Source organism: Streptomyces sp. NPDC079020 (genome assembly GCF_044542225.1).
GTDB lineage: Bacteria > Actinomycetota > Actinomycetes > Streptomycetales > Streptomycetaceae > Streptomyces.
Genome location: NZ_JBITUB010000009.1, coordinates 115,344 through 162,281 on the forward strand (window position 1 = coordinate 115,344; position 46,938 = coordinate 162,281).

At 71.6% G+C, this 46,938-nt stretch carries 36 protein-coding genes and 1 pseudogene (1 of these 37 cut by a window edge); 19 read left to right on the forward strand and 18 right to left on the reverse strand.

All coding sequences use genetic code 11. From position 1 onward, the window contains the following. The 3 genes from ACIGJO_RS20390 to ACIGJO_RS20400 form a co-directional block, all read right to left on the reverse strand. Positions 1 to 5 carry the 5' end (the start) of an ATP-binding cassette domain-containing protein gene (locus tag ACIGJO_RS20390; protein WP_399959908.1) on the reverse strand. 2,380 nt of this gene lie to the left of the window's left edge, so 5 of the gene's 2,385 nt are visible here — the first part of the coding sequence; it begins with the start codon at positions 3 to 5; the stop codon falls past the left edge of the window. Positions 6 to 190: 185 nt separating this feature from the next. Further along, positions 191 to 607, reverse strand: a complete 417-nt coding sequence (locus ACIGJO_RS20395) for a VOC family protein (RefSeq protein ID WP_399959910.1) — start codon at positions 605 to 607, stop codon at positions 191 to 193. 10 nt (positions 608 to 617) lie between these two features. Continuing rightward, on the reverse strand, positions 618 to 1,037 hold the full coding sequence (locus ACIGJO_RS20400; RefSeq protein ID WP_399959912.1) for a helix-turn-helix domain-containing protein: 420 nt from the start codon (positions 1,035 to 1,037) through the stop codon (positions 618 to 620). Positions 1,038 to 1,235: 198 nt separating this feature from the next. Between ACIGJO_RS20400 and ACIGJO_RS20405 the strand changes: the two genes are divergently transcribed. After that, the gene (locus ACIGJO_RS20405) at positions 1,236 to 2,369 is read left to right on the forward strand and encodes a Rieske 2Fe-2S domain-containing protein (RefSeq protein ID WP_399959914.1); all 1,134 of its coding nucleotides are present in this window, start codon (positions 1,236 to 1,238) and stop codon (positions 2,367 to 2,369) included. 157 nt (positions 2,370 to 2,526) lie between these two features. Here the strand turns inward: ACIGJO_RS20405 and ACIGJO_RS20410 are convergent, their stop codons facing one another. From ACIGJO_RS20410 to ACIGJO_RS20440, 7 genes are all read right to left on the reverse strand, one after another. Next, entirely contained in the window at positions 2,527 to 3,732 is a 1,206-nt protein-coding gene (locus ACIGJO_RS20410) for a cytochrome P450 (RefSeq protein WP_399959917.1), read from the reverse strand. A gap of 36 nt (positions 3,733 to 3,768) precedes the next feature. Beyond that, on the reverse strand, positions 3,769 to 4,824 hold the full coding sequence (locus ACIGJO_RS20415; protein WP_399959919.1) for an MDR family NADP-dependent oxidoreductase: 1,056 nt from the start codon (positions 4,822 to 4,824) through the stop codon (positions 3,769 to 3,771). Then, positions 4,821 to 6,485, reverse strand: a complete 1,665-nt coding sequence (locus ACIGJO_RS20420; RefSeq protein ID WP_399960259.1) for a phytoene desaturase family protein — start codon at positions 6,483 to 6,485, stop codon at positions 4,821 to 4,823. Before ACIGJO_RS20420 ends, ACIGJO_RS20415 begins: the two co-directional genes overlap by 4 nt. Positions 6,486 to 6,535: 50 nt before the next feature. After that, on the reverse strand, positions 6,536 to 8,221 hold the full coding sequence (locus ACIGJO_RS20425) for a phytoene desaturase family protein (protein WP_399959921.1): 1,686 nt from the start codon (positions 8,219 to 8,221) through the stop codon (positions 6,536 to 6,538). Further along, positions 8,211 to 17,624: an amino acid adenylation domain-containing protein gene (locus ACIGJO_RS20430; RefSeq protein WP_399959923.1), complete on the reverse strand. Its 9,414-nt coding sequence runs from the start codon at positions 17,622 to 17,624 to the stop codon at positions 8,211 to 8,213. Before ACIGJO_RS20430 ends, ACIGJO_RS20425 begins: the two co-directional genes overlap by 11 nt. A 75-nt stretch (positions 17,625 to 17,699) precedes the next feature. Then, on the reverse strand, positions 17,700 to 18,641 hold the full coding sequence (locus ACIGJO_RS20435; RefSeq protein ID WP_399959925.1) for a sterol desaturase family protein: 942 nt from the start codon (positions 18,639 to 18,641) through the stop codon (positions 17,700 to 17,702). Positions 18,642 to 18,924: 283 nt separating this feature from the next. Continuing rightward, a complete protein-coding gene (locus ACIGJO_RS20440) occupies positions 18,925 to 19,521 on the reverse strand; it encodes a TetR/AcrR family transcriptional regulator (RefSeq protein WP_399959927.1) in 597 nt (198 codons plus the stop codon). Positions 19,522 to 19,631: 110 nt separating this feature from the next. Between ACIGJO_RS20440 and ACIGJO_RS20445 the strand changes: the two genes are divergently transcribed. Further along, positions 19,632 to 20,819, forward strand: coding sequence for a cytochrome P450 (locus ACIGJO_RS20445; RefSeq protein ID WP_399959929.1), 1,188 nt, complete (start codon positions 19,632 to 19,634; stop codon positions 20,817 to 20,819). Positions 20,820 to 20,824: 5 nt separating this feature from the next. Further along, on the forward strand, positions 20,825 to 21,043 hold the full coding sequence (locus ACIGJO_RS20450; RefSeq protein ID WP_399959931.1) for a ferredoxin: 219 nt from the start codon (positions 20,825 to 20,827) through the stop codon (positions 21,041 to 21,043). 131 nt (positions 21,044 to 21,174) lie between these two features. On the opposite strand, the gene ACIGJO_RS20455 is transcribed toward ACIGJO_RS20450, so the two are convergent. Further along, positions 21,175 to 21,939, reverse strand: a complete 765-nt coding sequence (locus tag ACIGJO_RS20455; RefSeq protein WP_399959933.1) for a LysR family substrate-binding domain-containing protein — start codon at positions 21,937 to 21,939, stop codon at positions 21,175 to 21,177. A 58-nt stretch (positions 21,940 to 21,997) separates the two neighbouring features. On the opposite strand from ACIGJO_RS20455, the gene ACIGJO_RS20460 reads away from it, so the two are divergent. Beyond that, complete coding sequence (locus ACIGJO_RS20460; RefSeq protein WP_399959935.1) at positions 21,998 to 22,402, forward strand: DUF5997 family protein; 405 nt, start codon at positions 21,998 to 22,000, stop codon at positions 22,400 to 22,402. 103 nt (positions 22,403 to 22,505) lie between these two features. Here the strand turns inward: ACIGJO_RS20460 and ACIGJO_RS20465 are convergent, their stop codons facing one another. The 3 genes from ACIGJO_RS20465 to ACIGJO_RS20475 form a co-directional block, all read right to left on the reverse strand. After that, the gene (locus tag ACIGJO_RS20465; RefSeq protein ID WP_015613078.1) at positions 22,506 to 22,709 is read right to left on the reverse strand and encodes a cold-shock protein; all 204 of its coding nucleotides are present in this window, start codon (positions 22,707 to 22,709) and stop codon (positions 22,506 to 22,508) included. 394 nt (positions 22,710 to 23,103) lie between these two features. After that, a complete protein-coding gene (locus tag ACIGJO_RS20470; RefSeq protein WP_399959937.1) occupies positions 23,104 to 24,762 on the reverse strand; it encodes an MFS transporter in 1,659 nt (552 codons plus the stop codon). An 85-nt stretch (positions 24,763 to 24,847) separates the two neighbouring features. Next, a complete protein-coding gene (locus tag ACIGJO_RS20475) occupies positions 24,848 to 25,714 on the reverse strand; it encodes a hypothetical protein (protein ID WP_399959940.1) in 867 nt (288 codons plus the stop codon). Positions 25,715 to 25,993: 279 nt separating this feature from the next. On the opposite strand from ACIGJO_RS20475, the gene ACIGJO_RS20480 reads away from it, so the two are divergent. From ACIGJO_RS20480 to ACIGJO_RS20535, 12 genes and pseudogenes are all read left to right on the forward strand, one after another. Continuing rightward, entirely contained in the window at positions 25,994 to 27,598 is a 1,605-nt protein-coding gene (locus tag ACIGJO_RS20480) for an ABC transporter substrate-binding protein (RefSeq protein ID WP_399959942.1), read from the forward strand. After that, positions 27,598 to 28,620 (forward strand): ABC transporter permease, encoded by a 1,023-nt coding sequence (locus tag ACIGJO_RS20485; protein WP_399959944.1) that lies wholly within the window; start codon positions 27,598 to 27,600, stop codon positions 28,618 to 28,620. Before ACIGJO_RS20480 ends, ACIGJO_RS20485 begins: the two co-directional genes overlap by 1 nt. Before the next feature lie 2 nt (positions 28,621 to 28,622). Next, entirely contained in the window at positions 28,623 to 30,539 is a 1,917-nt protein-coding gene (locus ACIGJO_RS20490) for a dipeptide/oligopeptide/nickel ABC transporter permease/ATP-binding protein (RefSeq protein ID WP_399959946.1), read from the forward strand. After that, the gene (locus tag ACIGJO_RS20495; protein WP_399959948.1) at positions 30,536 to 31,339 is read left to right on the forward strand and encodes an ABC transporter ATP-binding protein; all 804 of its coding nucleotides are present in this window, start codon (positions 30,536 to 30,538) and stop codon (positions 31,337 to 31,339) included. The genes ACIGJO_RS20490 and ACIGJO_RS20495 overlap by 4 nt, the downstream gene beginning before the upstream one ends. A gap of 897 nt (positions 31,340 to 32,236) precedes the next feature. Continuing rightward, positions 32,237 to 32,521, forward strand: coding sequence for an alpha/beta hydrolase family protein (locus ACIGJO_RS20500; protein ID WP_399960261.1), 285 nt, complete (start codon positions 32,237 to 32,239; stop codon positions 32,519 to 32,521). Positions 32,522 to 32,523: 2 nt separating this feature from the next. After that, positions 32,524 to 32,586 (forward strand): annotated as a pseudogene (locus ACIGJO_RS20505) (hypothetical protein); the annotation flags it as partial. Between the two features lie 162 nt (positions 32,587 to 32,748). Then, entirely contained in the window at positions 32,749 to 34,167 is a 1,419-nt protein-coding gene (locus ACIGJO_RS20510) for a serine hydrolase domain-containing protein (RefSeq protein ID WP_399960263.1), read from the forward strand. Between the two features lies 1 nt (position 34,168). After that, a complete protein-coding gene (locus ACIGJO_RS20515; protein WP_399959950.1) occupies positions 34,169 to 35,314 on the forward strand; it encodes a M20 family metallopeptidase in 1,146 nt (381 codons plus the stop codon). Next, entirely contained in the window at positions 35,311 to 36,171 is an 861-nt protein-coding gene (locus ACIGJO_RS20520) for a GNAT family N-acetyltransferase (RefSeq protein ID WP_399959952.1), read from the forward strand. Before ACIGJO_RS20515 ends, ACIGJO_RS20520 begins: the two co-directional genes overlap by 4 nt. Beyond that, on the forward strand, positions 36,168 to 37,274 hold the full coding sequence (gene menC, locus ACIGJO_RS20525) for an o-succinylbenzoate synthase (RefSeq protein ID WP_399959954.1): 1,107 nt from the start codon (positions 36,168 to 36,170) through the stop codon (positions 37,272 to 37,274). The genes ACIGJO_RS20520 and menC overlap by 4 nt, the downstream gene beginning before the upstream one ends. Then, positions 37,271 to 38,206, forward strand: coding sequence for a serine hydrolase (locus tag ACIGJO_RS20530; RefSeq protein WP_399959956.1), 936 nt, complete (start codon positions 37,271 to 37,273; stop codon positions 38,204 to 38,206). The genes menC and ACIGJO_RS20530 overlap by 4 nt, the downstream gene beginning before the upstream one ends. Positions 38,207 to 38,208: 2 nt before the next feature. Further along, positions 38,209 to 39,807, forward strand: coding sequence for a PucR family transcriptional regulator (locus tag ACIGJO_RS20535; RefSeq protein ID WP_399959958.1), 1,599 nt, complete (start codon positions 38,209 to 38,211; stop codon positions 39,805 to 39,807). 7 nt (positions 39,808 to 39,814) lie between these two features. Here ACIGJO_RS20535 and ACIGJO_RS20540 read toward each other — a convergent pair whose 3' ends face one another. The 3 genes from ACIGJO_RS20540 to ACIGJO_RS20550 are packed head-to-tail and all read right to left on the reverse strand — an operon-like array spanning position 39,815 to position 42,471. Beyond that, complete coding sequence (locus tag ACIGJO_RS20540; RefSeq protein ID WP_399959961.1) at positions 39,815 to 40,834, reverse strand: NAD(P)/FAD-dependent oxidoreductase; 1,020 nt, start codon at positions 40,832 to 40,834, stop codon at positions 39,815 to 39,817. After that, positions 40,831 to 41,358: an isoprenylcysteine carboxyl methyltransferase family protein gene (locus ACIGJO_RS20545; RefSeq protein ID WP_399959963.1), complete on the reverse strand. Its 528-nt coding sequence runs from the start codon at positions 41,356 to 41,358 to the stop codon at positions 40,831 to 40,833. Before ACIGJO_RS20545 ends, ACIGJO_RS20540 begins: the two co-directional genes overlap by 4 nt. 12 nt (positions 41,359 to 41,370) lie before the next feature. Next, positions 41,371 to 42,471: a type III polyketide synthase gene (locus ACIGJO_RS20550; protein WP_399959965.1), complete on the reverse strand. Its 1,101-nt coding sequence runs from the start codon at positions 42,469 to 42,471 to the stop codon at positions 41,371 to 41,373. A gap of 72 nt (positions 42,472 to 42,543) precedes the next feature. Here ACIGJO_RS20550 and ACIGJO_RS20555 point away from each other — a divergent pair, with 72 nt between their 5' ends. The 3 genes from ACIGJO_RS20555 to ACIGJO_RS20565 all read left to right on the forward strand — a co-directional run bounded on the left by ACIGJO_RS20555 (position 42,544) and on the right by ACIGJO_RS20565 (position 45,081). Beyond that, positions 42,544 to 43,434, forward strand: coding sequence for a UbiA family prenyltransferase (locus tag ACIGJO_RS20555; RefSeq protein WP_399959967.1), 891 nt, complete (start codon positions 42,544 to 42,546; stop codon positions 43,432 to 43,434). 91 nt (positions 43,435 to 43,525) lie between these two features. Continuing rightward, the gene (locus ACIGJO_RS20560; RefSeq protein ID WP_399959969.1) at positions 43,526 to 44,605 is read left to right on the forward strand and encodes a dihydrodipicolinate reductase; all 1,080 of its coding nucleotides are present in this window, start codon (positions 43,526 to 43,528) and stop codon (positions 44,603 to 44,605) included. Further along, complete coding sequence (locus ACIGJO_RS20565) at positions 44,602 to 45,081, forward strand: carboxymuconolactone decarboxylase family protein (RefSeq protein WP_399959971.1); 480 nt, start codon at positions 44,602 to 44,604, stop codon at positions 45,079 to 45,081. Before ACIGJO_RS20560 ends, ACIGJO_RS20565 begins: the two co-directional genes overlap by 4 nt. 1 nt (position 45,082) lies before the next feature. Here the strand turns inward: ACIGJO_RS20565 and ACIGJO_RS20570 are convergent, their stop codons facing one another. Then, on the reverse strand, positions 45,083 to 46,711 hold the full coding sequence (locus ACIGJO_RS20570; RefSeq protein WP_399959973.1) for a GMC oxidoreductase: 1,629 nt from the start codon (positions 46,709 to 46,711) through the stop codon (positions 45,083 to 45,085). Positions 46,712 to 46,938 lie beyond the last annotated feature (227 nt).

The following is a 46,938-nucleotide window of genomic DNA, read 5'->3' on the forward strand; positions in this document are numbered from 1 at the left end:
GCCATGCTTGTCGTATCTCCATCTGTTGCGCGGGACCGCCGTCGCGGTCTCCGTCTGCGTCGCCCGGCTCGCTCCGCCGGCTGTGGGCTGTATGTCCGGTTCTTTTCGCCGCCGCCCCGGCGGCCGGGGCCCGCCCCACCGGACCGGCGGTGCCGGACCTCCGTGCTGCCGGACCCGGTGCTGCCGGACCTCAGTGCTTACGAGGCTGGCTGAAGCGCAGCATGTTGCCGGAGGGATCACGGAATGCGCAGTCCCGGACCCCGTACGGCTGGTCGATCGGCTCCTGGAGCACGTCGCCGCCCGCGGCGCGGATGCGCTCGAAGGTGGCGTCGCAGTCCTCGGTGCTGAAGATGACGCCGCGCAGCAGGCCCTTCGCCAGCAGTTCCGCCATGACCGCCTTGTCGGCGGGCGAGGCGTCCGGGTTCGCGAGCGGCGGTTCGAGGACGATGTCCACGTCGGGCTGCGACGGCGCACCGAGGGTCACCCAGCGCATCCCCTCGAATCCGACGTCGTTGCGCACTTCCAGGCCGAGAGCGTCCCGGTAGAAGGCGAGCGCCTTGTCGTGGTCGTCGACGGCGATGAAGCACTGTGAGAGTGTGATGTCCATGCGTTTCACGCTACGGGCGGGGGTCGGGTTTCGCTTCTCCATTCCTGACCGGTCGCGTGTGGATCCTGGCGATGCAGGCCGGGACGGCGGCGCCCTCGTCGTGCCGGCGGGCGCGGTAGGCGCTCGGGCTCTCCCCGACCAGCTCGGCGAACCGCGAGCTGAAGGACCCCAGTGAGGTACAGCCGACCGCGAAACAGACCTCCGTCACCGAAAGGTCGCCCCGCCGCAGCAGCGCCTTGGCACGCTCGATCCTGCGCGTCATCAGGTAGCTGTACGGAGTCTCCCCGAAGGCCGCGCGGAAACTGCGGGAGAAGTGCCCCGGGGACATGAGAGCGGTGCGCGCCAGCGCCGGTACGTCGAGCGGCTCCGCGTATTCGCGGTCCATCCGGTCGCGGGCCCGGCGCAGCCGGACGAGGTCCTCCAGCGTCACACGCCCAGCATCCCACAGCGGGGAGTGCCGCCGGTGCGGCTCTCCGGCCCCGGCCGTACGCCCTCGTGAGGGAGGGTGCACCGGCGCGCACCGTCAACGCCTGTCGCGTGCCTGCCCGATCGGGTGGTGTAGGGCGAGTCACGAGAGTCTCGGCACGGTGTGGGCAGGCTCCAGGCGACCTACCAGGGAGGGGAATTCGTGGGACTGTCACGCGACTACGGGCGTGCCATCAGCGAGGGGCCGACACCGGCCGACACTGCGGGGGCGCTCGCCCTGCCCTATCCGAGCGGCTGGTCCGCCCTGGCCTTCTCCGAGGAGCTGCGGCCGGGCGTCGTGCTCACCCGGCCGCTGGCGGGACAGGACGTGGTGCTCTACCGGCTCGGCACCGGCGCGGTGCGGGCCGTCCGTCCCTACTGCCCGCACCTCGGCGCGCATCTCGGTCTGGCGAAGGTCGACGGTGACGATCTTGTCTGTCCGTTCCACTTCTTCGCGTTCGGCCCCGACGGCACATGTGTCCGGACGGGATACGACACGGCGCCGCCGAGGTCTGCGCTGGAGCACCTGCCGGTGCACGAGGTCAACGGGGCCGTCTTCGTCTGGCGCCATCACGACGGCCGGAAGCCGGACTGGTTCGTCCCGTCCTGGCACGAGGTCGGGACCCGGCCCGCCCGCTACGCCGCCTGGGAGCTGGCCGGCAATGTCCAGGAGGTCATCGAGAACTCGGTGGACCTCGGGCATTTCGCCACCCTGCACGGCTGGGCCAGGGCCGAGATCGGCGGCCCGGTCACCTATGACGACGCCACCTTCCACGTATCCATGCGGGCCCATGAGTCGGCGCCCCTTCTGGGGGACTTCGTCGTCGGGGTGGAGGTGGACGGATACGGGCTCGGCTGTCTGCACGCCGATGTGTACACGCCCCGGATCGGGCTGCGGATGTGCACCATGGTCATGCCGACGGCGATCTCCCCCAACCGGATGCAGTTCCGTCAGCGGAATCGCATTTCCTTCAGCGAACCGGCCGCGCTGCCGGCCCCGCTCGCCCGGGTGGTGAGCCGCACCGCCGCCCGGCTGCTGGACCGGGCCGTCTTCCGGTCGAGCTGCGAGTTCACCGCGGCCGATTTCCCGATCTGGAATCACAAGCAGTATCAGCAGCCGCCCCGCCTGGCTCCCGGTGACGGGCCGATCGGTCCGTTCCGGCGCTGGGCCCGGCGGTTCTACCCGCCGGTGGCGGAGGCGGAGGGTGTGCCCGGACAGGCTTCGGCGAACGGATCGACGGGGCCGGCACGCCGCGAGAGCTTCCCGGCCGCTTCACCGGGACCGGATTCCTCGTGAGCCGGGCGGGTTCCCGGTGCGCTCCGGCCGAAGGCCGTGCAGCGCAGGGGACGCGCCGTTCTCCCGGGCCCTCGTGCGGGCCCGGGAGAACGCGGACAGCCGTGGTGCCCGGTCGGAGTGGCGCCGCCACCCCGGGCCCGGCCGGGCCGGCGGGGCCCTACCAGGTCACCGGAAGCCGCAGCGGACTGCGCGAGGTGGTGCCCAGGCGCCAGCTGACATCGGCCACCGGCTCCGCCGGACGCAGGCGGGGGAATCTGGCGGCCAGCCGGTGGAGGGCCAGTTGCAGCTCCAGACGGGCCAGCCAGGCACCCAGGCAGTAGTGGGGTCCGGCTCCGAACGACAGACTCGGGGCTTCCAGGGGCGCGAACAGGTCGTCGTCCGGCCGTCGCCGAAAGACCTCGGGATCCCGGTTGGCCATACCGCAGTCCGCGACGACCACCGCACCGGCCGGAATGGTCACCCCGCCCACATCGACCGCGACGGACGCACGGCGTACGCTCCCCCGGTCGTCGCCCAGCGGAATCAGGTGGAGCAGCCGGTCGGCCGCCGCACCCGCGGTCTCCTCGTCGGCTCCGAGGCTGGGCCAGGACTCCGGCCGCTCACCGAGCAGGTAGAGCAGGGAGTTGCCGAGCATCGTCATCGTGCTGTCGTGGCCTCCCACCACGAGTCCGCAGACCAGGCTGACCAGTTGTGACTCGGGGATTCCGCCCTCTTCCGCGGCGGCCACGACCACGCTGCTGACCAGGTCGTCCCCGGGTCTGTGCCGCCGCTCGGCGAGCAGTTCCGCGCCGAAGGCGGCGAACTCGGCCAGTGCCGTGTCCACTTCGGCGCCGGAGTGGGAGCCGTCCGTGAAGGCGTGCTCGCTCCAGTGCCGCAGCCGGCTCCGGACGGAGTCGTCGAGCCCCATGAGCCGGCTGATCACCGCGACCGGCAGCGGAAGGGTGAACTCGGCGACGATGTCCACCGGGGGCTGCCCGCCCTCCAGTTCGTCCAGGAGCTGGTCCACGATCGACGCGATCCAGGGGCGCCAGCGGGCGACGGCCCGCGGGGTGAACGCACGGCGCAGGGTGCGCCGCAGCCGCAGGTGCTCCGGGCCGTCCTGGTTGAACATCAGGTCCGGGCTGTTCACCAGGCCGGGCCCGTCCGCCAGGGCCGGGCCGTCCGGCGCGTACAGCTCCGCACGGCCGAACCCGGAGTCGCCGAGAACGTGCCGCACATCGGTGTACCGGCTCACCAGCCAGGCCGGGGACCCGTCGGAGAGCGTGATGGTCCGGGGTGCCCCGGGTTCGTCGAAGTGCAGTCGGTGGAGCGGGAGCAGCGGCTCATCGGAGCCGGCGTGGGTGGTGCTGTCCGAGGCGGGCACGGTACCTCCGGGAGTCGTCGTCCGTTTCGCTGCGGCTCACAGCTCGACCAGCACCTTGCCCTGGTTCGCGGACCGGTTGTGGTAGAGGCTCCCGTAGGCGGCCGGGATGTTGTCGAAGCCCTGGTGGACTGTGTGGTCGCAGACGACCTCGCCCCGGCGGATGCTGCCGCCCAGCTCGGTGTGGAGCGCCTGCCAGTTCTCGTCGGTGAACCACTCCAGGGAGAAGATGCCGCGGATCGTCGTGCGCGGGAACATGATGTACGGCAGCAGACGGGGTCCCACCGCGTCCCGGCCCACCTGCGTCGTCCACTGCCAGCAGACCGCCACCTGGCTGTCGACGTTCAGCAGGGAGAACACGGCGTCGGTGACGGCGCCGCCCAGATGGTCGAGGTAGCGGTCGACACCGTCCGGCGCCGCCCTCAGGAGCGCCTCGCGCACACTGTCGGCGCTGTCTCCGTGCCGGTATCCGATGACCGTGTCGAAGCCCAGCCCGGTCAGCCGGTCGGCCTTCCGCGGGCTCGATGTCGTACCGATCACGCGCGCTCCGGCGAGCGCGGCGAGCTGGCCCGCGATCGTGCCCACGGACCCGGACGCGCCGCTGATCACCACGGTGTCACCGGGGCGGACCGTCATGAATTTGTTCAGCGTGCCCCAGGCCGTCATGCCGGGGCCGCCCATCGCGCTCAGCGCCGTCAGCAGCGGCAGGGAGTCGTCGTACCAGGCGCGGTCGAGGCGGCGGTAGGCGGGGAAGACCATCGGGAACGTACCGGTCTGCCAGAGCTCCGGGACACCCGTGCTGACCAGATGTGTGCGCCAGCCCCCGAAGCCCTGCACCAGGTCGCCGGGCCGGTGGGCGGCCCGCGGCCCGGCGTCCAGCACCTCCATGATCGAGTCGGCTCCCATGAGTTCGCCCAGGGGTGTGTCCAGGGCGATGCCCTGGAGATAGGGGTCCACCGAGACGTACAGCGTCCGCAGCAGCATCTCGTCGGGTGCGAGGTCCACGTCGATGTCCTCGACGACCTTCTCGTAGACCCGGTTGACGTCGGGCACACCCTCGATGTGCTCACGGACGACCCACTTCTTGATCTTCATTTCGTTCCCCTTTCCACGCCGGCGGTCCTCCCGACCGGAATGACGAGATGGGTCGGCAGTGGCCCGGTCTCGTCGATGGAGGCGGTGAATGTCCTGTCGTCGTCACGGCAGATGAACTGCACGACGTGCCGGCCGGCCGCCGCGGCCCGGATCAGCCCGCCCGTCGTCGCCCAGACACCGGACTGGTAGAAGTTCTTCAGGCCGGGCAGTCCGGGGCCGTGTTTCTTGACGAGTTCCTCCAGCGTCTCCCCGCTCTCCACGAACGGCTGCCAGCCGAGGACCGTCCCGTCGTGGTTGCCCGTGTAGCGGACCTGGGTGAGCGGGCTCGACACATCGCGTACGGCGATCGACTCCTCGATGCCGGGGTAGCGCTCCTCCAGGAACTTCACGAGCGCGACGCGTGCCCGGCGTTTGGCCGCGTAGTAGCCGCGTCCGTGGCGCACGGGCAGCGTGTGGAGCTCCTGGCCGCCGCGGGCACGGGTGATCTGCTCCGGCCCTTCGTCCAGCGCCCGCCAGGGAGCGATGTCGCAGAAGTAGGTGGCGTAGATGACGGTCGTCTTCTCGGGGGAGAGCTCCGGGTAATGGCTGCTGCGGAACTGGACGTTGATGCTGGGATGGCGGATGCCGGTCAGCTCGGCCGCCTGGGCGTCGTCCAGCAGGTACGTCGTGCACGGGTCCCCCTCCGGGAAGGCCCGCTTGAGCCCGAGGAACAGGGTGAAGTAGCCGGGGAAGACCATGCCGGGTTCATGAATGGTCTTGGTGTAGAGCCGGCGGTAGGCGTCGTTGAGAAAGCGGCCGCCCAGCAGCTTCATCATGGTGGTGTATCCGTCGCAGGCCGACACGATGATGTCGGCACGCAGCTCGCGCCCGTCGGTGAGGCGGACCCCGACCGCCCGGTCCCCCTCGACGAGCACCTCCTCGACCTTGGTGTTGTACGTCACCTCACCGCCGAGCCGCCGGTAGCGCCGCTCGATCGACTCCGACAGGCCGAGCGATCCGCCCTCGGGGACGCCGGCGGAGAGATTGGCGTGCGAGGCGAGCTGGAAGTGGGTCGGCAGAACGGGGAACGCCGGGTGCTTCTCGTACAGGACGAAGTTGAAGGCCTGGCGCAGCAGCGGGTCCTTGAACCTCGCGGAGTAGTCGGACATCAGCACGCCGATGGACTTGCGGACGGCGTTGAAGTACGGGATGAACGAGGCCAGCATGCGCCAGCGTTCGACGCGCCCCATCAGCCCGACCGGCTTGAGGAAGGGGTAGACGGCCAGACATTTGCGGAAGGCGCGCAGCTGGCCGCAGAACTGTCTGATCTGCTTCGCGTCGGCGGGTGAGAGTTCGGTCAGATGGGCCTCCAGCCGGTCCGGGTCGGAGTAGAAGTAGACCGCCCGGCCGTCCTGCGCGCGCACGATGTTGAACACGTCGAAGTGGCGTACCTCCTTGCCCTGCAACGCGCCGAGCTCCAGCCAGATCTGGTGCATCTCGTTGCCGGGGCCGCTGCCGAGCAGCCAGCTGACGCAGGCGTCCAGGGTGAAGTCCCCCCTCTCCCAGGCGGTACAGCACCCTCCGGGGATCTCGTGCATCTCCAGGATCTGCGTCCGGTAGCCGTTGAGCTGGGCGTAGCAGCCGGTGGAGAGACCACCGAGCCCCGCCCCGATGATGATCATCGTCTCTCTGCCGCGCGGCGAACCCGCCATGAACTCGCTCTCCTCAGTCCTCACGAGCCGGTGTCCTCCTGGGGGGACCGCCGGTCGAGCTGGGGCAGTTGCCCGAATTTGCCGCTGTGCCAGGGCTCGGTGCCCTTGCTCTCCCACGCCGTGAACTCGACGCCCAGCTCCTCGCACAGGTACTGGGTGGCGAAGCGGCCGGTGGACGCGGCACGGATCAGACCGCCCATGCCGACCCACTGCCCGGCCATGGAGAAACCGCTCAGTCCGGGAAGCCGCATCCGGTCCTTGCCGACGAGGTCGGCGGCCACGTCGTCGGCGTCGGAGAAGGCCTTCCAGGCCAGGATGGAGCCGTTGTGGTTGCCCGTGTAGCGCTTGGTCGTCGCCGGCGAGGCCACGTCGACCAGCTCGATGAGCCTTCCGGTGCCCGGCCGCAGGCGCTCCAGGAAGCGCCGTACGAAGTCGGCCACCTTGCGCTTCTGCGCCCAGTACGCCTTGCGGTCGGTGGTGCGCAGTTCCTTCCAGTAGGCGAAATCGCTGAAGTAGGTGCAGTGGACCACCGACTTCCCCGGGGGTGCGAAGCCGTCCGAGTAGCGCGAGCGCAACTGCACCACCAGGCTGTTCTGCAGGGCGCCGGGCAGTTCGGCGGCGTCCTCGTCGGAGAGGAGATAGGTGGTGCTGTGCGCGTCGTCGTCGGGGGCGTAGTCGCCCCGGATGCCGACGAAGGCGGAGACCACCGCGGGGAACAGCGCCCCGGGGCGCTTCAGCAGGTCCTCGTAGAGCCTGTCGATCCGCGGGCCGGTGTACCGTCCGCCCAGCAGGCCGTAGATCGTGGTGTGGCCGTCGCAGGCCGACACGACATGGTCGGCGTAATACCTTCTGCCGTTGCGGAGTTCGACGCCGATGGCGCGGCCGTTCTCGACCAGGACCTTCTCGGTCCGGGCGCGGTAGGTGATGGTGCCGCCGAGCCCGGTGTACCGCTCCTCGATCGACCGGGCGAGTCCCAGTGAACCGCCCTGGGGGAAGCCCGCGTTGTGGTGGTGGGCGCTGGCCATGTTGAACAGGTACGGCAGGAGCGGGAAATCCTCCGGGTCCTGGAAGAAGATGTTCCGGAACGCCCGGCGCAGCAGCGGGTCCTCGAAGCGGTCGGCGAAGCGGTGCATCGGGGTCGCGGCGCTGCGCCAGAAGAGCCGGAACGCCGGCAGCACGGTGCGCAGCAGGGCGGCCCTCTCCCGTACGGTCCGCAGGGCCGGGGCGGTCAGGAAGGGGTACAGCTCGATCTCGGTGAACCGCCGCAGATCACGGCAGAAGGAGCGGATCAGCCGTGCGTCGGCGGGCGAGACCCCGAGCAGATGGCGCTCCAGCCGGGCCGGGTCGTTGTAGAAGGTGACCGAGCGGCCGTCCTCGTCGACGACGCGGTTGAACAGCTCGAAGTTCGTGATCGTCTTGCCGTCGAGCGCGCCCAGCTCACGCCACACCTGATTCGCGTCGTTGCCGTCGGCGGTGCCGATCAGCCATTCGATGCAGTAGTCGAAGATGTAGCCGTCGCGGGCCCAGGCCGTGCAGCAGCCTCCGGGCAGCACGTGTTTCTCGAAGATGCGGGTCCGCAGGCCGCTCATCTGGGCGTAGCAGCCCGTGGACAGTCCGGCCACGCCCGCGCCGATCACGATGACGCGGGGCTTGCCGCCGGCATCCCGCAGTGGGCTGCTCCAGTCGGACTCGTCGTCAGCCGGCATGGTCGGCGTCTCCCGTCAGGATGGCGCGGACCAGGCCGGCGTTGCGGGCGAGGTGTTTGGAGTCGAGCATGTCGGCGTGCGTTCCGGAGCCGCGCAGCACGGTCGTCCCGGTGGTGGAGCTGCCGTGCCAGGTGCCCCGCTCGCCGACCGCGTAGAGCTCCGTCTTGTCCTCGTCCGTCACGACGCTGACCGATGCCCGCACGGTGCCGGTGTTGGGACTGCGGCCGCAGAAGGTGAGGTACTCGGCGGCGTGTTCGAGTGTGGCGCGGGTGACGATCTCCGATCCGGTGTGCTTGTGCAGATGCCTGCCCAGCTCGGCCTCGAAGGCCTTGATGCCCTCGTCGCCCGGCGCGTAGCTCTCCAGGATGCGGCGCGAGTCCAGCACCACGACATGGTCCACCCGGCGTCCGCGGCGTTCGAGTTCCTTGGCCACCTCGAAGGCGAGGTTGCCGCCGAGGGAGTAGCCGAGCAGCAGGCAGGGGCCGGCCGGCTGGGCGGACTCGACGAGTTCCGCGTAACGGGCCACCTTGTCGTCACCCGGTAGGTAGTTGAACGCGACGATCCGGTACTGGTGCAGCTCCGCCGAGAGTCCCCGGTAGACGAGTCCGTGGCCGCCGGCCGGGGGGAAGCAGAAGAGGGCCGGTCCGTCCTCGGCGCTGAAGGTCAGATACGGGAGTTCCTCGGCCGTCGTGCTGTGGACGAGGTCCTCGACGGTGGCGGCCATCCCGTGCAGCGTCGTGGCCTGGTACAGCCGGCTCACGGGAATGCTCACGCCGAACTCCGTCCGGAGGTGGTGGAGCAGTTCGATGAGCTTGATCGAGCTGCCGCCCGACTCGAAGAAGTCGTCCTCCAGCCCGGCCTGCCGGAGGCCGAGCAGTGACTCCCACTGCCGGGCCATGCTCCGTTCGTAGAGGGTGACCGGCGCTTCGTGGGCCTCGTCCCGCTCGGCGGCCGGCGGCACCGGCAGCGCGGCGGTGTCGACCTTGCCGTGCGGGGTGAGCGGCAGTTCGGGCAGTTCGGTGAAGCGGGACGGGATCATGTACGTCGGCAGCACCGTCGAGAGATGGCGGCGCAGGGCACGGCGGTCCAGAACCGCGCCGGGCGTGACGACGCAGTAGGCGCACAGCGTGTCGTCCCCATGGCTGTCGGGGCGGACGGTGACCACGGCACGGGCGAGGCCGGGCACGCCCGCCAGGTGCGCTTCGATCTCGCCGATCTCGATCCGGTGGCCCCGCAGTTTGACCTGGTTGTCCACCCTGCCGAGCAGATGCACCCGGCCCTGGGTGTCCCAGCGCGCGGTGTCACCGGTCCGGTAGAGGCGTACGGGGGCGGCGCCCGGCTCACGGCTGAGGGTACGGGTCACGAAGCGGCGCGCGGTCTGCTCCGGGTCACCGGCGTATCCGATGGCGACGCCGTCGCCGCCGATCCACAGTTCGCCCGGTACGCCGGGCGGGACCGGTTCGCCGTGCTCGTCCAGGACATGGAGCGTGCTGTTGGCCAGGGGCCTGCCGATCGGGACCATCAGGCTCGGTTCCAGGTCGTCGACGGGCCCTTCGAAGCAGGCGCTGTCGATCGTCGCCTCGGTGAGGCCGTAGGAGTTGATCACACGGGTCCCGGGCCCGCAGAGGTCACGCAGCCGCTGGTACTCCGCGACCTTCCAGGCGTCCGAACCGACCACCAGGAGCCGCATGAAGTCGAGCCGCTGTCCTTCGCGGGCGCAGTGGTCCATCAGGCTCCGCACGATGGCGGGTACGAACTCGGCGCAGTCGACGCGCTCCGACCGCATGGTGCGGTACAGCCTCGGTGTGTCGAGGATGAGGTCGCGGTCGGCGAGCACCAGGCTGCCGCCGGAGCACAGGGCGCGCACGAGGTCGCCGGTGAAGACGTCGAACGACGGTCCGGCCATCTGGAGGTGGACCCGTACGTCCTGTTCCAGGTGGTACTCCGCACGCCATGCCTCGTAGGCCGAGGCGAGGTTGCGATGGCTGACCTGCACGGCCTTGGGCCGGCCGGTGGAGCCCGAGGTGTTGATCACGTAGGCGGTGGCGTCCGGGTCGGCGCTCTCCGGCAGTGCGGGGCCGTCCGTCTCCGTCGTGGACAGCTCCTCCAGGGTTACCGTCGAGGCCGGCAGGTCTGCCGCCCACTCCCGGCGGGCTTCGTCGGCGACGACCACGAGAGAGGCGCCGGCGGCACGGACGACATGGGCGACGCGTTCGGCCGGCTGGTCGGGCTGGATGGGCAGATAGGCGCCGTCGGCCTTGAGGACGGCGAGCAGGGTGACGATCAGTTCCGGCGACTTGTCCAGGCACAGGGCGACCACGGATCCTGCCGTGACTCCCAGCTCCCGGAGCCGGCGGGCCCTGACCTTGGCGCGGTGGTCGAGTTCCGCGTAGGTCAGCCGGATCGCACCGCCTCCCGGGGAGGGGGCCGAGACCGCGGTGGCCCCGGGGTGCGCGGCGGCGACATCGCCGATCATCATGTGGACGGGCCGGATGATCCCGCGGTCCGTGCGCGGACCGCCGGGGGCCGTACCGGTAGGGGTGGCTCCGCTCCATTCGCCGACCAGCTGTTCCCGCTCCCGGGCGCCGAGCATCTCCAGCCGGGGTGTCGGCAGTGCGGACGGTGACCGGGTCATGCTGTCGAGCAGGTTCACGTAGTGCGAGGCCATCCGCCGCATGGTCTGCGGCAGGAACAGGTCGGTGTTGTACTTGAAGACGCAGTGGAAGCGTCCTTCGGCCTCGTCCTCGTAGGCCGACAGGGTGATGTCGAACTGTCCTTCCTCCTCGGGGAGTTCGATGTACTCCAGCCGGTAGCCGTACTTCTCGGTGGCCACCTTGTGGCTGAGCAGGATGAACATCGCCTGGAACACCGCGGAGCGGCTGGGGTCGTGCTGGAGACCCAGCTCCTCCACCAGCAGGACGAAGGGGTACTCCTGGTTGTCCAGCCCGTTGAGCACGGTGGCACGGACCTGTTGCAGCAGATCCGCGACGGTGGGACCGCCGGCCAGATCCGCGTGCAGCGGGAGCGGGTTGACGAAGTACCCGTACACGGAGGCGAAGTCCTGCTCGGTGCGGCCGGTCACCGGGCTGCCGACGACGATGTCGTCCTGCCCGGAGTAGCGGTGCAGCAGGACGTAGTAGGCGCCCAGCAGGACCATGAACGGGGTCACGCCGTGCTCGCGGGCGAGCGTGTGGACCCGGGCGCTCAGCCCGGCGTCGAGCGTGAAGAACTCGGAGGCGCCGTTGTGCGTCTGCACGGCCGGGCGGGGCTTGTCGACGGGCAGGTCCAGGAGCGGGACCTCGGCGGGCAGGTGGGAGCGCCAGTACTCCAGCATCCCGCCGGCCTCCCGGCCGGCCAGGAATTCGTTCTGCTTGTTGAGGAAGTCGAGGTAGCGGGTCCGCACCGGCGGCAGCGAGGGCTCCTGGTTCTTCCTCAACGCCTCGTACACGGCGAACAGTTCCTCGATGAACGTGAACGTCGAAATGGCGTCGGAGACGATGTGGTGGACGGCCTTCATGATGATCCAGCGGCCCGTCTCGCGCCTGAAGAGGCGGAAGCGGACGAGCGGGTCACGTTCGAGGTCGTACGGCTTGCGGTACTCGGCGACGATCGTCCGGTGGATGGTCTCCCATTCCTGGCCCTCGACGTCGAACAGCGCGAGGTCCGGCTCGGAGTCGGTGGACACCCGCTGCACGGGCCGTCCCTCCTCCAGCAGGAAGTTGGTGCGCAGCGCGGGGTGCCGTGCGATCAGTCTGCGTACGGCCTCGAACATCAGCTCCGGGTCGAGCTCGACGGCGACTTCGACCGCGCCGCCGATGTTGTAGGCGTATCCGTCGGGGTTGAGCTGCTTGAGGAACCAGAGTGCCTTCTGGTTCTGGGTGAGGGGATAGCGCCGTTCGTCGGAGAACACCTCGACGGCTGTCGTCCCGGTGGCGGCGGTGTCCTCGGCCACGCGCTCGACCAGGCCCTCGTAGAGCTGCCCGGACAGTTCACCGACGGGGGTGCCGCTGAGCAGGGCGACCACGGGCAGGGCGATGCCCAGCTCGGTGTGGACCTTGGCCCGCAGCTCCATCGCCAGCAGGGAGTCGAGCCCCAGCATGCCGAGTCCGGTCGCCTCGTCGATCTCCTCCGGTGCCGTGCGCAGCACGGTGGCGGTCAGCGCGGTGAACCGTCCGGTCACCAGTGAGCGGCGCCCTGCCTCGTCCGCGGCGCGGAAGGCCTCCAGGAAACCGTCACCCCCTTCGGTGGCCGGCTCACGCGCGGCCGCCGCCAGCTCCGAGACGAGCGGGGGCGGGGCGGCGTACCAGGAGAGGAAGGTCTGCCAGTCGACGACCGTGGCGACGAGCAGCTGGGCATGGTCCTGGCCGATGACGCGTTCCAGGACGCTCATGCCGACGTCCGGTGCCAGCGAGCTCATGCCCCGGCTGTGGAGGTAGTGGTCGACCAGGCCGAGTTCCTCGATCATTCCGGTGGCCCACGGCCCCCAGTCCAGGCTCAGCGCGGGGAGACCGTGCGCCCGGCGGTAGTGGGCGAGCGCGTCCAGGAAGGCGTTGCCCGCGGCGTAGTTGGTCTGGCCGGCGGTCGTCAGCAGCGAGGCGATCGAGGCGAACAGCACGAAGTGTTCGAGGGGTTCGTCGCGCAGATGGCGGTGGAGCAGGTAGGAGCCGATGACCTTGGGGTCGTGGACCGCGTCGAACGTCGGCCGGTCCATGTCGGCGATCAGGGTGTCGCGGACCTGTCCGGCGAGATGGAACACGCCCCGGACCGGCGGCGGGTCGGTGCGCCGGTGCTCGTCGAGCCAGGCGGTCAGCGCCTCCTCGTCGGTGATGTCGACCGGTGCCAGCACCGCCTGGGCGCCGAGCGCCTCCAGTTCCTTGAGGAGGGCCACCGCCCGGCCCTGCGCGGTGGCGGGGTCGGTGTGCGGCCACTCCTGGCGCGGCGGGACCTGGGTGCGGCCCATCAGGATGAGTCTGCGGGCGCCCCGCTTGACGAGCGTGCGGCACAGCAGCCGGCCCAGGGCCCCGAAGGCTCCGGTGACCAGGTAGCTTCCGTCCGCACGCAGCCGCAGCGGCAGCGGGCGGGTCAGGCTCTCGGCGGGGAGGATGCGGCTGGTGGCACGGCGCTCGCCGCGCAGGGCGATCTCCTCCTCGTCGGGGGTCAGGACTTCGCGCAGCAGGGCCGCGGCGTCGGCGCGGCGCCCTTCGTCGTCCGCCTGCCGGGCGGGGTCGAGGTCGATCAGTTTGCCCCGGTGGGAGGTCAGTTCCTGGTGCCGGAGGACGCGTCCGATGCCCCAGGCGGGTGCTCCCAGTGGTTCGACGCTTTCGCCGGGTGAGACGGGCTGCGCGCCGCGGGTGACGATGTGCAGTCCGCCGCCGTGTCCCCGGGCGTGGAGGGTACGGGCGAGGGCGATGAGCGAATAGGCGCCGGTGGTGCTGTGCCGGATCAGGTCCTGGCGTCCGCATTCCGCGATGCCCGGCAGTCCGAGGTTCCACAGATGGACGACGGTGCCGCGGAAGGCTTCGCCGTCCTGGTCGAGATCGGCGAGGAGCTGTTCCAGGTGTGCGGCGGATCCGGGGTCGACGGTGAACTCCCCGCCCTCCCGGTCCCGTTCGTAGGTTGCTCCGGGGCGAACGACGCGGCAGCGTTCACCGCGTGCGCGGAGCAGGGCGGCGAACGCGTCGCCGACGCCGGTGCCGTCGGCGAGGACCAGCCAGTCCTGGCCGTCGCCGGCGGCGTCCTGCGTCCCTGCCTCTCCCCCGCCCTGGGGGCCGGTCGCCTCCCACGGCCGGTCGAGCCAGGCGGTCTCGGCCAGCCAGGAGTCGATGGTGCTCAGGGCGACGGCCGTCGAGGCCTTCTCCACGTCGGCCGCCCGGAAGCCACGGATGCGGCCGAGGGCCGTGCCGTCCTGCGCGTACAGCGTGATGTCGCCGACCAGTTCGTCGCCGTCGTCGTGGGTCACGGTGCCGTGTGCCCACAGCGGCTGGTCGCCCACCGCGTCGAGGCTGATCTCGCCGAGGGACAGCGGGAGCCGGATGCGGGGGCTCTGCCGCTGCCCCCCGCCGTCCAGGATCTGCGGGGTCAGCAGGGACTGGAAGCAGGCGTCGAGCAGGACGGGGTGCATGTGGTGGCGGGCCGCGTCCGCACCGATCGCCTCCGGCGGGCGGATGCGGGCGAGGACTTCGCCGGTGCCCACCCATACCTCGTCGATGGCCTGGAAGGCGGGGCCGTAGTGGTAGCCCAGGGCGGCCAGCGCGGCGTAGCACTCCGGTCCGTCGAGACGGCGCCGGCTGCGGGCCCTGACCGCGTCGGCGTCCAGCGCCGGTCCGGGGGAGAGGCGCTGCCCGGCACGGACCACCCCGCTCGCGTGCACGGTGCGCTCCGTGTCGGGTCCGGGCAGGGAGGCGATGGTGAACGCCGCGTCCTCCAGGGACAGCGACAGATGCACCGTACGGTCCTCGCCCTCGGGCAGGAAGAGGGCCTTGCGGAGGTCGATGTCGGCCAGTACCGCGGCGGCGCCGCCGGTCAGCGCCCGTACGGCCTGGGCCGCCATTTCCACGTACCCCGCCGCCGGGAACACCACGGTGTCCTGGATGCGGTGGTCGGCCAGATAGGGCAGCGTCTCGGTGCCCAGCCGCGCCTGCCAGGCGGGTTCGGCATGGTCCGTGCGGCGGCCCAGGAGCGGGTGGTCCACCTCACCGAGGCGGACCTGGGCGACCGGTCCGGGTTCCGTCCAGTGCCGGTCGCGCTTCCACGGATAACGGGGCAGGGAGATCGGCGTACCCGTGGGCTGGAGTACGTCCCAGGCGATGGAGACGCCCACGTTGTGCAGGGTCGCCAGTGAGGCGGCGAAGCGCTCGGTCTCGTCCTCCCGGCGGCGCAGCGAGGGCACCGCCTGTCCGGACCGGCCCGTGCTGTCCAGGCATTCACGGATCGCGTGGGCGAGCACGGGATGGGGGCCGATCTCCAGGAACAGGCTGTGCCCGTCGTCGGCGATGCGGTCGACCGCCGCACGGAAGCGGACCCGGTCGCGGACGTTGCGCCACCAGTACTCCGCGTCCAGCTCGCGGCCCTCGGCCAGGCCTTCCCGGCCGGTGAGATACACCGGCACCCGAGCCGGGCGCGGCGCGAGGTCCTCCAGCGAGGCCAGGAGTTCGTCCTTGATGAGGTCCATGCCCGCGCTGTGGTAAGGGACCCGCACCGACAGGAACCTGGTGAAGACCTGTTCGGCCCGCAGCTCGTCCGCGAGCCGGGTCAGGGCGGGCTCGTCCCCTGCCAGGGTCACCGCGCCGGGGCTGTTGACCGCGGCGACGGACACCTGGTCCCCGTAGGGAAGGATCCGGCGCTCCGCCTCGTCCTCGGGCAGACTCACGGCGAGCATCGTGCCGGTTCCGTCGAGCGTGTGCTGCAGCCGGCTGCGGTGCACGGCGATGCGGACCGCGTCCTCCAGTGAGTAGACACCGGCCTCGTAGAAGGCGGCGATCTCGCCGGTACTGTGCCCGACCACCGCGTCGGGCACGACGCCGTGGGCCCGCCACAGCGCCGCCAGGCCGACCTGTACGGCGAAGTTGGCGGGCTGTGCCAGCCAGGTCTCCCCCATGCGCGAGTGTTCCTCGTCGGCCGACATCTCGTCGACGAGCGACCAGCCGGCGATCCTGCGGATCTCCCGGTCGCAGGCGGTGACGGCGTCCCGGAACACCGGTTCGTTCGCGAACAGTTCGCGGCCCATCCCCCACCACTGCGGGCCCATGCCGGTGAAGACCCAGACGAGGCGCCGTTCCGAGGCGTCCAGCCGGCGGCCCTGGACCACACGGGGGTGCGGCTCGTCGCGGAGGCATGCGGCCAGCGCCTCTTCGAGCGAGGCGCGCGAGGAGTACACGAGGGACAGGCGTGAGTCGAGATGACTGCGCCGGTGGGCGAGCGTGTGGCCGAGGTCGGCCAACGCGGCGGCCGGACCGGCCTCGTCGATCTCGCGCCGGATGCCCGCGGCCATCTCCTTCAGCGCCTCCGGGTGGCGTGCGGTCAGCGGGAGGATGCTCCAGGTCCGTTCCGCGGGCGGGGCCGGCGGTCCGGCCGCCGTGGGCCGGGCGGGGGCTTCCTCCAGCACGACATGGGCGTTGGTGCCGCCGAAGCCGAAGGAATTCACTCCGGCGCGTGCGGGGCCCTCGTGCTCGGGCCACTCGGTCAGCCGGGTCGGGATGTCGAACGGCGCGGCCGCCAGGTCGATGGCGGGGTTGATGTGCTCCAGGTTGATGTGGGGCGGGATGACGCGGTGTTCGAGGGACAGGGCGGTCTTGATCAGCCCGGCGATCCCGGCGGCCGACTCGGTGTGCCCGATGTTGGTCTTGACCGAGCCGACGTAGCACGCGGCGCCCGGCGCACGTCCGATGGACAGGGCGCGGGCCAGGGCGTTGGCCTCGATGGGGTCGCCCACGGGCGTGGAGGTGCCGTGCGCCTCCATGTACTGCAGGCCGCCCGGGGTGATGCCCGCCTCGGCGCAGACGCGCCTGATGAGGGAGACCTGGGATTCCGCGTTCGGCACGGTGATCCCGTTGGTGTGACCGTCCTGGTTGACCCCGCTGCCGAGGATGACGGCATGGATCGGGTCCCCGTCGGCCAGCGCGTCCTCCAGGCGCTTGAGCGCCACCAGGCCGACACCTTCGGCCCGTACATAGCCGTTGGCCGAGGCGTCGAACGTACGCGAGCGTCCGTCCGGTGAGAGGAAGCCGCCCTTCGTCTCCGCGATGGTGTACTGCGGTGCCATGTGCAGCAGTGCGCCGCCGGCGAGTGCCAGATCGGTCTCGCCCTTGTTCAGGCTCTGGCACGCGAGGTGCACGGCCACCAGGGAGGAGCTGCACGCCGTGTCGATGGAGAGGCTGGGGCCCCGGAAGTCGAAGCAGTACGAGATGCGGTTCGACACCATCGTCATCATGGTGCCGGTCGCGGTGTGCGAGGCCAGCGTCTCGAAGCTCAGATCGGCGAACTGGAGGATCTTGTAGTCCAGCGTGAACGCGCCGACGAAGACGGCCGTATTGCTTCCGGCCAGCTCCGAGGGGCGCTGGCCACCGTCCTCCAGTGCCTCCCAGGCCACCTCCAGCAGTTTGCGCTGCTGGGGGTCCATGTGGTCGGCCTCGCGCGGGCTGATCCCGAAGAAGGCCGGATCGAACTCGTCGAAGCCGTCGATGTATCCGCCGCGGCCGCCGGTCAGACGTCCGGGCTTGTCCTTGTGCCTGCTGGCGAGTGTGGTGACGTCGTAACGGTCGGCCGGTGTGGGCGAGATGCAGTCCTTGCCCTCCACCAGGTTCTGCCAGAACGCGCGGTGATCCGACGCTCCGCCGGGCATGCGGCAGCCGATGCCGATGATCGCGACTCTGCCCCGTAAAGCGTCGTTGATCGCGTCAGCCAAGATCGCACGCTCCTCTGGTCGTGACTGCCGGGCGGCAGTGGTGCAGTTGACGGTGGGGGGACCCGATGGACCCGGTCAGGCGGGTCTGCTCCCGGGCTTCCTCGCACGGCGCCAGGGGTGGAGAAGACTGGCGAGAATCTCGCCGGTGTCGGGGAACGACGTCGGATCGCCGAGCCCGACAGCGGCCGGTTCGCGGCCGGGCCGCCAGGTGAAGCTCCCGAACAGGTGGTCCCAGCACGACAGGTCGGAACCGTAGTGACCGGCCTCGGCGAGATCGGTGCTGTGATGCAGACGGTGCTGCTCGGGGCTGGCCAGGATGTGGTTGAGGGGGCCGATACGCACATCGATGTTGGCGTGGACGAAATAGCCCTGTGCCGCCACGAACAGCCCCATGGCGAACACCGATTCGCGGGAGAAACCGATCAGTGCCAGCGTGAGCTGAACGGCTCCCTGCGCGAGGACTATGTCGAGCACATGATTGACGCCGTTGTTGGCGACATTGACCTTCTGTGGTACGTGGTGCACTCCGTGCAGCCGCCACAGCAGGGGGTTGGTGTGCCCCAGCCGGTGCATGAAGTAACTGCCCAGCGAACCGGTCAGCAGCGCCACGGGTATCTCGGCCCCCAGGCCGAGCGCCGGCCGCGCCGGTGACACCATGCCGACCACCGTCGTCACCAGGAGCTGCGCCAGGGCACTGCCGACCGTGGTGAGGAGGAAGTAGATGCCGTACCAGTGCCATTCGGCGCGACTGGGGTGCCAGTCGCGTTGGTACGGAATCAGCTTTTCGAGGACCGCCAGATAGATGAGGGTGCCTATCAGGAACAGCGGGCTGACCAGGGCGAGGTCCCAGTGCAGGAGCAGCGACGACGCTCCCACCAGAACGGTGACCAGCAGAAGGAACGGATAGGCAGCCACCCGGAGAACAGCACTCCAAGTGAATTCGGAGAGAATTCCCCACGCCGCGGAATTTGCCGAGGGATGTGCCGCACCATCGGCCTGCTGTTCATATTCGTCCATCCGCAGCACCTCCGAGCGATGCGGTGGCGGGACATTCATCTGCGCCTGTGCAGGTCAAATACCCCGCCTGGCGGCACATGAACGCCGCCCCCCGTGAGCTTGATTCATTCTTTTCCTTTTTCGACGGCTTCAATCCTCACACGCCGCAAGAGGCAAGAACTCTGGGCGCGTCATCGATGAGCCGTGAACCATTGAACCGGACGCACCACCCGGGCGGAATATAGAAAGAGCCCGGTGTCACTAATGTGAGTTACTTAGTATTATTAGCGCCCTGCAGAAACGGTCAGTTCGCGGCCTGATCGGTTACCCCGCGGAGGTGGGCGAACGCGCCGAGCACCAGTTCACAGACCGCGTCCGGGTCCGCGCCGGCCAGCGGCTCACGCGCGGCGACCGTACGCATCAGGCCGATGCCCAGAAGCCAGGCGATCGCCAGATCCGCGCGCAGCGCTCCGTCCGCCGTGCCGGAGAGCGAGGCCAGCACGCTCTGGTACTCCTCCCCCAGCTCGCGCAGCGCCCCGGCCGCCTCGTCGCCCCGCCCGATGGACCGGAGATAGACCTCCAGGGTGCGGTCGGCGGCGCCGGGGGCGCTCCGGGTCAGCATGGACCGCAGGGCCTTCTCGAACAGTTCCTCGGGCGGGGTCGCGCGAAGCTCCTCCAGCCCGCCCTCGGCGACCACCTCGGTCAGCAGCCCCTGCTTCGATCCGAAGTACCGGAAGAGCAGTGCCTGGTTGACCCCCGCCCGGTCGGCGATGGCGCGGACCGTCGCCCTCTCGTAGCCCCGCTCGGCGAACAGGTCACGGGCCGCTTCGAGCAGCCGCCCACGGGTGGCCGCGGCGTCCCGGCGGCCCTGGCCGGCCGGCGGGGAGGGCGCTTGCGACATGAGTGATCCTTTCGAATGGCCCGTCAGAGTAACGGCTGTAAAGGGGTGTTGACCGCCTTCGAGATCGGGTCCTACGTTTGTAAGCAGCTGCTTACAAACTGGGAGGCCGCATGACGACGTACGCCGAGCCCCACGCCTATCCCTTCAACACCCCCGAGGGACTCCAGCTCGCCGAGGAGTACGAGCGGGTCCGCGAGCGGCCCGGACTGCTCCGGGTCCAGATGCCGTTCGGCGAACCCGCCTGGCTGGTCACCCGCTACGCCGACGCCCGTCTGGTCCTGGGCGACCAGCGCTTCAGCCGGGCGGCGGGCATCGAGCACGACGAGCCCCGGCAGTCCGAGGGCAGCCGGGACAGCGGGATCCTCAGCATGGACCCGCCCGGTCACACCCGGCTGCGTTCCCTGGTGGCGAGGGCGTTCACCGTCCGCCAGATCGAGAAGTTACGGCCCCAGGTCAAGGAACTGACCGCGAGCCTCCTGGACGGCATGGAGGCGGCCGGACCACCCGCCGACCTGGTGGACCGGTTCGCGCTGCCGCTGCCGGTCGGGGTGATCTGCCGCATGCTCGGGGTTCCGGAGGCCGATCGTCCGCGCTTTCGGGTGTGGAGCGACAACGCCCTGTCGACCAGCTCCCTGACCGCCGCGGAGTTCGACGCCAGCCGTGAGGAACTGCGCTCCTACATGGCCGAACTGATCGGCCTGCACCGCGAGGATCCGCAGGACGATCTGATGACCGCGCTCATCGAGGCCAGGGACGACGGCGAACGGCTCACCGAACTCGAGCTGATCGATCTGTGCGTGGCCATCCTGGTGGCCGGACATGAGACCACCGCTTCGCAGATTCCCAACTTCGTCCTCACCCTGCTGGACCACCCCGGCCAGATGGAACAGCTCAGGGCCCGCCCCGAACTGATCCCGGGCGCCGTGGAGGAGCTGCTGCGCTTCGTTCCGCTGGGCAGCGGTGCCGGCCAGGCGCGCTACGCCACCGAGGACATCGAGGTCGGCGGCACCCTGGTCCGGGCGGGCTCCCCGGTCCTGGTCGCCATCGGCGCCGCCAACCGCGACGCGCTGCGGTTCACCGCCCCCGGTGTCCTCGATGTCTCCCGCGAGGGCAATCAGCATCTGGGATTCGGCCACGGTGTCCACCACTGCCTCGGCGCCCCGCTGGCCCGGCTGGAACTCCAGGAGGCGCTGAGCGGGCTCCTCACCCGCTTCCCGGGGCTGGAGGCCGCCGGGGACGTGACCTGGAAGACCCAGTTGCTGGTGCGTGGCCCCCGGGTCATGCCGGTCAGGTGGTGAGTGCCATGACGTGGCAGGTACGAGTGGATCCGCGGCTCTGTCTGGCGTCGGGGATGTGTGCCGGAGTGGCCCCCGAGGTCTTCACGGTGGACGGGGAGCACGCGCGGACGGACCCCGGCGGAATCGAGCCGGACGAACGCGTCCTGGACGCGGCCGACATCTGTCCGGCGCAGGCGATCACGGTCCACGAGGGGAACAGGGTGATCGCACCGGTCCGGGACTGACGGGCTGACGGACCGCCGCGACGGGGCGATGCCCCGGACCGGAGGTCACGGCCGGAGGTCACGGCCGGAGGTCACGGCCGGAGGTCACGGCCGGAGGTCACGGCCGGACGGCCCTGTCCGCCGGGCAGGGCCTACGAACGGCGGCGCGGCTTGCTCTGCTTCCCGGGCTTGCCGCGCTTGCCGCCCTTGGGTCCGCCCGAACCGCGCTGCGGGCTCCCGGCAGCCGGCTTCCGCCCCGCGCCCCGCGCCTCGGCGCGCTTGCCCTTCGGCTGCGCCGGGGTCGGGGGACGGCCCCGTGTGCTGTTGACGGTCCGCCCGCGGACGATCCCGATGAATTCCTCGACCAGATCGGTGGTCCGCTCCTCCGGCCACGACAGCGCGACGCGCGACTCGGGCGCACCGGGAACCGGCCGGTAGGTGAGGTCCTTGCGGTGGTGCAGGCGGGCGAGCGACTGCGGGACGAGGAGCAGCCCCACCCCGGCCGCCACCAGCTCGATCGCGTCCGCGGTGGTGACCGGGCGCTCGTTCGCGGGCAGCCCCGGCAGCTGCTCCCAGTCGAGGGTGTCGTCGAGGGGGTGGAACACGATGTCCTCGGCCAGATCCTGCGGGGACACCTCGTCGGCCGCCGCCAGGAGGTGATCCTTCGGGATCACGACCACGGTCGTCTCGGTGTAGAGCGGAATGGCGCTGAGGTCCGTACGGTCGATGGGCAGCCGGACGAATCCTGCGTCGGCTCCACCCGCCCTCAGCAGGTCCGGCGCCTCGGACGCGGACACCGCGACCAGCGTCAGCGGGACCTCGGGCAGCCGCTCGTTCCAGATCCGCACCCACTTGGCGGGCGTCACCCCCGGGGCATAGGCGAGCCGGAACGCGGGGGGTTCTTCCGAGACAGTCACTCGCTCAGATTACCGGTCGTGGTCGGCGGTAGCTCACACGCTCGATAGTCTTGACACCATGACGTCGCACCAGAGCACCCAGACGATGAAGCCCGCGACCGCGGCGAAGAAACTGGGTGTGTACCTCGAGGCCACCCCCACCGAGTTCCAGGAGGGTGTCGTCTCGCGCACCGAGCTGAACGCCCTGCAGACCGACCCGCCCGAGTGGCTGCTGGAGCTGCGTCGCACCGGCCCGCACCCCCGGCCCGTCGTCGCGGCGAAGCTGGGCGTCTCCATCGCGGGTCTCGCCCGTGGCGGAGTCACCGAGGCGCTCACCACGGAGCAGATCGAGACACTGAAGAAGGACCTTCCCGAGTGGCTGGTGAAGGAGCGCGCCACGCAGGCCGAGGTGCGCAAGGAAGCGGTGCGTATCAAGGAGAAGAGGGCGGAGCAGGCCGAGCAGGCCCGTCAGCCGCGTTCCTGACCTCCGGCCCCGCGGCCGGGCCCACGGGCCGCACCGGCCATACGCCCCGCACACGACAGGCCCCGGACGACACGTCGTCCGGGGCCTGTCGCTGTTCAGCCGGTCAGGCTGCGGTGATGTTCTCCGCCTGCGGGCCCTTCTGGCCCTGCGTGATGTCGAACGTCACGGCCTGGCCTTCCTGGAGCTCGCGGAAGCCGGTGGAGTTGATGTTGGAGTAGTGCGCGAAGACGTCCGGGCCGCCGCCGTCCTGCGCGATGAAGCCGAAGCCCTTTTCCGAGTTGAACCACTTGACGGTTCCGCTTGCCATGCCGGTGCCTCTCAGTCGATATCGGATCCGCACCGCGCGGATCCGGAGGTGATCGCCCTGGTCCTCAGGCACTGCACAGCAAAACGCCCGCGCCAGGCGCGGGCAGGTGCTGCGAACCACGACATCTGCGGATGACGCTACACGGCGAGAGGGGCGCTCACCAGAGAGCAACGCCAATTTGCCACGTCCTGCCGTCCGTCCGGCGTGCGCGGACGGCGGCCGGCGCCCGTTTCGGCGGGGTCCGCGGCCGTGCGCCGCTCCACCGGCCCGGCCATGCGCCGCACAGCGTCCGGGGTGGTCGTGGCGTCCGGATCGCCCGGGGCGGACCGCCTCCGGACAGCCGTTCCGGACAGCCTTGCCGAACGGCGATTTCGAGCCACTGCCTGCGCGCCCGTCAGCGGTCCGGCGGAGCACCCCCGTCCGTACCCGTGCCCGCACCCGGGCCCGCACCCCCGTGGCTGGGCGGTGCGCCGCGGGCCGCCGGGCCCGTCGCCGTGTCCCCGGACAGCGCCGCCGGTGAGACATCGGCGCCCTGGAGCCGTTTCAGGTCGGAGGGGCGCACCTGGATGACCACCAGGGCCACCAGGGCCGCGGCCACGGCGAATATGGCCGCGACGACGAAGGCGGTGGAGACGCCCGAGGCCAGGACCTGGTCGCCCCAGGGAGCCGGCAGCTGACCGGTCCGGCGGAACTCCAGTTTCTGGGCCGGGGTGGACTCCGCCAGGAACCGGGGAATCTGGTCGGTCGCCTCGTTGCGGCTGGCCGTACCGAAGACCGTGACCAGGATGGACAGCCCGAGCGACCCGCCCACCTGCTGAGTGGCGTTGAGGACCCCGGAGGCCGCGCCCGACTCATGGGGTTCCACACCCGACACCGCCATCAGTGTCAGCGACACGAACTGCATGCCCATGCCGAAGCCGAAGACCAGCACGGGGCCGAGGATGCTCCCCAGGTACGAGCTGTTGACATCGGTCATCGTCAGCCAGCCCAGGCCCAGCGCGGCCAGGATCGCGCCCGTCACCATGAAGGGCTTGGGTCCCCACCGGGGCAGCAGCTGCGACGCGATCCCCGCGCCCACGGCGATGATCGCGCTCACGGGAAGGAAGGCGAGGCCGGCGCGCAGTGGGCTGAAGTCCAGGATGTTCTGCACGAACAGGGTCAGGAAGAAGAACATCCCGAACATCGCGGCGGCCAGGCTCAGCATCATCCCGTAGGCACCGGCGCGGTTGCGGTCCCGGAACAGCCACAGCGGGGTGATCGGCTGCTGCGAGCGCTGTTCGATGGTGATGAAGGTGGCCAGGAGTACGACGGCCGCGGCGAAGGACACCAGGGTCACCCGGTCGCTCCAGCCGTCCTCGGAGGCACGGATGAAGCCGTAGACGAGGAACGCCATGCCCAGGGTGGAGGTGAGCGCGCCGACGATGTCGAAGTGGCCGGGGTGGCGTTCGGACTCCCGGATGTAACGGGGCGTGGCGAGTGCGATCAGCAGGCCGATGGGCACATTGACGAACAGGACCCAGCGCCAGTCGAGCCACTCCACCAGCACGCCGCCCATGAGCAGCCCGATCGCGCTGCCGCCCGCCGACACGGCCGCGAACACCCCGAACGCCCTGTTGCGCTCGGGGCCCTCCCGGAACGTCGTGGTGATGAGCGCGAGGGCGGTCGGGGAGGCGATGGCACCGCCGACGCCCTGCAGCGAGCGGGCCGCGAGCAGTTGCCAGGACTCCTGCGAGAGACCGCCGAGGAGGGAGGCGAGGACGAAGAGCAGGATGCCGGACATGAACACCCTGCGGCGGCCGAGGATGTCGCCCAGCCGCCCGCCGAGCAGCAGCAGACCGCCGAAGGTCAGGGTGTAGGCGTTGATCACCCAGGACAGGCTCTCGGTCGAGAACCCCAGTGATGTCTGGATGTGCGGGAGGGCGATGTTCACGATGGTGATGTCGAGAACCACCATCAGCTGACAGGAGGCGATGACGAACAGCGCCATCGCGCTGCCGCGGCCCCGCTCCGGGGAATCGGCAGACTGCGCGGCTTTCGTGTGGGAGCCCGTCATGGGTTGCTCGCGTCGTCGGTCAGCCGTGAACGGTCGCGTTCACTACATCGACCCTAGGCCGGGGCATCACCCCCCCGCGAATCGATCACCCGGTGACCAGATCTCCCAGCGGTGGAGCGCCCGCGGCGGCCGCGGGACGTGCGAGATGCAGGGCGGTGTGGAAGTGGCCCGCCGACTCCCTGCCGTCCGGGTCCTGCCCGAGGGCCCGCACCGCGTCGACGGCGTACCGCTGCTCCGGCGCACCGGTGAAGCGGCGTTGGACGAAGGTCCGCCCCGTGTACATCTCCGTGGTCAGGCCGTGGCGGGCCAGGTGCTCGGCGATGGGCGCGTAGGAACCGGTACGCAGCACGAAGGCGGCGACCCACGGGGGCGTCGCGGCGTTGTCCAGGAGCGGCTGGAAGGTCGCCCGGGACAGGAAGCTGGCGCCGCCCGTGATGGTGATGAGGCGGATGCTCCGTGCCGTGTCCAGCAGTGCGGCGGACGGCGGGGTGGTCTCCAGGTTCTCGGCGAACCCGTCGTCGAGCAGGCCGACCGCCCGTGCGTAGGCGATGGCGCGCGGGGCGATGTCGAGGCCGATCACCGGGACGGCGTCCCGCCTGCGGCGGGCGCGGAAGAAGGCCGTGTCGTGCTCGACCAGTTCCCGCGTGGTCATGGCCACCACCCGCGGCGAGGTGTAGTGGGCGTTCAGTTCGTCGAGGGTCAGGTCGTGGTTGAGCAGCGCCGCGTTGATGCCGTACGAGCAGCACAGGTCCAGCACCGCGTCACCCGTTTTCCGGAGCCGGAGCCCGGCGAGACGGCGGAAGACGGCCTGGGCGTGGTGCGGTGTCCGGTAGCCGAACGCCCCCAGCTCACGGAAGAAGGCACGGGGATCGGCCTGGTCGTAGATGTCGTCGAACGGCGTCATCGTGTGCTGCGCGGGCTCGCCCGCGCCGTCTCCCCGTACGTCGGTCATCCCGCGCTCCGTTCTGCCGGCCGGGCACCCGGCCCCGGTCACCACAGCCTCCAGTACGGAGCGCGGGAGGGAAACAGGGCGTGGACGGGATCCGGCCATCCCCGGTCCGATGGCCGCACCGGGTCCGGCAGCACCTTCCGGCACCGGGGGCGGCCGTCTTCGGTGCGGCGCACCAACGGCGGGGCTGTTTTTCGTACGCCGCGACACATCGGGGCGGCGGCATCACTGCCTAATCTTCCCCTCACTCGGCGGCGGCCTGCCGCTTCTTCGGAGGTGACCATGCGCAGCACCCCAGGCACGGAGACGCGACGTACACCCACGCGACGGGTGCGGTCCGCCACCGCCGTCGCCGCGGCGCTGGGATTGGTCGCCACCGCGGCCGCGTGCGGCGGAGGCGCGGCGGGCGGCGGGGCGTCGACGGTGGTGCTGGGCATCGCCGCCGATCCGGGCAGTCTCAGTCCCACCATGGCGCTGGCCAGCACCGCGCTGTCCATGAACACCTTCGCGTACGACACGCTGGTGCACTTCGCGGCCGACGGTTCGCTGGTGCCCGGTGTGGCCGAGAAGTGGTCTCTCACGCCCACTTCGGCACGGTTCACCATCCGCTCCGGGGTGACGTGCGAGGACGGTTCGGCGCTCACGGCGACCGATGTGGCCGCCGAGTACAACCACATCGCCGACCCTCGGAACCGGTCGCCGATGCTCGGTATCTCCGTGCCCGTCACCGCGGCGGCCGAGGCCGACGAGGCGTCGCGCACGGTCACGGTCACCACGAAGAAGCCCGCGCCGTTCCTCGCGCACATGGCCCGGATGCTGCCGCTGGTCTGCGAGGAGAGCCTGGCGGCACCGGACTCGCTGGCCAAGGCCACCGGGGCGAGCGGCCCCTACCGGCTGACCGAGGCGGTGCCGGGCGACCACTACACGTACGCCCGGCGGGACGGTTACTCCTGGGGCCCCGGCGGCGCCACCGGTGCGGACATGCCCCGCACGGTGGTGTTCAAGGTCGTCACCAACGAGTCGACCGCGGCCAACCTCCTGATGGCCGGACAGATCAACGCGATCCAGATCAACGGCGCCGACCAGCAGCGGCTGAACGCGGCCAGGGTGAAGAGCCGGAGCATCGAGGCGCTGTTCGGGCAGTTCATGTTCAACGAGAAGGCCGGACTGGCGACCGCCGACGTCGCGGTGCGCAGGGCGCTGATCTCCGCACTGGACCTGCGGGAGCTCAGGAACGTCTCCACGGGCGGCGAGGGCGAACCCCCCACCGCCATCGGGGAGATAACCCCCACCCCCTGCACCGGCGACCCGGTGACCGGGAACATCCCCCGCCACGACCCCGGCCGGGCCGCCGAGGACCTGAAGGCGGCGGGCTGGGTCAGGAGCGACGGCGCCTGGAAGAAGGACGGCAAGCCCCTCACCGTCAAGCTCGCCTACGCCGTCAACCAGGGTCCGCAGGTGGCCTCGGCGATCGAACTCGCCGTCCAGAAGTGGGACGCCTTCGGCGTGAAGGCCTCGGCCCGGCCCGTGGGCGGAGCGGGTATCGCCGGTGCGCTGGTGGCCGGCGACTGGGACGTCGCCTGGGCTCCCATCGGGGTGACCCTCCCGGACCAGCTGGTCCAGTTCTACGACGGACCGCCGCCGCCGGCGGGCAACAACTTCGGCGCCATCGCCAACCCCGACTACCGCCGGCTCGCCGCGCAGGCCTCGGCCAGGCCCGGCACCTCGGGCTGCGGCCTGTGGAAGGCGGCCGAAGCCGCTCTGGTCGAACGGGTCGACATCGTGCCGATCGTCAGCAAGGAGAACCGGCTGTACGGCAAGGGCGTCACCTTCCAGGTCAACGGCAGTGGCATCATCCCCAGCACGCTGCGCCGGAGTGGAAGCTGATGACCACGCTTCCCACGCGCTCCGCGCGCCGCCTGCGCTCCCCCGGTTCCCCGCGGGACCTGGTCCCCACCCCCCGCAGTCCCTGGGTCGGCTTCGCCCTGCGCCGTACCCGGCGGCTCGTGGTGTCCCTGGCCGCGCTGGTCACGGCCGCCTTCGCGATGATCCATCTGATCCCCGGCGACCCGGTGCGGGCGTCGCTCGGCCCCACCGCGGACCCCGCGCTGGTCGAGGCCCGCAGGCAGGCGCTCGGCCTGGACCGGCCGCTGACGAGCCAGTACGGCGATTTCCTCGGTCAGCTCTTCCAGGGCCGGCTGGGGGACTCGATCGCCTCCCAGCTGCCCGTCTCCGAAGTCATCTCCAGCCGTCTGCCGGCGACTCTGCAGATCGCCGTCCCCGCGTTCGCGCTGATCCTGCTGCTCGCGATCCCGGTCGGGATGACAGCGGCCGTGCTGACCAAGGACGGCCGGAGGCGGCGCGGTGAACTCGCCTTCACCGGCGTCACCGGGTTCCTGGGCGCGGTGCCCGAGTTCCTGCTGGCGGTCGGCCTGGTGGCGGCGTTCGCCGTGACCTGGCCGGTCTTCCCGGTCGCCTCGCAGAGCGGGCTGTCCTCCTACGTACTGCCGGTGCTGGCCCTGGCCCTCGTCCCGGCGGCGACCCTGTCGAGGATCGTCCGGGTGGAGACGCTGCGGGTGCTCGGCGAGGACTACATGCGTACCGCTCAGGCGAAACGGCTGCCGTCCCGGCTGCGCTATCTGCGGCACGCGCTGCCCAATCTGCTGACCTCCTCGCTCACCCTGAGCGGTCTGCTGTTCAGCTCGCTGCTCGCCGGCACCGTACTCATCGAGAACGTCTTCGCCTGGCCCGGCCTCGGCACCACGATCGTGCAGGCCATCACCGAGAAGGACTATCCGCTGGTCCAGGGCGTGGTGCTGGTCTACGGGGCGGCCGCGCTGCTGATCACCTTCGCCGTCGACGTGGCCGTGGCCGTCGCCGACCCCCGGTCCACCGTTCGCGGGAGCTGACGATGTCTCATCAGGACCATGACGCCTCGCTGCGGTACCGGCTGGGGCGCACGCTCAGGACGCCGATCGGGATCACCGCTCTCACCGCCTGCCTGGTGGTGGCGCTGGTCGCCGTGTTCGGCCCGGTCCTGCTCGGCGAGCAGGCCGCCCGGGTGGACACGGACGCGATCAACGAGGGCAGCAGCGCCGCACATCTGTTCGGCACCGACCAGCTGGGCCGCGACATCGCCGCCCGGGTCGTGGTGGCGACCCGGCTGACCCTGCGGCTCACCCTGCTGGCCACCGCGATCGGGGTCGGCGGCGGGCTGCTGCTCGGTGTCACGCCCTCGGTGCTCGGCCGGCGCCTCGGCCGGCTGATCACGGCCGTGGTGGGCGTGCTGGTCGCCTTCCCCGGACTGCTGTTCCTGCTCTTCCTGGCCACGGTCTTCGGGGTGGGAAGCACCGGAGCGGTGTTCGCGGTGGGACTCGCCATGGTCCCGCCGATGGCACGGCTGGTGCAGAACCTGACCGCCTCGGTCGCGGGCTCGGACTATGTCTCGGCGGCGCGGATCCTCGGCGTGGGCCGGTTCCGGCTGGTGGTACGTCATCTGCTGCCCAACATCGCGGAACCGTCGGTGCTGTTCGCCGCCCAGGCGGCGGGGGGCATCCTGGTCGCCTTCTCGGGGCTCTCCTTCCTGGGGCTCGGGGTACAGCCGCCGGAGTACGACTGGGGGCGGCTGCTCAACGAGCAGCTGAGCCGGGTCTATGTGAACCCGGTGGCGGCGCTGGCGCCGGGGGCGGCCGTGGTCCTGACAGGTCTGATGTTCGGGCTGGCCGGTGAGGTGCTCGCCCAGGCGGGTGGCCGAAGGGCACCGCGGGCGCGGGAGACCGCGCCGCCGCAGCCCCCGGTGGAGGCTTCGCCGGACAGGGGGTCCGGGGGCGAGGACACGGCGGTGCTACGGGCGCACGATCTGCGGGTGACCTTTCCCGGCGGGCGGCAGGCCGTACGCGGCGTCTCGCTGAGCGTCGGCGCGGGCGAGGCCGTCGGCCTGGTCGGCGAGTCCGGTTCCGGCAAGAGCCTCACCGCACTGGCCCTGGCGGACCTCGTCCCCCATCCGGGACGTGTCACCGGCACCCTCCGCTTCGACGGCAACGACCTGCGGGCGGACCCCCGGCTCGGCACCGCGCTGGCCATGGTCTTCCAGGACCCGATGGCCTCGCTCAACCCGGCCCTGCGGGTGGGCCGTCAGCTCGCCGAGGTGGCCGAGGTCCATCTCGGGCAGTCCCGGAGGCAGGCGTCGCAGCGCGCCGTCGACCGGCTCGGCGCCGTCCGCATCCCCTCGCCGGAGCGCCGGGCCGGGCAGCGGCCGCACGAGTTCTCCGGCGGAATGCGGCAACGGGCCGTCATCGCGATGGGGCTGATGGGGGATCCGAAGCTGATCATCGCCGACGAGCCGACCACCGCGCTCGATGTGGCGGTGCAGCGGCAGGTGCTCGATCTGCTGGCCGAGGTGCGCGCGGACTCCGGCGCGGCGCTGCTGCTGATCTCCCACGACCTCGCCGTCGTGGCCCAGGTCTGCGAACGGGTGCTGGTGATGTACGGGGGGCTGATCGTCGAGAGCCTCCCGGTCACGGAACTGGCCGGCGGCGCGGCGCACCCCTACACCCGGGCGCTGGTGGGCGCGGTCCCCACCATGTCCACGGATCCCGGCACGGAGCTGGCGACCATCCCGGGCCGCCCGCCGGAGCCGGGCGGGACGGGCGGGGGATGCTCCTTCGCGCCCCGGTGCGAACGGGCCCGGGAACGCTGTCACGAGGACGCGCCCCCGCTGGCCGGCTTCGGAGCGGGCCACGAGGTGGCCTGCTGGTACCCGGTGGGCGCGCCGGCGGGCGCCGTGCCCGTCGAGATCACCTCACGCGGAGCGGAGACGGCGTCATGAGCTCACTGGAACTGAGCGGGATCACGGTCCGCTACGGGCGGTTCACCGCGGTGGACGATGTCAGCCTGGTGGTGCCGGACGGAACGGTGACCGGGCTGGTGGGCGGGTCGGGTTCGGGCAAGTCGACTCTCGGGAAGGCTGTCGTCGGGCTGGCCCCGACGGCCGCGGGCCGAGTCCGGGTGGCGGAGCAGGAGATCGGCGCGCGGCGCGGTCGCAGCCCGGTGCAGCTGGTGTTCCAGAACCCGTACGCCTCGCTCGACCCGCGCATGACCATCGGCGCCGCCGTCGCCGAGGCACTGCCCGGCCGGGCGGCGGGCCGCCGGGCGGATGCCGGCGGGGCACGGTCCGGTGGCACGACGGCACGTGAGCGGCGCGCCGCCGGGGAAGCGGAGGTGGCACGCTGTCTGGAGCTCGTCGGTATCGACCCCGGGCGGGCCTCGCTGACGCCGGACGCGCTCTCGGGCGGTCAGCGCCAACGGGTCGCTCTGGCCAGGGCCCTGGCCGCCCGGCCCTCGGTGCTGATCGCCGACGAGATCACCTCGGCGCTGGATGTCTCCGTCCAGGGCACCGTCCTGAACCTGCTGCGCCGGCTCCAGCGGGAGCTGGGCTTCTCGATGCTGTTCATCTCCCACAACCTCGCCGTCGTCCGCTATCTGTCCGACCAGGTCGCCGTGATGGACGGCGGGCGGCTGGTCGAGTGCGGCCCCACCGCCCGGGTGCTGGAGCGGCCCGAGCACCCGACGACCCGGACCCTGATCTCCTGCGTGCCCACTCTCACGACTGCTCCGGAGGCGTCATGACCCGAGCGCTGACGATCGCGGACCTGTACCGGTTCGAGATCCCGGGCGACCCTTCCCCGTCCCCCGACGGTGAGCGTGTCGCGTACACGCTGACCACCCAGGACGCCGGGAACGACCGTGCGCACAGCTCGATCCGGGAGGTCCGCGCGGCCGGAGGTCCGGCCCGCCGGCTCACCCGGGGCCCGGCTGACGCCGCGCCGCGCTGGTCCCCCGACGGCACCCGGCTCGCGTTCCTGCGCGCAGGCCAGCTGCATCTGCTGCCCGCCGACGGGGGCGAGCCGGTACCGCTGACCACAGCGGTCCGGTGTCCGGCGGGGGCCGGAATCCCCGTGTGGAGCCCGGACGGCACCCGAATCGCGTTCTCGGGACCGTCCGCCCGCCGCGAGGACACCGCTCCGGTCGTCATCGACGGCCTCGGCTGGAAGGAGGACGGGGCGGGGCCGCTGGGCCAGGTCCGGACGCAGGTGTTCGTGGTGGACGTGGAGTCCGGCGAGGTCCGGCGGCTCAGCGGGGGGAACACGCACGCCGGACAGCCCGCCTGGTCGCCCGACGGCACCCGGCTCGCCTATCCGGCGGGGTCCGGTCCCGACGGGGATCTCACCGGGGCATCGGCCGCGCATGTCGTCGCGGTCGCGTCCGGTTCGCCCGAGCCCCGCCGGATCGGCCCGGCCACCGGGATCGCGGGGGCGGTGAGCTGGTACCCCGACGGGAGCGCGCTGCTCGTCGTCGGCCGGACCGCCACGGGCGTCGGCCATCTGGAGCTGCCGCGCCAGCCGCTGGACGGATCCGCCCCGGTCTCGCTCAGCGCCGCCCCGGGCCGCAACGTCCTGCCCGGGGGCCCCGGTTACCCGGGGGCGCTGCCGCAGTTCCACGGCGACACCATCGTCTTCTGCGCCCGTGACGCTCGAACCCGTCGCGACGCTCATCGGCGAGGGGCTCGTCGACCCGGCCCGTATCGCGCTCACCGGATACAGCTACGGCGGCTATCCGAGCTGCTGGCTCTCCGCCCGCAGCGGCCTGTTCGCCACCGTCGTGGCGGGCGGTGTGGTCGTCGACCTGACGACCATGGCCGGGACGTCCGCGGAGGGCCGGCTGATCGCCACCCAGGAGATCGGCGACCCGGACCGGCTGCCGGCGCTGTCGCCGATCAGCCATGCCGACGGGTACGGGCACCGACGCTGATCCTGCACGGCGGCGCGGACGACGCCTGCCCGGCCGGCCAGGCCGAGCAGTGGTTCCACGCGCTGCACACCCGGGGCGTGACCACCCAGCCGGTGCTGTACCCGGGCAGCTCGCACCTCTTCCCCCCTCAACGGGCGGCCCTCGCACCGCGAGGACTACTCCCGTCGCCTCGTCGACTGGGTCACCGCCCACACCGACCGCTGAACCCACCGGAGCTGGAGACGACCATGACCACGAATTCGGAGCCGAACATGACCGACACCGCCACCCCGCCCGCCGGCCTGTCCGCCGAGCTGACCGCCCACTGGAGCGCCCGCCTCGGCGAGCTGGCCGCCCGTCACCGGGTGCCCGGTGCGAACCTCGCCGTGCTGCACCGCGGCGAGGTGATCATCGAGACCGCCACCGGTATGGCGAACGTCGAAGCCGGGATCACGGCGACACCCGACACCCTCTTCCAGATCGGTTCGATCTCCAAGGTGTGGACCACCACGGTGGCCATGGCCCTGGTCGACGAGGGCGTACTCGAACTGGACGCCCCCATCGTCTCCGTGCTCCCCGAACTCCGGCTCGTCAACGAGGAGCTGACCCAAGGGGTGACGCTCCGGCATCTGGTGACCCACACCAGCGGCATCGACGGCGACTTCTTCGCCGACACCGGCCGCGGCGACGACTGCCTGGAGAAGTTCACCGCGCTGCTGGCGGACGTCGCGGCCAACCACCCGCTGGGCGCCACCATGTCGTACTGCAACGCGGGCTTCAGCCTGCTCGGCCGGGTGCTGGAGCATGTCACGGGCGTCCAGTGGGACGAGCTGATGAGGGAGCGTCTGTACCGGCCGCTCGGTCTGACCCGTACGGCCACCCTGCCGGAGGAGGTGCTGCGCTTCCGCGCCGCCACCGGGCACCCGGGCGAGCCCCCGGCGCCCACCCCGCAGTGGGGGCTGATGCGTTCGGCCGGACCGGCCGGGCTGATCTGCTCGACGCCGCGCGAGGTTCTCGCCTTCGCCCGGATGCACATGAACGGCGGTGTCACCGACGACGGCACCAAAATCCTCTCGGCCGGGGGCGCCACCGCGATGCAGACCCCGCAGGTCGAGGTTCCCGACCCGCACATGCTCGGCCGTGCCTGGGGACTGGGCTGGCTGCTGGACACCTGGGACGGGCAGCGGGTGTACGGACACGACGGCGGGACCATCGGGCAGAGCGCGTTCCTGCGGGTGCTGCCGGAGTCCGACCTCGCGATCTGCCTGCTCACCAACGGCGGCGACACCGCGGGCCTGTACCTGTCGGTGTTCTCCGAGCTGGTCCGGGAGCTGGCCGGGGCGACGATGCGCACCACACCGGAGCCCGCGAAGGAGCCGGTGGCGGTGGACCCGGCCAAGTACGTCGGGGTGTACGAGCGGCTCTCCTCCCGGAGGGAGATCGTGGAGCGGGACGGCACCCTGGTGATGCTCGACACGGTCACCGGGCCGCTGGCGGCACTGGCTTCGAGCACCGAGCAGGAGTTCACGCTGCACCCGGTCGAGCCGGGTCTCTTCGTGCTGCGGCGGCCGGGGTTCACCCCGTGGCTCCCGGTCGTCTTCTACACGATCGCCGACGGCACGGCCTATCTGCACCACGGCGCCCGCGCGACCCCGAAGGTCGGCTGACGTGGCCGCGTTCGCCTCCGCGATGGCGGAACGGCTGCCGGACCTGCTGGCCGGGGTCGAGGAGCTGGTCCGCTGCGAGTCGCCCAGCGAGGACCCGGCCGCCGTCGTCGCCTGTGCCGGGCTCGTCGCCGGGCTCGGCACCCGGCTGACCGGGGCGGCTCCCGAGTGGCTCGACGGCTCGGGACCGGCCACCCTGCGCTGGCGCTTCGGCTCCGGTGACCGGGTGCTGCTGCTCGGCCACTTCGACACGGTCTGGCCGGTGGGCTCGCTGGCCCGGCACCCCTTCGAGGTGGCCGGGGGCCGGCTGACGGGGCCCGGCTGCTTCGACATGAAGGCCGGGGTGGTGCAGCTCTTCCACGCCCTGTCGGTGCTCGACGATCTGGACGGCGTGTCGGTGCTGCTCACCGGCGACGAGGAGATCGGCTCCCCCGGCTCGCGCGCCCTGATCGAGGCCGAGGCCCGTCGGACGCGGGCGGCGCTGGTCCTGGAGGCGAGCGAGGGCGGGGCGTTGAAGACGGTGCGCAAGGGCGTGTCCGGCTACGAACTGCGGATCGCCGGACGCGCGGCGCACGCCGGTCTCGAACCCGAGCGGGGCGTCAACACGACGACCGAGCTGGCACACCAGGTGCTCGCGCTGTCGGCGCTCGCCGACCCGGCGGCCGGTACGACGGTGACCCCGACCCTGGCCTCCTCCGGCACCACCCGCAACACCGTGCCCGACGCGGCCCGGCTGGTGGTCGACGTACGCGTGGGGTCGGCCGGTGAACAGGCCCGGGTGGACCGCGGCATACGGCAGCTCGCGCCGGTGCTCGACGGTGCCTCGCTGCGGCTCTCGGGCGGTCCGAACCGGCCGCCGCTGGCGGCGGGCGCTTCGGCGGAGCTGTTCGAGCGGGCCCGGGGCCACTACGCGGAACTCGGCTTCGGAACGCTGCGCGGCGTCGCGGTCGGCGGCGGCTCCGACGGCAATCTGACGGCCGGGGTGGGTACGCCCACGCTGGACGGGCTGGGGGCGGTGGGCGGCGGGGCGCACGCCGACGACGAGCATGTGACCGTCGCCGAACTCCCCCGCCGCGCCGCACTGGTGGCAGCACTGGTGGACTCGCTCGTCCGGGATCCGCTGGCCGGGACGGACCGGGTGGAGCCGTGAACAGCACGCACGTCGTGGCCGAGGCCGGGGCGGCCGCGGAGCGGGCGGCGCACGGGGCGGGGGTGAGCGTGAGGGAGCTGCACGAGCCGGAGGAGATCCTGGCGGCGTGCCGGCTGCTGGACCGGGTCTGGCAGCCCGAACCCGGCAACCCGCTGATCACCCCCGAGCTGATGCGGGTGTTCGCCCACTGCGGCAGCTATGTCGTCGCGGTCCACCTGGACGGCCGGATGGCCGGTGTCTGTCTGGGGTTCCTGGCCAGCACCGGGCTGCACTCGCATATCGCGGGGGTGGACGGGGATGCCCGGGGCCGCAACATCGGCTACACGGTCAAGCTGCACCAGCGGGCCTGGGCGCTGGAGCGTGACATCACGACGGTGACCTGGACGTTCGACCCGCTGATCAGCCGGAACGCCTACTTCAACCTGGCGAAACTGGGCGCGGTGCCGAGCGAGTATCTGACCGATTTCTACGGCACCATGCGCGACGCGGTGAACGCCGGCACCGAGACGGACCGGCTGCTGGTCCGCTGGGAGCTGACCGGTGAGGCCGCCGTCCGGGCCGCCGCGGGCACCCCTCACGTCGTCACGGCCGACAGCCCGGGTGCGCGGACCGTGGTCGGCCTCGACGCCAAGCCCGACGGCCGTCCCGCCGTCGGGCGCCGGGACGGGGACACCGTGCTCGTCCACGTCCCGGCGCAGATGGAGAAGCTGCGCCGTACGGACCCGGACGTGGCCCGCGAGTGGCGGTACGCGCTGCGCGAGGTCCTCGGCGGGCTGATGGAGCAGGGACACGCCGTCACCGGATTCACCCGGGACGGCTGGTATGTGATCGACAAGCGACAGGAGACGCGGGAATGAAGCTCGTCGGTGTGGAACTGCGCCGGATCGCGATGCCCCTGGTGGCACCGTTCCGGACCTCGTTCGCCACCCTGACCAGCCGGGAGATCCTGCTGGTCAGGGTCGAGACGGAGCACCACGAGGGGTACGGCGAGTGCGTCACCATGGCCGATCCGCTGTACTCCTCGGAGTACACCGACGCGGCCGTGGACGTCCTGCGCGCCCATCTGGTGCCCGCGCTCGCCGCGCTCCCGGAGCTCGATCCGTGGGCGGTCGCCCCGGCGCTCGCCGCCTTCAAGGGCCACCGGATGGCCAAGGCCGCGCTGGAGACGGCCGTGCTCGACGCCTGGCTGCGCGCCCATGAACTGTCGATGGGCCAGTGGCTGGGAGCGACGGCCGACCGGGTGCCGGCCGGGGTATCGGTCGGCATCATGGACTCGGTCCCCGCTCTCCTCGACGCGGTCGACGGCTATCTGGCCGAGGGGTACCGGCGGATCAAGCTGAAGATCCAGCCCGGCTGGGACGTGGAGCCCGTGCGCGCGGTGCGGGAGCGCTTCGGCGACGACGTGGCGCTCCAGGTGGACGCCAACACCGCGTACACCCTGGCGGACGCCGGTCAGCTCGCCCGGCTCGACCCGTACGGTCTGCTGCTGATCGAGCAGCCGCTGGACGAGGAGGACATCCGGGGGCACGCGGAGCTGGCACGGCGGGTGCGTACGCCGATCTGTCTGGACGAGTCCATCGTCTCCGCGCGGTCGGCGGCCGACGCGATCGCGATGGGTGCCTGCTCGGTCGTCAACATCAAGCCGGGGCGGGTCGGCGGCTATCTGGAGGCGCGGCGGATCCATGACGTGTGCGCCGCGCACGGCGTCCCGGTGTGGTGCGGGGGGATGCTGGAGACCGGTCTCGGCCGGGCCGCCAATGTCGCGCTCGCCGCGCTGCCGGGCTTCACGCTCCCCGGGGACACCTCCGCCTCCGACCGCTACTACCGCACGGACATCACCGAGCCCTTCGTGCTCCGGGACGGCCATCTCGATGTGCCGCGGGGGCCGGGGCTCGGGCTCGCCCCCGTCCCCGCGCTGCTGGCCGCTGTGACCGAATCGACGGAATGGATCAGCCGATGAACACGACCCGCCCGGAAGTCCCGGGGCCGCGGCAGGACACCGTCGAGTCCCGCATCAGGGCGGCGTTCGACGACGCCGGGGTCCGGGGGTTCTTCTTCGCCCGCGAGATCGACGGGGAACGCACGATCGGCGTCGCGGCGGACGAACCGGTCGTCCTGGCCTCGGTCTTCAAGATCCCGGTGGCGCTCGCCTATGCCCGTGAGGCCGCCGCCGGGCGGCTGGACCGGACCGAGCGCCATGAGGTGGACATGCGATACCGCGACGGCGGAATCGGTACGTCCGGCTGCGCCGACCCGGTCTCGATGAGTCTGCGCGACCTCGTCCACATGATGCTGACGATGAGTGACAACGCGGCCACCGACGTGGTGCTGGCCCGGGTGGGACTGGACACGGTCAATGAGCTGCTCGCCGGCCTCGGTCTGGGACGCACCCATCTGACCGGCGGCTGCCGGGAGCTGCTCGGCTCGCTCTTCGCGGAGCTCGGCGTGTCCAACGAGGCCGAGGCGCACGCGAGGACGGCGGCGCTGGCCGCGTCGGACCCGGGGAGGGTTCTGGAGCTCTCGGTGTGCGTTCCCGAACGCACCACCCGTTCCACGGCACGCGAATCCGCCGAACTCCTCGCCCGTATCTGGCGCGACGAGGCCGGCTCCGCGGAGGCCTGTGCCGAGGTGCGGTCCGTGATGGCCCAGCAGATCTGGCCGCACCGGCTGGGCTCCACGTTCGACGACAGCTACCGTCTGGCCGGGAAGACCGGGACGCTGCCGGGCTGGCGCAATGAGGCCGGTGTGATCGAGGAGCCGGGCGGCGGGCGGTGGGCGGTGGCCGTCTTCACGCTCTCCGGCACCCCCGATCTGCGCAACCCCCGGGCGGACCGGGTGATCGGTGAGGTGGCACGACTCGCCGTGGACGAGTTCCGGTCCATTAGCTTGTGACGATGACGGAGCAGCCGCGGGCCGTGCTCGGCCGGATTCTCGATGATCTCGGATCGACGCTGATCGAGGTGGTGGCGGGCGAGGCCGACCCGTCCCGCGCCGTCACCGGGGTGCTGATCCAGGATCCGCTGGACGAGCCGGCGCGGCTGCCCGGCGCGGTGGTGCTCGGGGTCGGGGTGTACGGCTCCGAGCATGTCGCCGCGCTGATCGAGCGGGCCGCCGGTCTCGGCGCGGCGTGCGTGGTGGTCCGCTCCCCCGTCCCGGTGGAGGGGCCGGTGTCACGGGCGGCGGCGCGTACCGGCCTGACCGTGCTGGGGCTGACCCCCGGCGCGTCCTGGGCCCAGGTGGCGGCGCTGCTGCGGTCGCTGCTGGCGGTCGACGAGCTGGGCACCGTGGGCGGTCCCGACGAGGCCGACGGCGCCGAGCCGCTGGCCGGTGATCTGTTCGCGCTGGCCAACGCGACGGCCGGGCTGCTGGACGGCCCGGTCACCGTGGAGGACCGGGGCGGGCGGGTGCTGGCGTTCTCCAGCCGGCAGGACGAGGGCGACGACGCCAGGATCGCGACCGTGCTGGACCGGCAGGTTCCGGCGGAGAAGCTGCGCGCCCTGGAGGCCAACGGTGCCTTCCACGCCCTGTACGGCAATGAGGGCCCCGTCTTCGTGGAGGGCATCTCGCCCCGGCCCCGGGTCGCGATCGCCGTCCGGGCGGGCGGGGAGATCCTCGGTTCGATCTGGGTCGTGGTCGACGGCCCGCTGAGCGAGGACCGTACGCAGTCCCTGCACGAGGCCGCGAAGGTGGCCGCCCTGCATCTGCTGCGGCACCGGACGGGCGAGGACGTCGAGCGCCGGCTGCGCGCGGATCTGCTCGCCACGGTCCTGGAGGGCGGTGCGCACGCGCCGCAGGCGGCCGTCCGGCTGGGCCTCGCGGTGCAGCCCGCCTGCGTACTGGCACTGGCGGTGACCGGTGAGGAGCCGGCGCCCGACCGGGTGGCGGCGGGCCAGCGGGTCACCGAGGCCCTGGCTCTGCATCTGTCGGCGATCCATCCCCGTACGGCCGTGGCCTCGCTGGGGGGTGTCACCTACGCGGTCCTGCCCACGAGTTCGGACGAGCAGGCGCTGCGGGTCGCCGAGGCCTTCCTGGGCCGTGTCGGCGGCCGTGTTCCGGCTGTCATCGGTGTCGGCAGGCTCGCCGCGCGCCCGGCCGAACTGCGGCGTTCGCGTGCGGACGCGGACCGGGCGCTGCGGGTGCTCGGCTCCGGACGCCCGGCGCGCCGCACGGCCCGGCTGTCGGACGTCTACGCCGCCTCGCTGCTGGAGGAACTGACGGATCTGATGGCCGCCGAGGACGACCTTCCCGACGGTCCCGTGGTCCGGCTGCGCGCGTACGACGCCGCGCACCACACCGCCCTCACCGACACCCTGGAGGCCTGGCTGAGCACGTTCGGCGATGTGATCGCCGCGGCGGCGGCCGTCCATGTCCACCCCAACACCTTCCGGTACCGGCTCAAGCGGCTGGCGGTGGTGGCGGGCATCGATCTCGGCGATCCGGAGGCCCGGTTCGAGGCCATGCTCCAGCTGCGCCTGCGGCCGCCGAACCTGTGACGGCGGCTCATCGCAGAGCGTGCACCACCGCCGCGAACACATCCGGCGCGCGGTGCGCCGCCGCGACGATCAGACGGCTCCCGGAGGGGCACCGGGCCGCCCTCAGCAGCCCCTCGGTGAGCAGCCGGTGGCGTCTCGTCAGCCGGGCCCAGTGCCGCGGGTAGTCCTGCGGACGACCGGCGGCCAGGCATCCGACGGCCGCGCCGGCCGTCGCGACGGCCAGCGCGACGCCCTCGCCCGTCAGCGCGTCGACATACCCCGCGGCGTCGCCGACCAGCAGGACACGTCCGGCCCGCCGGCTCCGCGCGCCCTGCCTCAGGGGTCCGGCGCCGCGTACGGGGCCTGCGTCCCGGCCGTCGAGCACACCGGCGAGCGCGGGAAAGGCGTCCAGGTGCTGTGCGTAGGTCCGGCGGTCGGCACTGAGCACGGCGACGCCCACGAGCCGGTCCCCCACGGGTGTCACATAGGCCTCGGCGTGCCGGGACCAGTGGACTTCGACGAAGTCGCTCCACGGCGCGATCCGGTAGTGGCGGCGCAGCCCGTAGCGCCGGGGTCCTCTGCCGGGACGGTCCAGGCCGAGTTCCCGGCGCAGCGGGGAGTGCAGGCCGTCGGCGGCGACGAGCCAGCGTGCGCGGAGTCCCGTCGTGCCGAGGCTGACGCCGTCGTCGTCCTGGCGGACGTCCCCGGCCCTGCCCGGCACGACGCGTACACCGAGTTCGACGGCCCTCCGGTGCAGTGCGGCGTGCAGTTCGGTGCGCCGTACGCCCAGTCCCGGGCCGTCGCGGAATGCCGCCCGGACGCTGCGTCCGTCGTCCAGATATCCGATTCCGTGCAGGTCGCGGCCGCGGGGGCTTACTCCCAGGGCCCGCAGCGCGGCCACCCCGCCCGGCATGATGCCCTCGCCGCAGGCCTTGTCGATGGGGGCGGCGCGGGGTTCGACGACCACGGTGTCCATCCCCGCGCGGGCGGCCGTGATCGCCGCGGCCAGTCCGGCGGGTCCGCCGCCCGCCACCAGGAGGTCGATCACGCCCGCACGCCCGCCGCCGTCATACGGGCCAGCGCCCCTTCCTCGCACCGGATCCGCACGGCCATCAGCGCGCCGTTGAGGACGGTGAACACGGTGGCGGTCACCCAGGCGCCGTGGACCAGGGGCAGGGCCAGCCCTTCGGCGGCGACGGCGACGTAGTTGGGGTGGCGCAGCCACCGGTAGGGTCCGCCGGTCACCAGGGGCAGGCCCGGGACCACGATGACCCGGGTGTTCCACTGGTGCCCGAGCGTGCCGACGCACCACCAGCGCAGGCCCTGCGCGGCGAGCACCACGGCCACCGCGGTCCAGCCGGGCCAGGGCAGGAACGGCCTCTGGGCCAGGCCGGCTTCGGCCAGAGCGCCGGCCAGCAGCGCGGTGTGCAGGGCGACCATCGCGGGGTAGTGCCCCCGGCCGGCTTCGGTGCCGCCCCGGGCCAGGCTCCAGCGGGTGTGGCGCAGTGCGACGGCGAGTTCGGCGAGGCGTTCGCCCGCCACGGCCAGCACCAGCGCGGTGTACCAGATCACGGGTCCTCCGTCCTACCAGCGCAGCAGCACCAGTTCGCAGCAGAATCCGGGTCCCATGGCCATGAGCAGTCCGGGCGTTCCCGGTTCGGGCCGCCGCTGCTCCAGCGTGTCCCGCAGGACGTGCAGGACGGAGGACGAGGACAGGTTGCCGACGTCGGCCAGGGAACGCCGGGTGACGTCGAGCGCCGACTCGGGCAGTGCCAGTGCCTCGGTGACGGCCCGCATGACCTTGGGGCCGCCGGGGTGGCACACCCAGTGGGCGATGTCCTTCGGTTTGAGGCCGTGTTCCGACAGGAACTCGGTCACGTCCTCGGCGAGATAGCGGCGGACGAGGTCGGGGACGGCCGGATCGAGGACCACCCTGAAGCCGCTGTCGCCGATGTCCCAGCCCATGACGTGTTCGGTGCCCGGGTACATCCGGCTCCGGGTGGCGACCACCTCGGGGCCGCCGGACGCGGCCCGCCGGCCGCCGACGACGACCGCGGCGGCCGCCCCGTCACCGAACAGCGCGGTCGCCACCAGGTTGGCGGGGGTGATGTCGTCGCGCTGGAAGGTGAGGGAACAGAGCTCGACCGAGAGGAGTACCGCGACCTGGTCCGGGTGGCCCAGGAGGTAGTCGTGCAGCCGTGCCACACCGGCGGCCCCGGCGACACAGCCCAGGCCGAAGACCGGCAGCCGCTTCACATCGGGCCGCAGCCCGAGACGTCCCACGAGCCGGGCGTCGACCGAGGGGGCGGCCACCCCGGTGACGGAGGTGAACATCAGCAGGTCCACATCGGTGGGCCGCAGGCACGCCGTGCGCAGCGCGCCGCGTACCGCCTCGGCACCGAGGCGGACGGCCGCGCCGATGTACACGTCGTTCGCGGCGCCGAAGCCGTCCAGTGCGCGATAGCCGTCCAGCGGCAGCACCATGTGGCGGTTGCGGACCTGCGCGTTCTCGTGGAGCCGGTCCAGTACGCGGCGCCCCGCACCCGGCGGCAGGCAGGTGCGGGCCACCATGTCGGTGATCTCGCGCTGGGTGTGGCGGTGCGGTGGCAGAGCTCCGTGGACAGCGGTGATGCGGCTCATCCCGACTCCTGCTTCGGCGGCGTCATGACCCCATCCTGCCCGCATGAAGGGATGAATCGGCGCAAACAACCCGTGCGGCTGTCGTGTTGGGCCGACCCGGGTACGTACGCTCACCCGATGGACACCCCGGACGGACCGACGACGGCGGTGGCGACCGCTCCGGCTGCCGCGCGGCCGCGCCGCGTCGCGGGGCCGGCCCTGGCGCTGGCCCTGGCCAGTCATCCCGGACCGGTCCTCGCGGTCACCGCGCTGACTGCCGCCCTGGCCATCGGTTCCGGTCTCGGCGGCGCGCGCTGTCTGCCGGCCGTCGCGGCCGTCCTGGCCGGCCAGCTCTCGGTCGGCTGGTGCAACGACGCCCACGACGCCCGGCGGGACGCCGCCGCGGGACGCCGGGGGAAGCCCGTGGCCGCCGGAACGGTGCGCCGGGGCGAGGTGTGGGCCGCCGCGTTCGCGGCCCTCGCCCTGTGCGTACCGCTGTCGCTGGCCTGCGGTCCGGCGGCCGGCTCGGTGCATCTGGCGGCGGTCGCCGCGGCGTGGCTGTACAACCTGCGGCTCAAGGCGACGGTGCTGTCCTGGCTTCCGTACGCCGCCGGATTCGGTGCGCTGCCCGCCGTGGTCGCCCTGAGCCTGCCGGGCCGGCCCTGGCCGGCGTGGTGGGCGGTGACGGCCGGTGCGCTGCTGGGGACCGCGGCCCATCTGGGCGACACGCTCCCGGACATCGAGGAGGACCGGAAGGCCGGAATCCGCGGTCTGCCGCACCGGCTGGGTGCCACGGGCACCCGGCTGCTGCTGCCGGTCCCCCTGGCGGCGGCGACGGCGGTACTGGTCCTCGGGCCCGCGGGGCCGCCGGACCGGTGGGGCACGGCCGCGCTCGCCCTGGTGCTCCCGACCGCTGTCGCCGGGCTCGCGCTGGGGCGGTTCTGGCGCAAGGCCGCCTTCACGGGGACGGTGGCCGTGGCGGCGGTGGACCTGTCCCTGCTCCTGGTGCGGGGCACCGCCATCGTGTGAACCCGCGCCCCTGTGCCGGGGTGGCGGCACCGCCTCGCGATTTCCCGTCGCGGCTCTATGAAGTGCGAGGTCCTCCCGCTACCCTCCGCGCATGATTTCCACGGTTGTCTGGGGAACGGGAAACGTCGGCCGCGCGGCGATCCGCGCCGTGGCGGCGCATCCGGGGCTCGCGCTCACCGCCGTACTCGTCAACAGCCCCGGCAAGGTGGGCCTGGACGCGGGCGGGCTGGGCGGGCTCGACCGCGCTCTGGGGGTCGCCGCGACCGATGATGTCGGGGGTGTGCTGGCCGGCCGTCCGCAGGCGGTGGTGTACGCGGGCTCCGGCGACATCCGGCCCGACGGGGCGCTCGCCGACATCTGCCGGGCGATCCGGGCGGGGGCCGTGGTCGTCACCCCCTCGCTGTACGCGCTGTACGACCAGCTGAACGCCCCGCCGGAGCTGCGGGAACCGGTGCTGGCGGCCATCGCGGAGGGCGGCGGCTCGCTGTTCGTCTCCGGTGTGGACCCGGGCTGGGGCAACGACGTGCTGCCGCTGCTGATCAGCGGCCTCGGCTCCACCGTGGAGGTGATCCGCTGTCAGGAGATCTTCGACTACTCCACGTACGACCAGGAGGACTCGGTCCGCAACCTGGTCGGCATGGGCCTGCCGATGGACCATGAGCCGCTGATGCTCGCCCCGACGGTCCCGACCATGGTGTGGGGCGGACAGATACGGCTGATGGCCAGGGCGCTGGGCGTCGAACTCGACGGGATCCGCGAGACGGTGGACCGCTGTCCGCTGGAGACCTCGGTGACCACCAGGACGATGGGCGAGTTCGGAGCGGGCACCCAGGGCGCGGTGCGCTTCGAGGTGCAGGGCATCGTCGGCGGTGAGCCCCGCATCGTCATCGAACATGTCACACGTATCCACCCCTCCTGCGCACCGCACTGGCCGGCGCCTCCCGACGGGGACGGCGCGCACCGGGTGGTCATCGAGGGGCGCCCGCGCATCGAGGTCACGATCGAGGCGACCGACGAGGGCGAGAACCGGTCGGCGGGCGGGAACGCCACCGCGGCGGGCCGGCTCGTGGGCGCCATCGACTGGCTCGTGGACGCGGAACCCGGACTGTACGACGCACTCGACGTCCCGCTGCGGCCCGCAGCCGGCAAGCTCGGAAGGAGACAGCGATGAACATCGACATTCCCGAAGGCAAGGACGCGATCGCGTATGTGTGGGGGGAGATGGTCCCCGGGATCGGCATCGCCGCCGCGGGCTTCTCGATGTCGGTGTACGACCACACGACCCTGGGACTGCGCGAGTTCGAAGCCGCGCGGCTGCGGATCGCCCAGATCAACGGGTGCGCGTTCTGTCTGGACTGGCGCACCGAGCGGGACGGGGAGACGGTCGAGGACACGTTCGCCGACGCGGTGAACGAATGGCGCACGACGGACGCGTTCGACGTCCGGACCCGGCTGGCCGCGGAGTACGCCGAGCGGTACTCCCTGGACCACCATGGGCTCGACGAGGAGTTCTGGACGCGGATGAGCGCGGCCTACAGCCAGCTGGAGATCGTGGAGCTGACGATGAGCATCGGCTCCTGGCTGGTGTTCGGCCGGCTCAACCACGTCCTGGGCCTCGACACGGTGTGCGTGCTGCCCGGTCACTGACTCACAGGTCGGTGGCGATGATCTCTTCGATGTTCCGTTCGGCCAGCGCGGTGATGGTGACGAAGGGGTTGACGCTGGTGTTTCCGGGGATCAGGGCTCCGTCGATGACGTACAGGCCCTGGTAGCCGTGCAGGCGGCCGTAGTTGTCGGTGGCCTTGTCCAGTACGGCGCCGCCGAGCGGGTGGTAGGTGAGGTGGTCGCCCCAGATCTTGTAGGTGCCGAAGAGGTCGGTCCGGTAGATCGTGCCCTCCTTCCTGTTGATCCTGTCGAAGATGGTCCTGGCGGCGTCGATGGAGGGCTGCTTCCAGGCGGTCTGCCAGTTCAGGTCGACCTTGCCCGTCGCAGCGTTCCAGGCGAACTCGGCGCGGTTGGGGTTCTTGGTGATGGACAGATAGAACGAGGCGTACGTCTCGATCCCGGTGGGCAGCGGGGCGACCTCGGCGAACGCTCCGCCCGCGGCCCAGTTGTCGATGCCGCCCGTGGGAATGGACGCCTGGAGCTTGCCGGTCGGGTCCCACATGTGGTTGGCCCGGCCGCACATGACGTTGCCGTTGTCGCCCCACCCCTTGCCGACCTCGCCGTTCAGGCGGGGCAGGGCGCCGGTGGTCCTGAGCATGACGAGCAGCTTGCTGGTGCCGACGCTGCCCGCGGCGAAGAACACCCGGTCCGCGGTCACGGACTTGGTGGCCGTGGTGTCTCCCGCGGTGTTGAGCTGGTCGATGACGACCGTGTAGCCGCCGGAGGCCGCGGGGGCGACCGAGGTGACCTTGTGCAGCGGTGAGATGGAGACCTTGCCGGTGGCTCCGATCCGTTCCAGGTAGGTCTTCTGCAGCGACTTCTTGCCGTAGTTGTTGCCGTAGAGGATCTCGCCGTCCAGCGCGGACCTCGGGACGGTGCCCGCCGCCTCCCGCTCCATGTAGTCCCAGTCGTACACGGCGGGCACGAAGAGGAACGGGAAGCCGGAGCGCTCGGCGTGCTTGCGGCCGACCCTGGCGTACTGGTAGCAGTCGGCGGATTCGAACCACGCCGGGTCGATGGTGCCGACCCCGAGCCCGGCGTTGGCGCGCGGGTAGTAGGTGCCGTACATCTCGCCGGCGTCGACCGTGGGGAGGATGGCGCCGAAGTTCTCGCGCCGGGGGGTGACGGCCATTCCCCCGTTGACCAGCGAGCCGCCGCCGACGCCGCGGCCCTGGTAGACCGTGATGCCGCCGAACTCCTCGGCGTCCAGGATCCCGGTGTAGCGCGGGATGTTCCGGTCGATCGGGAAGCCCAGGAAGTTGCTGAGCGGCTGTTTGGTCTTGGTCCGCAGCCAGTAGGAGCGGCGGTCCGGGCTGGTCGTGTTGGCGAAGATCCGGCCGTCCGGCCCGGGGGTGTCCCAGGCCATCCCCATCTCGATCATATGGACGTCCACGCCCGCCTCGGCGAGTCGCAGTGCGGCGACGCAGCCGCCGTATCCGGTGCCGATCACCAGGGCCGGGACATGGGCGCCGGGATCGATCCCGGCGGTCGCCGGTCCGGCCTCCGCCCTGGCCGAGGCCGAGTGGCCCGCCAGGGTCACGGCCCCAAGAAGAGAACCTGTTCCTGCAAGGAACCTTCGACGTGAAACACCTTTGGATCTTGCATCCTGCATGGTAGCGTCACTCATGTGACATCCCTCACTCTCGACAGAGTGAAACAGGTTCTACTGTCGAACGCGTAGTAAGTCACTACACACTCGCGGGTAACTTGCAGTCCGGCTCAAGGCCGCACAGGCCGGCGGGGGGGGGGCGGGGAGGGGCCGAACGAGACCCCCCCCGCCCCCCCCCCCGAGAATCCCAGGCCGGCCCAGTCGAGGCCCCCCCCCGCGGCGGGGCGGCC

Bases quoted from the DNA above. Each gene is read 5' to 3' on its own strand.
- ACIGJO_RS20395 (WP_399959910.1), bottom strand. From the start codon at position 607: ATGGACATCACACTCTCACAGTGCTTCATCGCCGTCGACGACCACGAC.
- ACIGJO_RS20415 (WP_399959919.1), bottom strand. From the start codon at position 4,824: ATGAAGATCAAGAAGTGGGTCGTCCGTGAGCACATCGAGGGTGTGCCC.
- ACIGJO_RS20420 (WP_399960259.1), bottom strand. From the start codon at position 6,485: ATGATCATCATCGGGGCGGGGCTCGGTGGTCTCTCCACCGGCTGCTAC.
- ACIGJO_RS20425 (WP_399959921.1), bottom strand. From the start codon at position 8,221: ATGCCGGCTGACGACGAGTCCGACTGGAGCAGCCCACTGCGGGATGCC.
- ACIGJO_RS20435 (WP_399959925.1), bottom strand. From the start codon at position 18,641: ATGGACGAATATGAACAGCAGGCCGATGGTGCGGCACATCCCTCGGCA.
- ACIGJO_RS20440 (WP_399959927.1), bottom strand. From the start codon at position 19,521: ATGTCGCAAGCGCCCTCCCCGCCGGCCGGCCAGGGCCGCCGGGACGCC.
- ACIGJO_RS20445 (WP_399959929.1), top strand. From the start codon at position 19,632: ATGACGACGTACGCCGAGCCCCACGCCTATCCCTTCAACACCCCCGAG.
- ACIGJO_RS20450 (WP_399959931.1), top strand. From the start codon at position 20,825: ATGACGTGGCAGGTACGAGTGGATCCGCGGCTCTGTCTGGCGTCGGGG.
- ACIGJO_RS20460 (WP_399959935.1), top strand. From the start codon at position 21,998: ATGACGTCGCACCAGAGCACCCAGACGATGAAGCCCGCGACCGCGGCG.
- ACIGJO_RS20465 (WP_015613078.1), bottom strand. From the start codon at position 22,709: ATGGCAAGCGGAACCGTCAAGTGGTTCAACTCGGAAAAGGGCTTCGGC.
- ACIGJO_RS20470 (WP_399959937.1), bottom strand. From the start codon at position 24,762: ATGACGGGCTCCCACACGAAAGCCGCGCAGTCTGCCGATTCCCCGGAG.
- ACIGJO_RS20475 (WP_399959940.1), bottom strand. From the start codon at position 25,714: ATGACCGACGTACGGGGAGACGGCGCGGGCGAGCCCGCGCAGCACACG.
- ACIGJO_RS20480 (WP_399959942.1), top strand. From the start codon at position 25,994: ATGCGCAGCACCCCAGGCACGGAGACGCGACGTACACCCACGCGACGG.
- ACIGJO_RS20485 (WP_399959944.1), top strand. From the start codon at position 27,598: ATGACCACGCTTCCCACGCGCTCCGCGCGCCGCCTGCGCTCCCCCGGT.
- ACIGJO_RS20490 (WP_399959946.1), top strand. From the start codon at position 28,623: ATGTCTCATCAGGACCATGACGCCTCGCTGCGGTACCGGCTGGGGCGC.
- ACIGJO_RS20495 (WP_399959948.1), top strand. From the start codon at position 30,536: ATGAGCTCACTGGAACTGAGCGGGATCACGGTCCGCTACGGGCGGTTC.
- ACIGJO_RS20510 (WP_399960263.1), top strand. From the start codon at position 32,749: ATGACCACGAATTCGGAGCCGAACATGACCGACACCGCCACCCCGCCC.
- menC (WP_399959954.1), top strand. From the start codon at position 36,168: ATGAAGCTCGTCGGTGTGGAACTGCGCCGGATCGCGATGCCCCTGGTG.
- ACIGJO_RS20530 (WP_399959956.1), top strand. From the start codon at position 37,271: ATGAACACGACCCGCCCGGAAGTCCCGGGGCCGCGGCAGGACACCGTC.
- ACIGJO_RS20535 (WP_399959958.1), top strand. From the start codon at position 38,209: ATGACGGAGCAGCCGCGGGCCGTGCTCGGCCGGATTCTCGATGATCTC.
- ACIGJO_RS20550 (WP_399959965.1), bottom strand. From the start codon at position 42,471: ATGCGGGCAGGATGGGGTCATGACGCCGCCGAAGCAGGAGTCGGGATG.
- ACIGJO_RS20555 (WP_399959967.1), top strand. From the start codon at position 42,544: ATGGACACCCCGGACGGACCGACGACGGCGGTGGCGACCGCTCCGGCT.
- ACIGJO_RS20560 (WP_399959969.1), top strand. From the start codon at position 43,526: ATGATTTCCACGGTTGTCTGGGGAACGGGAAACGTCGGCCGCGCGGCG.
- ACIGJO_RS20565 (WP_399959971.1), top strand. From the start codon at position 44,602: ATGAACATCGACATTCCCGAAGGCAAGGACGCGATCGCGTATGTGTGG.
- ACIGJO_RS20570 (WP_399959973.1), bottom strand. From the start codon at position 46,711: ATGCAGGATGCAAGATCCAAAGGTGTTTCACGTCGAAGGTTCCTTGCA.